53 protein-coding genes and 1 pseudogene (1 of these 54 only partly in view) are annotated in these 56,394 nt (G+C 57.7%); 27 read left to right on the forward strand and 27 right to left on the reverse strand.

The features are described from left to right. From ACR0AW_RS17150 to ACR0AW_RS17185, 8 genes and pseudogenes are all read left to right on the forward strand, one after another. Positions 1 to 139: pseudogene (locus tag ACR0AW_RS17150) on the forward strand (iron-containing alcohol dehydrogenase); the annotation flags it as partial. Positions 140 to 141: 2 nt separating this feature from the next. Then, positions 142 to 981, forward strand: coding sequence for an EamA family transporter (locus ACR0AW_RS17155; RefSeq protein ID WP_170397778.1), 840 nt, complete (start codon positions 142 to 144; stop codon positions 979 to 981). Between the two features lie 178 nt (positions 982 to 1,159). Then, positions 1,160 to 2,053 carry a DeoR/GlpR family DNA-binding transcription regulator gene (locus ACR0AW_RS17160; protein WP_170514169.1) on the forward strand — a complete coding sequence of 298 codons (894 nt, stop codon included), beginning with the start codon at positions 1,160 to 1,162 and terminating at the stop codon, positions 2,051 to 2,053. Between the two features lie 20 nt (positions 2,054 to 2,073). Next, positions 2,074 to 4,113, forward strand: a complete 2,040-nt coding sequence (locus ACR0AW_RS17165) for an ABC transporter substrate-binding protein (protein ID WP_170397784.1) — start codon at positions 2,074 to 2,076, stop codon at positions 4,111 to 4,113. Positions 4,114 to 4,174: 61 nt separating this feature from the next. Continuing rightward, a complete protein-coding gene (locus ACR0AW_RS17170) occupies positions 4,175 to 5,179 on the forward strand; it encodes an ABC transporter permease (RefSeq protein ID WP_170397787.1) in 1,005 nt (334 codons plus the stop codon). 4 nt (positions 5,180 to 5,183) lie between these two features. Continuing rightward, positions 5,184 to 6,314 carry an ABC transporter permease gene (locus tag ACR0AW_RS17175; protein ID WP_170397790.1) on the forward strand — a complete coding sequence of 377 codons (1,131 nt, stop codon included), beginning with the start codon at positions 5,184 to 5,186 and terminating at the stop codon, positions 6,312 to 6,314. Further along, a complete protein-coding gene (locus ACR0AW_RS17180) occupies positions 6,311 to 7,309 on the forward strand; it encodes an ABC transporter ATP-binding protein (RefSeq protein ID WP_170733758.1) in 999 nt (332 codons plus the stop codon). Before ACR0AW_RS17175 ends, ACR0AW_RS17180 begins: the two co-directional genes overlap by 4 nt. After that, positions 7,306 to 8,127 (forward strand): ATP-binding cassette domain-containing protein, encoded by an 822-nt coding sequence (locus ACR0AW_RS17185; RefSeq protein ID WP_170733759.1) that lies wholly within the window; start codon positions 7,306 to 7,308, stop codon positions 8,125 to 8,127. Before ACR0AW_RS17180 ends, ACR0AW_RS17185 begins: the two co-directional genes overlap by 4 nt. On the opposite strand, the gene ACR0AW_RS17190 is transcribed toward ACR0AW_RS17185, so the two are convergent. Together ACR0AW_RS17190 and hslU are read right to left on the reverse strand one after the other, a co-directional pair. Next, positions 8,128 to 9,225 carry an alpha/beta fold hydrolase gene (locus ACR0AW_RS17190; protein WP_170733760.1) on the reverse strand — a complete coding sequence of 366 codons (1,098 nt, stop codon included), beginning with the start codon at positions 9,223 to 9,225 and terminating at the stop codon, positions 8,128 to 8,130. Positions 9,226 to 9,322: 97 nt separating this feature from the next. Next, on the reverse strand, positions 9,323 to 10,630 hold the full coding sequence (gene hslU / locus ACR0AW_RS17195; RefSeq protein WP_170407914.1) for an ATP-dependent protease ATPase subunit HslU: 1,308 nt from the start codon (positions 10,628 to 10,630) through the stop codon (positions 9,323 to 9,325). A gap of 198 nt (positions 10,631 to 10,828) precedes the next feature. Here hslU and ACR0AW_RS17200 point away from each other — a divergent pair, with 198 nt between their 5' ends. Both ACR0AW_RS17200 and ACR0AW_RS17205 read left to right on the forward strand, forming a co-directional pair. Continuing rightward, positions 10,829 to 11,230 carry a DM13 domain-containing protein gene (locus tag ACR0AW_RS17200; protein WP_170397803.1) on the forward strand — a complete coding sequence of 134 codons (402 nt, stop codon included), beginning with the start codon at positions 10,829 to 10,831 and terminating at the stop codon, positions 11,228 to 11,230. 105 nt (positions 11,231 to 11,335) lie between these two features. Continuing rightward, on the forward strand, positions 11,336 to 12,577 hold the full coding sequence (locus ACR0AW_RS17205) for an MFS transporter (RefSeq protein WP_170733761.1): 1,242 nt from the start codon (positions 11,336 to 11,338) through the stop codon (positions 12,575 to 12,577). 29 nt (positions 12,578 to 12,606) lie between these two features. On the opposite strand, the gene ACR0AW_RS17210 is transcribed toward ACR0AW_RS17205, so the two are convergent. Together ACR0AW_RS17210 and hslV are read right to left on the reverse strand one after the other, a co-directional pair. Then, positions 12,607 to 12,960, reverse strand: a complete 354-nt coding sequence (locus ACR0AW_RS17210; protein ID WP_170425354.1) for a hypothetical protein — start codon at positions 12,958 to 12,960, stop codon at positions 12,607 to 12,609. Beyond that, positions 12,957 to 13,514, reverse strand: a complete 558-nt coding sequence (hslV, locus tag ACR0AW_RS17215; protein ID WP_170397812.1) for an ATP-dependent protease subunit HslV — start codon at positions 13,512 to 13,514, stop codon at positions 12,957 to 12,959. The genes ACR0AW_RS17210 and hslV overlap by 4 nt, the downstream gene beginning before the upstream one ends. Positions 13,515 to 13,711: 197 nt before the next feature. Here hslV and ACR0AW_RS17220 point away from each other — a divergent pair, with 197 nt between their 5' ends. Beyond that, complete coding sequence (locus tag ACR0AW_RS17220; RefSeq protein WP_170397815.1) at positions 13,712 to 13,909, forward strand: DUF1127 domain-containing protein; 198 nt, start codon at positions 13,712 to 13,714, stop codon at positions 13,907 to 13,909. A 55-nt stretch (positions 13,910 to 13,964) separates the two neighbouring features. Here the strand turns inward: ACR0AW_RS17220 and ACR0AW_RS17225 are convergent, their stop codons facing one another. Beyond that, on the reverse strand, positions 13,965 to 14,327 hold the full coding sequence (locus ACR0AW_RS17225; protein ID WP_170407917.1) for a Lin0512 family protein: 363 nt from the start codon (positions 14,325 to 14,327) through the stop codon (positions 13,965 to 13,967). Next, the gene (locus ACR0AW_RS17230; protein WP_170397821.1) at positions 14,324 to 14,674 is read right to left on the reverse strand and encodes a Lin0512 family protein; all 351 of its coding nucleotides are present in this window, start codon (positions 14,672 to 14,674) and stop codon (positions 14,324 to 14,326) included. The genes ACR0AW_RS17225 and ACR0AW_RS17230 overlap by 4 nt, the downstream gene beginning before the upstream one ends. Positions 14,675 to 14,942: 268 nt before the next feature. Here ACR0AW_RS17230 and ACR0AW_RS17235 point away from each other — a divergent pair, with 268 nt between their 5' ends. Next, entirely contained in the window at positions 14,943 to 15,206 is a 264-nt protein-coding gene (locus tag ACR0AW_RS17235; RefSeq protein ID WP_170397824.1) for a hypothetical protein, read from the forward strand. Positions 15,207 to 15,290: 84 nt separating this feature from the next. Here ACR0AW_RS17235 and trxA read toward each other — a convergent pair whose 3' ends face one another. From trxA to regB, 8 genes are all read right to left on the reverse strand, one after another. After that, entirely contained in the window at positions 15,291 to 15,611 is a 321-nt protein-coding gene (trxA, locus tag ACR0AW_RS17240) for a thioredoxin (RefSeq protein ID WP_170397826.1), read from the reverse strand. A gap of 58 nt (positions 15,612 to 15,669) precedes the next feature. Then, positions 15,670 to 19,029, reverse strand: a complete 3,360-nt coding sequence (gene addA, locus ACR0AW_RS17245; protein ID WP_170733762.1) for a double-strand break repair helicase AddA — start codon at positions 19,027 to 19,029, stop codon at positions 15,670 to 15,672. Beyond that, the gene (addB, locus tag ACR0AW_RS17250) at positions 19,026 to 21,953 is read right to left on the reverse strand and encodes a double-strand break repair protein AddB (protein WP_170733763.1); all 2,928 of its coding nucleotides are present in this window, start codon (positions 21,951 to 21,953) and stop codon (positions 19,026 to 19,028) included. The genes addA and addB overlap by 4 nt, the downstream gene beginning before the upstream one ends. Beyond that, positions 21,946 to 22,632 carry a nucleotidyltransferase family protein gene (locus ACR0AW_RS17255; RefSeq protein ID WP_170733764.1) on the reverse strand — a complete coding sequence of 229 codons (687 nt, stop codon included), beginning with the start codon at positions 22,630 to 22,632 and terminating at the stop codon, positions 21,946 to 21,948. Before ACR0AW_RS17255 ends, addB begins: the two co-directional genes overlap by 8 nt. Then, a complete protein-coding gene (locus ACR0AW_RS17260; RefSeq protein ID WP_170733765.1) occupies positions 22,629 to 23,633 on the reverse strand; it encodes a phosphotransferase in 1,005 nt (334 codons plus the stop codon). Before ACR0AW_RS17260 ends, ACR0AW_RS17255 begins: the two co-directional genes overlap by 4 nt. Then, on the reverse strand, positions 23,630 to 24,100 hold the full coding sequence (gene tsaE / locus ACR0AW_RS17265; RefSeq protein ID WP_170733766.1) for a tRNA (adenosine(37)-N6)-threonylcarbamoyltransferase complex ATPase subunit type 1 TsaE: 471 nt from the start codon (positions 24,098 to 24,100) through the stop codon (positions 23,630 to 23,632). Before tsaE ends, ACR0AW_RS17260 begins: the two co-directional genes overlap by 4 nt. Positions 24,101 to 24,140: 40 nt before the next feature. Then, on the reverse strand, positions 24,141 to 25,649 hold the full coding sequence (locus tag ACR0AW_RS17270) for a PAS-domain containing protein (protein ID WP_170733767.1): 1,509 nt from the start codon (positions 25,647 to 25,649) through the stop codon (positions 24,141 to 24,143). A gap of 64 nt (positions 25,650 to 25,713) precedes the next feature. Further along, positions 25,714 to 27,105, reverse strand: coding sequence for a sensor histidine kinase RegB (gene regB, locus ACR0AW_RS17275; protein ID WP_170397866.1), 1,392 nt, complete (start codon positions 27,103 to 27,105; stop codon positions 25,714 to 25,716). 92 nt (positions 27,106 to 27,197) lie between these two features. Here regB and ACR0AW_RS17280 point away from each other — a divergent pair, with 92 nt between their 5' ends. Continuing rightward, the gene (locus ACR0AW_RS17280; protein ID WP_170733768.1) at positions 27,198 to 27,815 is read left to right on the forward strand and encodes an SCO family protein; all 618 of its coding nucleotides are present in this window, start codon (positions 27,198 to 27,200) and stop codon (positions 27,813 to 27,815) included. Between the two features lie 87 nt (positions 27,816 to 27,902). Beyond that, a complete protein-coding gene (locus ACR0AW_RS17285) occupies positions 27,903 to 28,457 on the forward strand; it encodes an ActR/PrrA/RegA family redox response regulator transcription factor (RefSeq protein WP_039542641.1) in 555 nt (184 codons plus the stop codon). A gap of 47 nt (positions 28,458 to 28,504) precedes the next feature. Here the strand turns inward: ACR0AW_RS17285 and ACR0AW_RS17290 are convergent, their stop codons facing one another. The 3 genes from ACR0AW_RS17290 to ACR0AW_RS17300 all read right to left on the reverse strand — a co-directional run bounded on the left by ACR0AW_RS17290 (position 28,505) and on the right by ACR0AW_RS17300 (position 31,016). Beyond that, the gene (locus tag ACR0AW_RS17290) at positions 28,505 to 29,470 is read right to left on the reverse strand and encodes a glycosyltransferase family 2 protein (protein ID WP_170733769.1); all 966 of its coding nucleotides are present in this window, start codon (positions 29,468 to 29,470) and stop codon (positions 28,505 to 28,507) included. 53 nt (positions 29,471 to 29,523) lie between these two features. Further along, the gene (locus tag ACR0AW_RS17295) at positions 29,524 to 30,213 is read right to left on the reverse strand and encodes an FkbM family methyltransferase (RefSeq protein ID WP_480444291.1); all 690 of its coding nucleotides are present in this window, start codon (positions 30,211 to 30,213) and stop codon (positions 29,524 to 29,526) included. A gap of 209 nt (positions 30,214 to 30,422) precedes the next feature. Beyond that, positions 30,423 to 31,016, reverse strand: coding sequence for an HD domain-containing protein (locus ACR0AW_RS17300; RefSeq protein ID WP_170733771.1), 594 nt, complete (start codon positions 31,014 to 31,016; stop codon positions 30,423 to 30,425). A gap of 206 nt (positions 31,017 to 31,222) precedes the next feature. Between ACR0AW_RS17300 and ACR0AW_RS17305 the strand changes: the two genes are divergently transcribed. The 3 genes from ACR0AW_RS17305 (at position 31,223) to ACR0AW_RS17315 (ending at position 33,792) form a co-directional block, all read left to right on the forward strand. Then, complete coding sequence (locus tag ACR0AW_RS17305; RefSeq protein WP_170397881.1) at positions 31,223 to 31,537, forward strand: hypothetical protein; 315 nt, start codon at positions 31,223 to 31,225, stop codon at positions 31,535 to 31,537. Between the two features lie 103 nt (positions 31,538 to 31,640). Continuing rightward, positions 31,641 to 33,029: an adenosylhomocysteinase gene (gene ahcY, locus ACR0AW_RS17310; protein ID WP_170733772.1), complete on the forward strand. Its 1,389-nt coding sequence runs from the start codon at positions 31,641 to 31,643 to the stop codon at positions 33,027 to 33,029. Positions 33,030 to 33,114: 85 nt separating this feature from the next. Further along, a complete protein-coding gene (locus ACR0AW_RS17315) occupies positions 33,115 to 33,792 on the forward strand; it encodes an extensin-like domain-containing protein (protein ID WP_480776505.1) in 678 nt (225 codons plus the stop codon). A 4-nt stretch (positions 33,793 to 33,796) separates the two neighbouring features. On the opposite strand, the gene ACR0AW_RS17320 is transcribed toward ACR0AW_RS17315, so the two are convergent. Then, on the reverse strand, positions 33,797 to 34,444 hold the full coding sequence (locus ACR0AW_RS17320; RefSeq protein WP_170733774.1) for a DUF899 family protein: 648 nt from the start codon (positions 34,442 to 34,444) through the stop codon (positions 33,797 to 33,799). Positions 34,445 to 34,635: 191 nt separating this feature from the next. Here ACR0AW_RS17320 and ACR0AW_RS17325 point away from each other — a divergent pair, with 191 nt between their 5' ends. Continuing rightward, complete coding sequence (locus ACR0AW_RS17325) at positions 34,636 to 34,977, forward strand: DUF2853 family protein (protein WP_170397892.1); 342 nt, start codon at positions 34,636 to 34,638, stop codon at positions 34,975 to 34,977. A gap of 222 nt (positions 34,978 to 35,199) precedes the next feature. On the opposite strand, the gene ACR0AW_RS17330 is transcribed toward ACR0AW_RS17325, so the two are convergent. The 4 genes from ACR0AW_RS17330 to tsaD are packed head-to-tail and all read right to left on the reverse strand — an operon-like array spanning position 35,200 to position 37,949. Then, positions 35,200 to 35,622, reverse strand: a complete 423-nt coding sequence (locus ACR0AW_RS17330; RefSeq protein WP_170397911.1) for an EVE domain-containing protein — start codon at positions 35,620 to 35,622, stop codon at positions 35,200 to 35,202. Continuing rightward, entirely contained in the window at positions 35,622 to 35,891 is a 270-nt protein-coding gene (locus ACR0AW_RS17335; RefSeq protein ID WP_170397914.1) for a YciI family protein, read from the reverse strand. The genes ACR0AW_RS17330 and ACR0AW_RS17335 overlap by 1 nt, the downstream gene beginning before the upstream one ends. Before the next feature lies 1 nt (position 35,892). Next, complete coding sequence (locus ACR0AW_RS17340) at positions 35,893 to 36,855, reverse strand: NAD(P)H-dependent glycerol-3-phosphate dehydrogenase (protein ID WP_170733775.1); 963 nt, start codon at positions 36,853 to 36,855, stop codon at positions 35,893 to 35,895. Then, positions 36,852 to 37,949, reverse strand: a complete 1,098-nt coding sequence (gene tsaD / locus ACR0AW_RS17345) for a tRNA (adenosine(37)-N6)-threonylcarbamoyltransferase complex transferase subunit TsaD (protein ID WP_170733776.1) — start codon at positions 37,947 to 37,949, stop codon at positions 36,852 to 36,854. The genes ACR0AW_RS17340 and tsaD overlap by 4 nt, the downstream gene beginning before the upstream one ends. A gap of 97 nt (positions 37,950 to 38,046) precedes the next feature. Between tsaD and ACR0AW_RS17350 the strand changes: the two genes are divergently transcribed. The 3 genes from ACR0AW_RS17350 to ACR0AW_RS17360 are packed head-to-tail and all read left to right on the forward strand — an operon-like array spanning position 38,047 to position 41,593. Then, the gene (locus tag ACR0AW_RS17350; protein WP_170733777.1) at positions 38,047 to 38,760 is read left to right on the forward strand and encodes a uroporphyrinogen-III synthase; all 714 of its coding nucleotides are present in this window, start codon (positions 38,047 to 38,049) and stop codon (positions 38,758 to 38,760) included. 54 nt (positions 38,761 to 38,814) lie between these two features. Continuing rightward, on the forward strand, positions 38,815 to 40,071 hold the full coding sequence (locus tag ACR0AW_RS17355) for a COG4223 family protein (RefSeq protein ID WP_480707473.1): 1,257 nt from the start codon (positions 38,815 to 38,817) through the stop codon (positions 40,069 to 40,071). 10 nt (positions 40,072 to 40,081) lie between these two features. Next, complete coding sequence (locus ACR0AW_RS17360; RefSeq protein WP_170733779.1) at positions 40,082 to 41,593, forward strand: heme biosynthesis HemY N-terminal domain-containing protein; 1,512 nt, start codon at positions 40,082 to 40,084, stop codon at positions 41,591 to 41,593. A 127-nt stretch (positions 41,594 to 41,720) separates the two neighbouring features. Here ACR0AW_RS17360 and ACR0AW_RS17365 read toward each other — a convergent pair whose 3' ends face one another. Genes ACR0AW_RS17365 through ACR0AW_RS17375 form a run of 3 tightly spaced genes read right to left on the reverse strand, consistent with a single transcriptional unit; the run spans position 41,721 to position 45,471 of the window. Next, entirely contained in the window at positions 41,721 to 42,470 is a 750-nt protein-coding gene (locus tag ACR0AW_RS17365) for a PhnD/SsuA/transferrin family substrate-binding protein (protein WP_170733780.1), read from the reverse strand. Beyond that, entirely contained in the window at positions 42,467 to 43,084 is a 618-nt protein-coding gene (locus tag ACR0AW_RS17370; RefSeq protein WP_170397932.1) for a response regulator transcription factor, read from the reverse strand. The genes ACR0AW_RS17365 and ACR0AW_RS17370 overlap by 4 nt, the downstream gene beginning before the upstream one ends. Further along, positions 43,081 to 45,471, reverse strand: coding sequence for an ATP-binding protein (locus ACR0AW_RS17375; RefSeq protein WP_170733781.1), 2,391 nt, complete (start codon positions 45,469 to 45,471; stop codon positions 43,081 to 43,083). The genes ACR0AW_RS17370 and ACR0AW_RS17375 overlap by 4 nt, the downstream gene beginning before the upstream one ends. A 242-nt stretch (positions 45,472 to 45,713) precedes the next feature. Between ACR0AW_RS17375 and ACR0AW_RS17380 the strand changes: the two genes are divergently transcribed. The 5 genes from ACR0AW_RS17380 to ACR0AW_RS17400 all read left to right on the forward strand — a co-directional run bounded on the left by ACR0AW_RS17380 (position 45,714) and on the right by ACR0AW_RS17400 (position 52,949). After that, positions 45,714 to 46,676: a TAXI family TRAP transporter solute-binding subunit gene (locus ACR0AW_RS17380; RefSeq protein ID WP_170397937.1), complete on the forward strand. Its 963-nt coding sequence runs from the start codon at positions 45,714 to 45,716 to the stop codon at positions 46,674 to 46,676. A 107-nt stretch (positions 46,677 to 46,783) separates the two neighbouring features. Beyond that, positions 46,784 to 49,393, forward strand: a complete 2,610-nt coding sequence (locus ACR0AW_RS17385) for a TRAP transporter permease (RefSeq protein WP_170733782.1) — start codon at positions 46,784 to 46,786, stop codon at positions 49,391 to 49,393. Next, positions 49,390 to 49,821 carry a universal stress protein gene (locus tag ACR0AW_RS17390; RefSeq protein WP_170733783.1) on the forward strand — a complete coding sequence of 144 codons (432 nt, stop codon included), beginning with the start codon at positions 49,390 to 49,392 and terminating at the stop codon, positions 49,819 to 49,821. Before ACR0AW_RS17385 ends, ACR0AW_RS17390 begins: the two co-directional genes overlap by 4 nt. An 84-nt stretch (positions 49,822 to 49,905) precedes the next feature. Next, on the forward strand, positions 49,906 to 51,657 hold the full coding sequence (gene ggt / locus ACR0AW_RS17395; RefSeq protein ID WP_170733784.1) for a gamma-glutamyltransferase: 1,752 nt from the start codon (positions 49,906 to 49,908) through the stop codon (positions 51,655 to 51,657). An 86-nt stretch (positions 51,658 to 51,743) separates the two neighbouring features. After that, positions 51,744 to 52,949, forward strand: coding sequence for an MFS transporter (locus tag ACR0AW_RS17400; RefSeq protein ID WP_170733785.1), 1,206 nt, complete (start codon positions 51,744 to 51,746; stop codon positions 52,947 to 52,949). 59 nt (positions 52,950 to 53,008) lie between these two features. Here the strand turns inward: ACR0AW_RS17400 and ACR0AW_RS17405 are convergent, their stop codons facing one another. Beyond that, positions 53,009 to 54,484 carry an NAD-dependent succinate-semialdehyde dehydrogenase gene (locus ACR0AW_RS17405; RefSeq protein ID WP_480439551.1) on the reverse strand — a complete coding sequence of 492 codons (1,476 nt, stop codon included), beginning with the start codon at positions 54,482 to 54,484 and terminating at the stop codon, positions 53,009 to 53,011. A gap of 2 nt (positions 54,485 to 54,486) precedes the next feature. Beyond that, positions 54,487 to 55,764 carry a 4-aminobutyrate--2-oxoglutarate transaminase gene (locus tag ACR0AW_RS17410; protein ID WP_170397954.1) on the reverse strand — a complete coding sequence of 426 codons (1,278 nt, stop codon included), beginning with the start codon at positions 55,762 to 55,764 and terminating at the stop codon, positions 54,487 to 54,489. 149 nt (positions 55,765 to 55,913) lie between these two features. Between ACR0AW_RS17410 and ACR0AW_RS17415 the strand changes: the two genes are divergently transcribed. After that, positions 55,914 to 56,394 carry the 5' portion of a cupin domain-containing protein gene (locus tag ACR0AW_RS17415; RefSeq protein ID WP_170733786.1) on the forward strand. 86 nt of this gene lie beyond the right edge of the window, so the window shows 481 of its 567 coding nt (coding positions 1-481); the start codon lies at positions 55,914 to 55,916; its stop codon lies beyond the right edge, outside the window.

The raw sequence follows: 56,394 nt of genomic DNA on the forward strand, positions 1-56,394 counted from the left end.
CAATCTCTCCGACCTCGGCGTCACCAAAGCCGCCATCCCCGAACTGGTCCAAGGCGCAATCATCGACCCCTCATGCGGAGGGAATCCGATCCAACTCAACCAACAAAACATCACTGAGCTGTTTAATACGGCGATCTGACAGTGAGCGCTGAAATCGTTCTCATAATCCTTGCGGCCGCGTTACTGCATGCGATCTGGAACACGGTTGTAAAAACGGCCGCTGACCGAACGGTCACGCTGGGTCTGGTTGCACTGGGGCATGTTATCCCGGGGGCGCTGATGGTGGCGGTTCTGCCGCTCCCGAATGTCGAGAGCCTGCCATATCTGGCAGGTTCGACCGTTGTTCATTTCGGATATTTCTACATGCTGAATCAGGCCTACCGGCATGGTGATCTCAGTGTGGTGTACCCGATCGCGCGCGGTGTGGTTCCTGCGCTGGTCGCTCTTTGGGCCGTGATATTTGCGGGCGAACATCTGCCGACGCAGGCCTGGATTGGGATCGCGGTGATTGCCACCGGCATTCAACTGTCCAGCTGGTCGGTTTTGAGGCAAGGGGTCGGTAGGGCATCGCTTGTTTTCGCATTGGGAACGGGCTGCTTTATTTCCATCTACTCGCTTGTGGATGGCCTGGGCGTGCGGGTGTCAGGCAACATCTTGAGTTATTGGGCCTGGCATTCGGTTCTGCATATCTTTGTTGTGGGCTTTGTCGCGCTACGGCGAGGCGCGCGTGTGCTTGATTTGCCTCTGCGCATCTGGGTGATCGGGATTGCAGGCGGAATGGTGTCGATGACGGCTTACGGCCTAGTGCTTTATGCCAAGAATTTCGCTCCGCTTGGCGTCGTGTCAGCCTTACGCGAAACTTCAGTGATCTTCGCGGCCCTAATCGGATTTCTGTTCCTGGGTGAGGGCAATCCCATGCGACGCCTTCTGGCGGCCGTGATGATGGCTGCTGGCGTGACGCTGATCGCATTGTCGTCATGAACACATGCTGGGATGAGTTGAATGATTCTTGCGAGAGATCTGAAATCCACCTGTCACGCCGCATGAAACTGCAGGTTTGTTGTGCCATGTTGACCGGAAAAGACAAAAAAACCAAAATTGTCGCAAAAGATTTACATTTATTGTGGATTTTTGCGCGAAAATGTGACCGAGTCTGAAAATGGATGATGATAGCGTAACCATCCCACATCGTGGCCGAGAGCTGCTGGATGTCCTTGCGCGGCTGGGGGGGTCAGCGCGCAACACTCAGATCGCCCAGATCATGGACGTCTCTGAGGAAACTGTGCGTCGTTTGGTCAAGGCACTGGCGCGCGCGAACAAGGTTGAGCGTGTGCATGGCGGCACATTTCTGTCTCGGGCGCAGGATACACCGATGTTTTCGGGCGCGTTGGAGTATAATGCCGACGAGAAAACCAACATCGCCAGGCGGGTCTGCGGGTTGCTTGAGGACGAGATGGTGTTGTTCATCACCGTTGGCTCGACCATGACTCATGTGGCCGAGCAACTACGTGAGCTGCGGGGTTTGACCGTCGTTAGCAACTCTTTGTCAGTTGTCGCATCCCTGGCCGATCACAATGGCACGCGCGCCGTTCTGGCAGGGGGCGAAGTAATCCGGTCCGAGCGAGGCAGTTTTGGCCGTGCGGCTGAAGAACTCGCGTGTCAGTACAGCTATGACGCGGTGATCTGCGGCGCGGATGCACTGTCGCTGGTTGGAGGCGTATTGGCTTCGAACCCGCTAGAGGCGGATCTGACCCGTGCGCTGCAAGGGAACACGCATCGCATGATCGTTGCAGCGGACCACACCAAATTCGGTGCAAAGGCAGCCAACGTGTCTTGCCCGTTCGACAAGGTGACGGATCTGGTGACCGATATCGCGCCACCTGATGCGTTTGCACCCGTTCTCAAGCAAGCTGGGGTCCAAGTGCACATTGCATCGCAATACGATGTCAAATCCGGGCCAGATGAAACAGAGCCCCGGAAGCAAAAAAAGAACAAAGAAACCTCCGAAAGCAAAGCGGGCAAATCGGGCTCTCGGAAACGCAAAACGAAATAAACAAAACCTAGGGAGAAAACATGAAAAAGCTTCTTATGTCTGGTGTGGCCTTTGCCACAATCGGGGGCGCGGCCTGGGCCAATTGTCCTGCTGCAACCGTCGCGGATATGCAGGGCGTCGCAGCCGGTGCTTATCCTCAGCAGTTTGATCTGTCCGAGTTTCAATCAGCTGCAAACTGTACGCTCAGCTTTGCAGAAAACCCGGCTATTGGGGATCTGAACGGCATGATCCGTGGCAATGGCGATCTTGCGGCCGTGGCAGATCGTCTGCCGGCTGACCCGTTGGTCATCGTACCCTATGACTCGATAGGTCAGTATGGCGGTGTTCTGGACGCGCTCTCCAACGCCACAGAAAGCGGCACCTCGGACTTCCTTTCGGTGCGTCACGTCAACCTGTTCCGCTATTCCGACGACCTGCAGACCCTGGTGCCCAACGTGGCGAAATCCTGGGAATGGAACGATGACTTCACCGTGCTGACCGTGAATCTGCGTGAAGGCCACAAGTGGTCGGATGGCGCGCCATTTACGGCGGCGGATATCGTCTTCTGGTACGATAACCTGATGATGGACACCAATGTCATCGCTGAAGCGAAGGATTATGCGCTGGCGGGCGGTGAGCCGATGAAGGTCGAAGCGCTGGACGACACCACCGTCCGCTTTACCCTTGCCGCGCCCAAGCCTGGCCTGACCGAGACATTCTCGTTCACCTATGTGCAGCCCTACCAGCCCAAGCATTTCTTTGAAAAGTTCCACCCGGCGCTGGATGACAACGCCGACGCCAACGCGCAGGCGCTTGGTTATGAAAACGGGTACGAGCTGATCAAGGCCTATTATGGCAACTCGGACTGGATGGATACGCCATCTCCGATGCTGACAGCCGGTGACAAACTGGCGGGTCTTCCCACCGACACCATGCCGACGCTGGAGAGCCATATCCTTGTGAAGGAGAGCACCGAGGGTCGTCACTACGTGGCCAACCCCTATTTCTTCCAGGTCGATACGCAGGGTAACCAGCTTCCCTACATTTCGGAAATGGATGAAACTTACGTTCCGGACGAAGAAGTTCGCACCCTTAAGTTGCTGAATGGCGAGGTCGATTACAAATCGCAAGGTGTTAACCTGACATCCGCTCCGGTGCTGCTCGAAGGTCAGGAGAACGGTAACTACACGGTCGAGGTGAAGCCTTCGATCGGCTATCCGGTTCTGACCTTCAATGTGACCGCAGAAGACGAGGCCAAGCGCGCGATCTTTAATGATATCCGGTTCAGAACTGCGATGTCTGTTGCGATGGATCGCAACCAGCTGAACGAGGTTGTCGCATTTGGTCTGGGAACGCCGACACAGTACATCGGCTTCTCGCCACGTCCCGATTTCATCGACGAAAAATGGTCGAACCATGAGATCGAATTCGACGCAGAGCGCGCCAATGCGCTGCTGGACGAAGTCGGTCTTGTCGACAAGGACGGTGATGGCTTCCGCGACTTGCCGAATGGTGATCCGTTTGTTCTGGATTGGCAGTTCTCGACCCAGCCAGCTTCGGCGCAACTGGTGGAACTGATTGCTCAGAACTGGAAAGACGTTGGCGTCAACACCGCGATCAAAGAGGTGACATCCGACGAATTCCGCGCCGCACAAACGGCCAACTCGCTGGATATGGGCCTATGGCTGAAGAGCCAGCCAGCCGGGTCGATCCTCGGGGACAGCGAGATCTGGGTGCCTCCGTTTGATGGCTATTTCGACGTACGTACAGGTATGCTCTGGGCTGAATACATCAGCTCAAACGGTGAAAACGGTGTTGAACCGCCGGCTTGGGTCGCGGATCTGAAGGCTGCATTGGACACCTATCAGTCCAGTGCACCCGGCTCTGATGCGTCAGTATCCGCCGCGCAGAAGATGGTCGAGATCATGACCGGCGAGCTGCTGTTCCTGGGTACCGTGAATGCTCCTGCCCCGATCTATCACTCGAACAACCTGCAGAACTTTACCGAGTTCAAAACGCAGTCTTACGAGTTCTATCGGACCTATCCTTACCGCCCCGCACAGTGGTGGCTGAGCGAATAAGGTTGAGAAGATAAGAAGGTGGGCGCCCGCGCCCGCCTTCGCGCATCCCGCGGGGACAGATATGTTGCAATTCTGCAGATTTGCCGCCACCCGGGCGGTTATGGCGTTGGTCACTTTGGTCATCGTATCGCTGATTGTTTTTTCACTGATGGAACTGGTGCCCGGTGACTGTGCCGAGCGCTATTTGGCGTATAAAAACACCCAAGGGTCCGCGATCACCGTTGCTGACGTTGCAGCAGAACGCGCCCGACTGGGGTTGGATCAACCATTCCTGACCCGATGGGCCACCTGGTTGTCAGGGGCGTTTCGTGGCGATTTCGGCGAAAGCTGCATCCTGCGGGTGAATATTGCACAGCTGCTGGGCGACAAGTTCTGGCTGTCGCTGTGGATCTGCCTTGGCGCTTTGACGCTGGCTTATGCCATTGCAATCCCTGTGGGCATCATTTCTGCCGCCTCGCGCAGTGCGGTACTGAACAACTCGCTGCGGATCGTCAGCTATCTGGGTCTGGCGATGCCGAACTTCCTGCTGGCCCTGATGGTGATGCTGGTTTCAACCGTTTATTTCGGCGAGACTCTGACCGGGCTGTTCTCGCCCGAGTACAAAGAAGCGCCTTGGTCTTGGGGCAAGTTCCTCGATTTGCTGAAACACGCCTGGCTGCCGATCTTCATTCTGGGCTGGTCGGCCACAGCCTTTGCGCTGCAGACCGTGCGCGCGTTGATGTCGGATGAGATCGGGAAGCTGTATGTCACCGCTGCTGCCGCGCGGGGCATTTATGGCCGCCGACTGTTATGGCGCTATCCGGCCCGTCATGCGCTGGGGCCGATCGTCAACAGCCTTGGCTTTGACCTGAACCGGATCTTCAACGAACTGCCCATTGTGGCGCTGATCCTGACATTGACCGAAGCCGGGGCGCTTTTGCTTGAAGCGTTGGCGCGGTCCAATGATCAGCAACTTGCGGGGGCCATCATCTTTCTGCTGACGGCATCAATCGTAACGTTGAATTTCTTCACCGACATTCTGCTTGCGGTGATCGATCCGCGCGTGCGCAAAAGTATCCTTAGGTGACCAGATGACTGCGACAATCGACAACCAAAAGGCAAAAGAAGCCTATTTCACCGCCTCGCAGCGTCAGTTGATCTGGGCCCGATTCAAGAAACAGCGCGCGGCGATGATTGCGGCCACAGTTCTGGTCGTCCTGATCCTGTCGGGCATCTTTGCTCCGTTCCTGTCGCCTTACGATCCGACCGCCGCAGGGCGTGACAAAGACTATCTGAACGGAGCCCCGCAGATTCCAAAATTCTGCGACAAGAATGGCTGCTCGATCCGCCCGTTCCTGCACGGGGTAACCCGCGAACGCTCGTTGGCGACCAATTTCCGCTGGGTCGAGAAAGTGAACGAGGATGAACGCCGATATATCCAGTTCTTCGTTCGGGGCGACAAATATAAGCTGTTTGGAGTCATTCCCGGTAACATCCACCTGTTTGGTGTCGATCAGGGCTATGTTCACCTATTCGGAACCGACAGTGCCGGCAAGGATATCTTCAGCCGTACACTGCATGCGGTTTGGACGTCGCTACAGGTCGGAACGCTTGGGGTGATGATTTCGTTCGTGCTGGCGCTCGCGATCGGAGGGGTGGCCGGATATTACGGTGGAATGGTCGACAGTGTGATCCAAATGATCACCGATGCGATCCGTACGGTTCCGGCCATACCTCTGTTCATGGCGATTGCGGCCTTTATCCCGCCGGAATGGTCGGCCGAGACACGGTTTTTCGTGATAACGGCCATATTGGGACTGGTCGGCTGGCCGACGCTGGCGCGGCGGGTGCGTACCCATCTGCTAACGGAACGCAATCAGGAATACGTGCTTGCGGCGAAACTGTGCGGCGCGTCGCCGGGCCACATCATCCGGCGTCACCTGCTGCCCAGCTTCACCAGCTACATCATCGTCGATCTGGTGATCTCGTTCCCTTATATGGTCCTCAGCGAAACCGCGCTCAGCTTTATCGGGCTGGGGCTGAAAGATCCGGTCAACTCACTTGGCGTGATGTTGCAGAATGTGACCAAGGCGGATGTTCTGCTGAATTACCAATGGTATTTCATCCCGGTCATCTTCTTTGTCGTTCTCGTGATGTCTTTCGTGTTCGTTGGCGATGGCCTGCGCGATGCGGCTGATCCTTATTCGGAGACCCGCAAATGAGCCTGATCGATGTCGAAAACCTGTCCGTTCAGTTCAAAACCGATGAAGGGTTGATCACGGCGGTCGAGGATGTTTCGTTTTCACTCGTCCCAGGCGAGGTGCTCGGGCTGGTCGGCGAAAGTGGATCGGGAAAATCAGTGACGGCAAAGTCACTGATGAAACTAAATCCACCCAACGCGATCTATGCGCCGGAAAGCCGGATCGATCTGCATCTCGACAGCGGCCCGGTTGATATCATGGCGCTGAAGCGGCCCAAGGACATGGAGATTGTGCGCGGCGGGGCGATCAGTATGATCTTCCAAGAGCCGATGGCCAGCTTTGCCCCCGCGATCACTATCGGCAAGCAGATGGTTGAACAGTTGCTGATCCACACGGACCTCAGCAAAAAGCAGGCCAAAGAACTATCGATCGAAATGCTGGACCGGGTGGGTATCCTTGAACCGGCGGCCCGGTTCAACCAATACGCTTTCGAATTGTCGGGCGGGATGCGTCAGCGGGCGATGATCGCCATGGCGCTTTCGACCAAGCCCAAACTGCTGATCGCGGATGAGCCGACAACGGCGCTGGACGTGACCATTCAGGCTCAGGTTTTGGATCTGATGAAGGATCTGGTGGCCGAGTTCGGCATGGGCATCGTTTTCATCACCCATGACCTAAGCGTCGTCGCCCAAACCGCCGACCGGGTTGCGGTGATGTACCTGGGTCGGATCATGGAAAGCGGACCTGTGAGTGAGGTGATCCGCCATCCGGCACATGCCTATACGCGTGGCCTGCTGAACGCGTTACCCAAACTCGATGATCTGGACGCACCGCTAACCCCGATCCCTGGCGATATCCCCTCACCTCTGGAGCGGCCATCAGGCTGCGTGTTCCATCCACGCAACCCGGAACTCAAACCCGGATCGCGATATGAAACGGAACGCCCACCCTTGACCGAGGTCAGCCCCGGCCATTTCGCAGCCATTTTCCCCGAAGACGTGCCAGGCCAGCCATGACAAATGCACTGATCAAAACCGAAAACCTGTCGGTCGAATTTCCCCTTGGTGGCGGGTTGTTTAATAAGCGCACGCTGAAGGCGGTCGACAACGTCTCGATCGAAATCCCGCGAGGGGCTTTTGTTGGGGTGGTCGGCGAGTCCGGCTCGGGCAAGACAACACTTGGCCGCGCATTGCTGAATGCGGTTCCAATCACCAGCGGTGGCGCAAGCTATGATGATGGTGAAGAGCAGTTCGATCTGACCAAAATGTCAGTAACCGATCTCAAGTCCTATCGCCGTCGGGCTCAGTTGATTTTTCAGGACCCTTACGCGGCGCTTAGTCCTCGGATGACCGTGCGTGATATCATAGCCGAACCGCTGGAGGTGATGGGCCTGACCGCATCGCGTGAGGAAACCGATGCGCGGGTTCGCGAGATTGCGGGCAAATGCCGGTTGAACCTTGAACATCTGCGACGCTATCCGCACGCGTTTTCGGGCGGTCAGCGTCAGCGGATTTCGATTGCGCGGGCGCTGGCCTGCAACCCGCGATTTGTAGTTGCCGATGAATGCGTGGCGGCGCTGGACGTGTCGATTCAGGCGGATATCCTGAACCTGCTGAAATCCCTTCAGCGAGATATGGGCCTGACCTTCATGTTCATCAGCCACGATCTGTCGGTTGTGGCCCATACCTGCGATTTTGTGGTTGTGATGTATCACGGCAAGATCGTCGAAAGCGCCCCAACGCGCGAACTGTTTGCCGCTCCCAAGCAAGACTATACCAAGCGGTTGCTGGATGCGATCCCATCGCTGGACCCCGATCATCGAATGCGTGCCTGATCAGGGCGCGCTGACCTGCGCCTGTCCGGTCTCGGTCAGCACAATCTCGGTCGCTCCATCTGTGCTGCGCTCGCTGGGTGGGACAAGGACATCGATGCCAGGCCGGTCGGGGCCAAAGGTGTTGCTGACCCGGCGGACCGAACTGAGAATGGCCAGCAGCGCCGGAGACGTCGCCGCCACGAAATGAGATGATCCCGCATCGCTGTTGAATGCAGTCGTGTCGATCACGCTGATCGGATATTCGGCCAATGCGTCGACCGAACTGATATTACCCAACCTCTGACTGTCCGCGGTGCCGCGCAGCCGAGCCGACAGGTTCAGAATCTTGTCCTTCTGGGACACCATCACCACAAACGGGTCGGGCGGGCTCTTGATGCTGTTCATCTGGGATCGGAACAGATCCACATCCAGATCAGGTGAGATCAGGATGACCCCCTCAAGATTGCGGCTTGCCCATCCCGGCTCGCGCAGTTCGGCTTGCCGCATCATCTCCATCGATAGTGCGCTGCCCATCGAATGCGCTATCAGGACGACCCGCTTTACGCCCATTGATTTGAGCAATCTAATGGTCTGTTCCAGCCCGTCTCGGGCAAACAGCATACTGTCCAGATCATAGGCGTAACCGGTGCCGCGTGCCTTACTGGGCCAGGAATAAATCAGAATAGTTCCGGGGATACCGATATCATGGCTCAGCTGAGCGGCCCGAAATGCGGTCTCGGTCTGCGTGGCGTTATACCCGTGAACAAAGATGACCACGTCATCCACGCCACGCAGACGGGACTTCAGATCCTGCGGACCCGAGAACTCGGTAACATCGGCCACGACAAACTGTTTGTTCGGATTCGGGTTCGCGTATGAGAACTTGAGTTCACCCGGCGTGTGCGACGGCGGAATCGAGACGGTCATCTCAAGGTAACGCAATGCCACGGCACGGTTAGCTCCGTAGCTGCCATCCGGCTCGCGCGCACGGGTAGTGGCGGCAAAGACCGTGGCGGGGGTGCCGACCTTAAGGGCTTCGGGTGTGATCTCTGTGATAGACCGATCCGCACAGGCGGTCAGCACAGACAGCGTCACAATGATGATGAAATAGCGCAGCACGCTCTGCCCCTGTGAAGTTACAGGGCTACGCTACCGTATTCCCGCCCCGCGTCCAGCCTGAGGGAACGACTCATTGGCAAAATCCGGCTGGCACCTGTTACAAAACGTAACGGCTGAGGTCTGTGGATTTTGTCAGTTCGCCAAGATTGTCGTTCACGAAACCTGCATCGACGGTGATCTCAGCCCCTGCCTGATCCGGTGCGGTGAACGAAAGCTCTTCGAACACGCGCTCCATCACCGTGTAAAGCCGCCGCGCACCGATATTCTCGATGCTTTGGTTCACATCCGCCGCAATCCGGGCCAAGGCTGCGATCCCGTCTTCGGTGAAACTGACCGTGACCTCTTCAGTGCCCATCAGGGCAGTATACTGCAGGGTCAGAGCGTTGTCGGTCTCGGTCAGGATACGTACGAAATCCTCTTCTGTCAGGGCGCGCAGCTCCACGCGTATCGGCAAACGGCCCTGAAGTTCTGGCAGCAGGTCCGAGGGCTTGGCGATGTGAAACGCACCGGATGCGATGAAAAGGATATGGTCGGTTTTCACAGGGCCATGTTTGGTGCTGACAGTGGTGCCCTCGATCAGAGGCAGCAAGTCGCGCTGAACCCCTTCCCGGCTGACATCGCCCCCGCGCGCATCGGATCGGGCGCAGACTTTGTCGATTTCATCCAGAAACACGATGCCGTTCTGTTCGACCGATTCCAAAGCCACACGGTTGACAGTTTCATCATCCAGCAACTTGTCGGCCTCTTCCCCAATTAAGGCCTCATAGCTTTCAGCGACAGTCATGCGTTTCTTGACGGTCCTTCCACCGAAGGCCTTGCCGAAGATATCACCCAGATTCATCATCCCCATCTGACCACCCGGCTGGCCCGGTATATCGAACATCGGCATCGGGTTCGTGGTATCTGACAGTTCCAACTCGATTTCGGTATCGTCCAGCTCACCCGCTTTCAGCTTCTTACGGAACATCTCCCGCGTCGCTTCGCGGGCGTCGGTTCCAGCAATCGCCTCGATCACGCGATCCTCGGCGGCCTGATGGGCGCGGGCTTTGACATCCTCGCGCATATACTCGCGGGTTTGCAGGATTGCGGCGTCAGCCAGATCACGCACGATCTGTTCAACGTCCCGACCGACATAGCCGACCTCGGTGAATTTGGTGGCTTCAACTTTGATGAAGGGTGCGCGGGCCAGTTTGGCCAGACGGCGGCTGATCTCGGTCTTGCCAACGCCGGTGGGTCCGATCATCAGAATGTTTTTTGGATAGACCTCATCGCGGATGTCATCTGGCAACTGCTTGCGCCGCCAGCGGTTGCGTAGCGCCACGGCGACGGCGCGTTTCGCGTCTTTCTGCCCGATAATAAAGCGGTCCAGTTCCGAGACAATCTCGCGCGGGGTCAGGTCGGTCATATGTGTTCTATCCGTGTGTTTCGCAGCGGAACCTAATCATACGGCGCGAAAACACAAGCCGATCACGAGAAGATCACGGCAACTCACGGGCAGCACACGGAATTTCGTGGTGATGTGAATCGCCAGATGCACAGCGTCTGCGGCATAACCTTTCGCGACGGACTCTGCGTCCGTATGACATTAGGGAGATACCTCATCATGATGACTCGTCGTTCGCTTTTTGTGAAAGCTGCAGCTACCGGCGCGGCCCTGTCTCTGGTCGGCACCACCGCTGCCCTGGCCGGTGGCGCAAAAAAGAAAGGCACATTTGAAGGCCGCTCGAACCACGTCACTACCGGTTCGGTAAAACTGGTCAAAGATGGCGAGCGTTACATCGTTGAACTGGGCGACGACTTTTCGCTGGACAACGGCCCCGACCCGCGTGTCGCATTTGGTAAGGACGGCACATACGCCCCAGACAGCAAACTGGGCGCGCTGCTGCACCTGACCGGCAAGCAATCCTATGCCGTACCGCCAACCATGGATGTCTCGGGCTACAACGAAGTTTACATTTGGTGCGAGGTTGCCGGCGTCCCGCTGGGCGTTGCTTCGTTGAAGTAATCACACCCTTCAGGGGTCGGGCTTTCCGGCCTCTGACACGCCGTTAGGTGACAGGGCAACTGTCTGTTACACTCGCCCCAAGATATTGGAACTGGGGGCGTTTTCATGACCAAGATTGCCAAGATCACCCTGCTGTTTGTGGTCTTTGTTGACCTGATCGGACAAGGGCTGGTGTTTCCCATCATCAACTCCCTGATCATGGAAACGAAGTCCGGCTTCTTGCCGGAAAGCACGGCCATGGGCACAAGGCACTTTTATTATGGTCTGGTGATCGGCTGCTTCTTCCTGTCTTGGTTTCTGGGGGTGGTCTATGTCTCGAAAGTTTCAGACTCCATCGGGCGCAAGAATGCCCTTTTGGTCTGTTTGACCGGGGCGTTGGTCGGTTACGCCCTGACCATCGCAGCGCTTTATCTCAACAGCCTGCTATTGCTGATCATTGGTCGTTCGATCACCGGGTTTACGGCTGGAAATCAGCCCATCGCACAAGCGGCGATGATCGATGGCAGCACCGACGCTGCCGACCGCGACCGCAACATGGGTTATATTGTGACCGGTGTCAGCTTTGGCTTGGTCGGAGGACCGATCATAGGCGCGGTTCTTTCCGATGCAGCCTTATTGGGCAGCGCGGCGACATTGAAAACGCCTTTCTACGGGGCGTTTGTGCTGGTCCTGATTGCAATCTTTCTTGTGACCGCGTTCTTCAAGGATACCAGAACCGAGCGCGAACCCTTCGTCTTCCGCCCCCGCGACATAACCGACAGCCTCCTAGCTGTGCGCGAACACCCGTTGGTTTTGAAAATCATGCCAGTTTATGCCCTGTTCATGGTCGCCAACGTTACTTTCTATGTATTCGTCGACAACTTCCTGACCAGCGCGTGGGGTTATGGCGTAATAGGGGGCAGCATGGCGATGGTGGTCATTGGCGTTGCGCTGGCCTTTTCCAGCACCTTCCTTGTGAAACCAGCGCAAGAGAGGTTCAGCAAGCACCAGATCATCTACACCTCGTTGGTCACCATGGTGATCTGTGGCTTTGCCTTCGCATTCAGCCCCAGCGGGGTACTGAGCTATATTCCGGTCTTTTTCTTCTACTTCTTCTTCGGCGTTTCTTACCCGACGCTGCTAGGCCTGTTCTCATCCAGCGTTGCCGAAACGGATCAGGGCTGGGTCATGGGCGTGACCACAGCCGTGTTCTGCCTAGCAGGCGGTATCATGTCCCTGATCGGTGGCGGATTGATGAGCATCGACATCCGCGTCCCCTACTACATCGTCATCGTCACTGCCCTGATGGGCCTGATCGGGATGCATCTGAGGTGGAAGGGGAAAGAGATCAAAGCGCTATTGGCGTAAAGAACAGCCGATAGAGCGGAAAGGGTCACCTACTCCTGCTCTTCCTCGATTTCTTCTTCGTCAAGTTTGCGCTGGCTTTCCTGTAATGGCGCGCGCTCTATCAGTGCCCAAATTTCCTTTTTGGTCTTCTTTGAAACAGCGCCTCTGGCTTCCAGCTCGATCAATAGCGAGCGTGTCTGATCTTCGGTACAGCCAATTGTTCTGCTGAGCCGTTCCAGAGTTTTGAACTTGTATTTGGTATCCCTCAACATGGACTCAAGCAGCTTCTTGCGAGGCTCTTTCCATGTCTTGGCGTGCTTCCGGTTCCGATATTCCTCAAGCACAATCGGCCCAACAATACCGCCAATCAGCCCACCAAATATCGCTGCCAGAACCGCACTCATGACCCGATCGTCTCAACCGTCAGATTGCCGTTGGTATAGACGCAGATATCCGCAGCAATTGCCATAGCTTCACGCGCCACATCTTCGGCTGGTTTGTCGCTATCCATCATCGCACGGGCCGCCGCCAGGGCAAAGTTGCCGCCCGACCCGATTGCAGCGACGTTGTGTTCCGGCTCAAGCACGTCCCCTGCCCCAGTGATCACGAGCAGATCCTTGCCGTCGGTCACAATCAGCATCGCCTCGAGCTTCTGCAGATACTTGTCGGTGCGCCAGTCCTTGGCCAGCTCGACCGAAGCACGCGCCAGTTGGCCGGGCGTCGCCTCAAGCTTGGCTTCCAGACGTTCCAGCAGCGTGAACGCATCCGCCGTAGATCCGGCGAATCCGGCGACCACTTCGAACCCGCCCGGTGTCAGGCGACGCACCTTTCGCGCAGTGCCCTTGATCACGGTTTGGCCCAGGCTGACCTGCCCGTCCCCGGCGATGACAACCTGCCCGCCCTTCTTGACGCCAATAATAGTGGTGCCGTGCCATCCGGGAAAATCGCTGTCTGCCATGAATGCCTCCGTTATCCGTGCTGCCATATATGGGCCGGGCACGGGTTCTGCGCAACCGGTTCTAAAACTGCCCAAAAGATATGCAGTAAACGCAAACCGGGGCTGTTGAGTCAGCATTTGTGAGACTCAGCCGCCGGAGTTACATGAGGCTTACAACCGACAACGGGTCGGCTGTTTCTGTTAAAAGGACTAAGCACATGGCAAACGCAATCGCAAAAACCCATGCGCCGCGCGGAGCAGTCACCATCCTGCACGCAGTGGACGCATTCTCTCATGCATTCGAAAACGTTGTCGAATGGTACAAATCATATCAGACACGCAACGAACTGTCGCAACTGAGCGACGAGCAGCTGGAAGACGTCGGGCTGACCCGCGCTGATATCTCCAAGTTCTGATCCAGGATTTGAACACTTATAAGATGAGCCGCTCGATTGAGCGGCTTTTTCTTTTTCAGCTTTCGACGAATTTACCTGCGAGATCAGGCAGATAAGCCTCAACTGCAGCAGTGGCTACGACATGCCGGGTACCCGCCTCGGCATCCTCGACATCCAGTCCCCCTTTGACCGCCCGAACCGAGGCGCGGCCCCGAGGCAGATCCGAGGCGACAAGATCACAATCAACCTTCTCAGGCTGTTGAACGCCAATCGTGACCTCAACGCGCATCTCCTCATGACTGATGCCCAGTTTGGAAAACAGCGTGATGGACGAGTGGTGCAGCGCGTCTTGAACAGCGCGGCGCGCGGCCTTGGTATAGTCCTGACCATACAGGTCGTTGCCGGTCCCCATCTCCAGAATGATGCGTTTTTCCGTCATCGGGCGGGCTCCATATCAAATGAGACAACGATCGCGGCGTTGGCGATCACCGTGCGACCTTCAGAATGGGGTTTGTCGATATCCAAGCCACCATGTGTGACCGTGATGTTGGGCTGGCCGTAGGGGAAAATGGCCTTCAACGCCTGCGAATCCACCCGGTCCGGTTGCTGTACTCCGATTTCCGCGTCGATGATCATGGCCTCTTTCGGGAATCCGAACAATTCCGCCATATTGACCGAGTTATGCCAGAGCGCATCCTTGAGCGCGCGCAGCGCTGCTTCGGTATAGTCTTCGCGCCGAAGCGACGTACCCATACCGAATTCCACCAATACCCGAGTTTTGGGCATGTCGCCTCCTTATTCCTGATGACCCGACAATCTGCACGAGTTCTTGCGAATTGAAAGAACCAGTACAGTGAACTGCATCCGGCCAAACCACGAAACCCGAATGTTTGGTGTGTACCGCAGCTATCGACTAGAATTCTGTCTGTTTAAGCACACGATCTATGAAAGGTTTGATTCCATGACGTATTTTCGGCTCATGTCATCATTGTTGTTGTTTGGACTTCTGGCGCCAGGCGTATCCGCTGAAGTCATAGAAAACAAAGCGAAATTTATGAACCTGATCGTTGATAAGAAGCTGGTTCAGGGCGAAACCTGGGTGACAATTCACAAGGACGGCACGGTTGAGGGCAAAGGCCCGAAAGGTGGCAGTATCAGCGGCACGTGGGAGTGGAAAGACAGGTATTACTGTCGGAGAATCGTGATCGTCGGTGAAGTGATGCCCCATGACTGTCAGGTGGTTTCAATCGCAGACGACACCGTTACATTTACCCACAAAGACGGCGCGGGAGTATCGGTGAGGTGGACCATCAAGTGAGTCTAAACTCTTGTCACGCAGTGGCTTTCACAAAAAAAGGCGCCTAATGCGGGGCGCCTTTTTGCGTTCGGACACTAGCGAAGGTCAGATCGACTCGTCGATCCAGCTTTGCAGGGCCGCCTTCGGGGCCGCGCCAGCGCGGTTCGAAACCACCTGACCGTCTTTGAAAATGAACAGCGCCGGAATCCCGCGCACGCCCATGGCCGCGGCTGAGTTTGGGTTGCTGTCGACATCGACCTTGGCAATCTTCACCTTGCCACCATATTCGCTGGCCAGCTCTTCCAGGGCGGGGCCGATCTGCTTACAGGGGCCGCACCACTCGGCCCAGAAATCCACCACGACGGGGATATCGGAATTCTTGACTTCGGCGTCAAAGGTGTCGTCGGTAACGGCTACGGTCGACATGTCTGTCTCCTGACTGGGAATGCTTGGGCTCAGAACCTAGGTGCGGCACCGGGCAAGGTCAAGATATAGGGTTCGGTGTCAGAGCGTCCGTCACCATATCGTGTGGCAACCACATCAGGTGCGCGGTTCGCGTCCACAAGATAGCGGTGCGGATACTGTGATTGGGATAGATTTGCGACAGGGCATGGGCGTAGGCCGCCATCTGGCGCAACAGCCCTTCGGGACAGGATTCTGGCCCGGTCGGAACAGTCGCATTGGATTTGAAATCAATCACATGCACCTCTGTATCCGTTATAATCAGCCGGTCGATGACCCCATGCATTCGTGTGCCGTTCAGATCGGCAGAGACCGAAACCTCGGTCAGCGCATCCGAGCCAAAGACCGGTTTCAGATATTCGGCCGTCAGCACCGATGTGGCCTCAGTCAGCAGATCTTGCCGCTCAACATCTTGCATATCGGCCAGAAGCCGTGCGCAAAGCTGCGGCCATTGATCCTGTGCGGCAGCAGGAAGATGTTCGAGCAACAGGTGCAGCTGCGATCCGCGTCGTTTCGCCGCCTCTTCATCCTGCCCCGCATCTCCGGGCAAGGCCTTCGCACCCCCTAGATCAGAGGGGCTGAGCGTTTCGGCTGGCGCGGGTAGATTTGGCGCGGGGTGGTCAAAAAATACAGGCAAATGCTGTTCGTTGCGCGGGATGCTGCCCTGTTCAACGGCAGGCAAAGCCTCCCAATCTCCATGCGCCAGTCGAAGGGTCTGGGTGCCGGGCACCTGAGTAGCCCCTGCCCGCGCCATCGCGGCCTCAACCATCTGATACCAACTGTTGCCATCCTTGCCTACATCCCCGGCGGCCGCCACTATTAGCCACTTTTCTGCCCGTGTTAGAGCCACATAGAGCAGCCTCAGCCGCTCATTCTCCTCGCGCGTTCTGGCTTCTTGGCGCGCAGCTGCGATCAATGCAGGTGAGGCATCAGAAGGCACTTTCCACAACGGAGTATCGCCCGCCATCATGATCTCGGCATCTCGTGGTGGCTGTCGTTTACCAGTGTCCGGCAGGATTACGATCGGTGATTCCAATCCCTTCGAGCCATGAACGGTCATCACCCTGATCATATTGCCGACTCCGCTCATCTGGCGCTTGATCTCCAGATCGTCGGTTTGCATCCAGACCAGAAAACCGGTGAGGCTTGGGATATCTGTCCGTTCATAGGCCAGCGCCTGCGACAGCAACGCGTTGATACCATCCTCAGCCTCGGCCCCAAGCCGGCCCAGCAGTTTGCGTCGCCCGTCATGGCGCGTCAGGATACGTTCGATCAGATCATAAGGACGCAGAAAGTCGGTTTGACCGCGTAGGTCGTTCAGAATCGCAAGCGTTACCGGGAACTCCTCGGCACGATTGCGCAACGCTGCCCATAGATAAGTTTCCTCCCTGCGATGAGCCAGATCGAACAACTGTTGTTCCGTCCAGCCAAACAGTGGGGATTTCAGGACTGTCGCCAGTGACAAGCTGTCTTCGGGTGTGGCCAGAAAGCTAAGCAAAGCAGCCAGATCCTTGACCGCCAATTCCGCGCCCACCTTCAGGCGATCTGCCCCCGCGATGGGCAGGCCCTCGCTTTTGCAGGCGCGAATGATCTCGGCAAACAGGTCCGAGCGGCGTTGGACAAGGATCAGAAAGTCGCGGGGCAGCACTTTGCGCCGGACAAATGTCCCCGACGCATCGCCATCATCGGGAATGGTGGCGCCATCCCTGATCATATCCTTGATCGACCGGGCAACCTGTTCTGCCAGAATGACGGTGTGATGCCGTGCGCCAGGTCGATCAACGGGATCGGTCCAATCGCTGTCATCCTCGTCTTCAACCTTCTCGATCACCGGCCATAGGTCGACGCGCCCAGGAAGATCGGCCTTGAATGCCCGGTGCAAGGCATCCTTGTGGAACCCGGCCTCTACATGGTTTTCGAACAGTATATCGACCAGCCCAAGGATCGCGCTGGACGAGCGGAACGAATATTCCAGCGTTGAATCCCACAGTTTAGAGCCTGATTCTCGGAGTTTTCGTCCAAATTCGGCCTGCATCTGGTCAAAGGCTTGCGGGTCGGCACCTTGGAAGGAATAGATTGACTGTTTCTTGTCGCCGACCACAAAGATCGTGCGCTCAACCCCGGATCGGGCCCCTTCCCCGCTGGTGAATTCTTGTGCCAGCTTTTCGATCACGTCCCACTGATCTGGGCTGGTGTCCTGCGCTTCGTCCACCAGAATGTGATCGATGCCACCGTCGAGCCGGTACAGCACCCATTCCGCCACCGCTGGGTCGTTCAGCACCTGACGTGCGCGCAGGATCAGGTCATCAAAATCCAGCCAACCCCTCACCTGCTTGCACCGCTCGTATTCCGGAAGGAAGGCCGCGGCAAAGCGATGTAATACATGGGTTTTCTGGGCCGCAACCAGCGCCAGTCGTTGTTCCCGCGCGGCTTCGACCCGCAGCATCAGGGCCTCGAGCTGGGGCATCCGATCTGCCAGCACCCCTTCACGCAGCGCCTTGGTTGGAAAGCTGTTGAGTTTTGCGGCAAAGGGCTCTTTCGCACCCTTACCCGTCAATAGGACGTTTTCAAGTATCGTCAGTTTGCTGAGCCGGGCGTCGGTAAAGCCGACAAGCTTGTCGGCGGCCTTGGCATTGTTCCCTCCGCTTTCCGAAAGCGCGGGTAAAATGGACTGGATCAGTTCGACCTCACCGCCCAGAAACACGTTACGCAGCAGGACCTGGCCATCAAAACCTTCGGGCAGATCAAACCGTTGCAGAATGTCCGGCCATTGCAGCACATGTTCAAACTGATTTCGTTTCTGCGCAACAGCGGCAGTCAGTTTGTCAAAACCGGTATCGGTGACAAAGCGGGCAACGTCTTCGATCAATTCGGCCTGAGGGCCGTCGGCAAAACTTTCAATGATCTCTTCGCGCAGCAACGCCGCAGCCCGGTCTTCCATTTCGGAGAACTGAGGGCTGACCCCCGCCTCAAGCGGGAACCGTCGCAGCAGCGAAGCACAGAAGGAGTGGATCGTTTGGATTTTCAGGCCACCGGGTGTCTCGATGGCGCGGGCAAACAGTGTCCGTGCTTGCGCCAACCGGTCGGGATCGATCAGGCCTGGTACGCCAAGTTCGACCAACTCAGCCTGAAGGTCGCCGTCGCCCAACATTGCCCATTTGCCAAGACGTTTGAACAGCCGGTTCTGCATCTCGCTGGCCGCGGCCTTGGTATAGGTCAGGCACAGGATATGCTGCGGCTGCACCCCATCCAGCAACAACCGCGCCACCCGGTCGGTCAGCACCCGCGTCTTGCCCGAGCCCGCATTGGCCGCCAGCCAGGTTGAGGTGTCCGGGCGCGCGGCCTGAACCTGCCGTTCGGTGGCATCATTGCGGGGGGTCATGTCAGGTCCTCCGGTTCGGTTTCCGCCGAACGATCCCACTCGCCGAACCGGGCGAGGTGATCATAGTCCCCTATATCTGTGTCCTTGTGCAGCATCCTGCGTGAAGAGAACCCCTGATCAGGCACTAAATAGGCTGAAATGAGCTCTTTCAGTTCGGCCAGCACCTTGTCGGTCGGCTCTTTCTGCAGCGGTGCGGGCACTTCTTTATAGGTGCCGCCCATGCCAATGAAGATCGCCTGTGCAACGGGAAGCGGATCGAATCCTTCGATACCGCCCTGCTCGGCCATTGCAGCTTCGATCAGCAGTTGTTTGTCGAATTTGGCTTGCTGACTTTCCGTCGGCGGAGTGCCCGTCTTGTAGTCGATGATACGCAAGGCCCCCTGCCCGCTTCGATCGATTCGGTCGGCACGTCCGGCAATGGTGAAGTCCAGCGGCGTCAACGTCAGGCGCATCCCAACCTCAAAAGCCACAGGCCCGCCATCGGCGCGGCGCTGAATCTCGGCGGACAGAAAGCTATCGGTAATCCGCTCTAGCCGCGCCAGCCACAGCTTTCGGGCAGTTGGCCACGCAACGTGGTCGTCCAGCAGAGCTTTGGCGCGTTTCAGGAAATTTTCTCGGGTCAATAAAGCCGGATCCAGAACGCTGTCACGCACGAATTGTTCCATCACCTCGTGGATGACGATACCGCGTAGCAGGGCATCTGGCGCCTGAACCAGCGGGTCCAGTTGTCTCAATCGCAGGATATGCCGGGCATATATGGCGTACGGATCGCGGATCAGGCGTTTGATTTCGGTCACCGATAGCCGCCGTGGCCGCGCCGCGACGGGTGGTCGTGGCGACGGGCGGTGCGCGGGTGCGATTCGGGGTGCATGTTCCAGCATTTCTGCCCAATCCAGCCACCGTTGGCCCCGCGCTTGCATTGCTTCTAACGCCCTAGTTCCACCCTGTTCAGGCAGGCCTTGCAACAGGTTGGTCATGCGGTTCAGCCAACGGGATGGCACGGTTTCCGCATCATCCGAGCGGGTAGCGCGGGTCAAAACCACCTCTGCCGCACCTGCCGCCTGCTGGAAGTCATGCGCGGACAGGCCGATCCTGCGTTCGGGCAGTAAAAGACCGGCCTCATTGCGCATCTGACGGTTCAGCCAGGGGTCGGGTGCCGCAGCCTCGGGCCAGCTGCCTTCGTTCAAGCCACCCAGAATTAGCAGATCCGCACCCTGAACGCGCGCTTCCAGCGTGCCCCAGATCATCAGATGCGGGTGAGGTGCATCGCGGTCGCGGACTTCTTCACCTGCCAACAACGCGCCCAGAAGGTCGGCAAAGTCATGGGCGGTCATCGCGCCGCCATGCTGTGCTTCGGCTTCCAAAGTAGAGATCACCGCAAGCGCCTTCTGGCCCGCGTTCTTGTCCCACAATGTGCCAGATTCACCGGTTGCACCTGCCGAGATCATCTCGGCCAGCGTGCGAAGCCGGGCGACCCAGTCCGGCAGTGGCTGTTCGCTGGGGTCGTATTGATCGCAAAATGTCTGGGTAACCCAGCGGACCCAGTCCTCGGGCGCTTCAGTACGAATGGCGAAAGCGGTCAGGCTGGCGCTGTCGGGAAAGGGCGGGCCATAGCGACGCAGGTCAAGCTCAAGATCGCGGGTATGCAGCAGGTGGCTGCCCCGGTCGCCCCCGTCATGGCACAGTGGGTGTTTGAGCAGTGTCAGCAGAGCCTCGCCATCCAGGCGGCGCGCGAACAGCCCGGCGACATGGCGCAGGAACCGCCCGGGCGGAGACAGCTGCAGTGGCAGGCCCGCGCTGTCATCGGGCAGGATATTCCACCGGTCCAGTGCGGCGCTGATCTGCCGGGTTAGCATCCGGTCGGGGGTGATTAGCGCGGCGGTCTGGCCGGTCTCGGCCGCTTGCCGTAGGCGTAGCGCAATGGCCAAGGCCTCGGCCCGGGGCGAGGGCGCCTCGATCAGCGTCACATCCTTGGTCGCACCGTTCAAGTCGGGCAGGAGCGGGCCTTCAGTCATCCATGCGTCGGTGACCGGGGCAGGGCGCAATGCAAGCGAAATCAGCTTGTTACGGGCAGGTGAAGGGGCCTGATCCGTGGTCCATGGCCGGATTTGATCCGGGCGAAGCCCTAGCCCAAGCATCAGCTTGCGGAACCGGTATTGAGGATGATCCTCAGATGTCAGCGGGTTATCCAGATTGCTCCAAACATGTTCAGGCTGGTCGAAATCATAGCCGGGTAGCACCAGCGCCCCCTGAGGCAGACGCGCAACCGCCTGCATCAGCATCAGGGTGGTTCCGCGAGACCCGGTAGAGCCTGCCAGAATGACAGGATGTTCGGGCGGCGACGCCTCCCAGCGCGCGATCAGGTTCTCGACCACGCGCCGCTGTCGGGCCTGCGCATCCAGCGCCTCCGAACCGGATTCCATGAACTGATCAGCGATGCCTATAAAGGCCTGTGCCCGCGCCCAATGGCCGGACATGTCGCTGACATCCAGTTGCCTGATCGCATCGGGAGAGACACCTTCCCCCTGCATCTCGTCGATAAGCCCGGCCAGACTGTCAGACAGATCGAACAGCGAGGATCGGGCTGCCAGATCGGGCTGCTGGTCCAGCAGTTTAGCGATCAACTGCGTCAGCTCTAGCCTGCGACGCAATGGCGGGATTGCGGGCGGGATCTGCGCCAGATCGGCGCTTTCGCCAAGATCGGTGACCAAAGAGAGGCGTGGCAAAAGGCAAGCGGGACCCTGATCAAACAGATCGCGCACCCGGCGCGCCATCCGGCGGGTGTTGATCACCAGTTGCACCCGGGCCAGCGCGTCGGGCGGCTGCCCCACAAACCGCTCATGTAGCCCGTCAACCAACACCTTGGGGAAATCCGCGCCCGGAGGAATGGCGAAGACCCGGGGCAGGGCGCTGGGCTCAAACATCGGCAATCAGCCCCTCGGCCAGATCAATACCCTCGGGACGCCCCACATCGCACCAGCGACCGGGGTAAGACAGTGCGAACAGGCGCTTTTGCTGCAGCATTCGATCCCACAACACGTTCAATGAAAACACGTCCTCAGCGATGTCATGCAGCGCTTCGGTTTTCAGAATTTGTACCCCGCCGTAAACAAGACCTGCACCGCGGACGATCCGCCCTGTGCTGTCCTGAGTGAAGTCACCAGGGCCGGAGTGGCCTAGGGTTTGCCCAACTGGAACGCACATCAGCAGCGCATCCATTTTATCCGGATTCCACTGATCCTTCAGTAAATTCAGTGGGTTGGGCCCAGCCCAGATTGCGTCGCTGTTCAAGGTGAATACCGGATCGGATCCAAGCAGAGGTAGCGCTGCGCGCAGCCCACCACCAGTATCCAAAATGCGCGTTTCTTCCCGCGAAATCATAACGTCGCGGCCCGCCAGATGATCAGCCAACTGATCAGCGTGGTAGTGCAGGTTGGCAACAACCCGCAGCGGCCTCAGCGCATCGACCAGATCAAGTGCGTGATCAATCAAGGGCCGCCCGGCCACCTCGATCAGCGGTTTGGGCCGGTCTTTGGTCAGGGCACCCATGCGGGTGCCAAAGCCTGCGGCAAACAGCATTGCAGCTTGGGGGGTGCCGATCATTGCGCCCTCAGCTTTTCCAGGTTTTCGGGGCTTGGGGCGGGCAGGGCGCTGCGCAACAGGTCTGCCACCGCCACCAACGCGGGATGTTCGAGATCGCGCATCAAATGTGCCCACGCAGCCGGGATCAGGTCGACGTAGTGTGGCTTTCCATAATCGGTCGCCAGCCGGGCAAAACCGCCTAGAATGCGCAGGTTACGCTGAGCGCCCAGAACAGCATATGCGGTGCGGAAATCATGCCCATCGACGCCGGTTGCGGTGATATAGCGGTCGATCATCCGCATCTCGATCCCGGCGGGCACAGTCCGACGCACATCCTGTAGCAGTGACATCAGGTCATAGGCGGGATGCCCCAGCATCGCGCTTTGGAAATCCAGCAGACCGACGCGCGCCAGACCTTCGCGCTCGGGCAGCCAGATCAGGTTTTCTGCGTGGTAATCGCGTTGCACAACAACCCGCGTTCCGCCGGTTTCCCGGTGCAGGATATCCGCAAAGCGCAGCTCAAACCGGGCGCGGGCCTCGTCGTCGTGCGATCCAAGAATGCCTTGCGCATATTTCGTGAACGACAGCGCCGCCAATTCGGTCATCAGAGCGGGGTCGTAACTGTCTAGCGAAAGCGTCGGCGCCGCGTGAAGATGGACAAGTACATCGGTTGCGGCGTCATACAGCGTGCGCTCAAGCGTCGGATCGTCCCGCAAGACGCGTGCGAACAGATCGTCGCCCAAATCTTCGAGCAACAGAAACCCGTATTCGCAGTCCTCGGCGTAGATTTCCGGCGCACTCAACCCAATGGAACGCAGGTATTTCGACATACGCACGAAGGGTTCAACAGCTTCGCCCTTGTCGGGCGGAGCATCCATCAAAACGGCGGTCCGGCCGGTGGCAGGGTCGGTCAGACGCTCGTACCGGCGGTTTGATGCATCACCCGCCAAAGGCGTATGCCGTGCGCCGTTCCATGGTGTCTGCGCGATCAAGGCTTCTGCCAGAATGGCCCGGTTCGTCATTGGATCCCCTCCAGCTTGGCGTTCCATTTCGGGTCTGTCCACGACATCTTAAGTTGTCGCGTATCTTGTTCGTTGGCGTCTGTGGTGAACCGGATCAGTAAGGCCGGCTCTGGCGTCAGGGGACCCAGCTTTTCAGGCCACTCGATCAGGCAAATGCCGACGTCGAAGGCGTCGACCAGCCCCAGCTCTTCGATCTCTTCCACGGCAGAAAGACGATAGAGGTCTGAATGCCAGACCTCACCAAGCTGCGTCTCGTAAACCTGAACCAGAGTAAAGGTCGGCGAAGGCACATCTTCGGGCGCGGACAGAAGAGATTGGATCAATGCGCGTGCGAAATGGGTTTTGCCGCTGCCGATCGTACCTTCAAGCAGGATAGTATCGCCAGACTGCAATGCGCCACCCAGTTTGGTGGCAACTTCGGCAGTGTCGAATGGGGATTTCGAGGTCAGAGTCAGCGGTGCGTTCATGGCGTCACAATGAACCTGCGCCGGATCGGCTGCAACCGGTTCAGGCGCTGATTCTTTGTATTTCCGTGATGTTCCTGACCGGGTTGTCCGAGGCGAAACGGACAATTGTTGCCCCGTTTTGCATGGGGCTGACCGTGCAGTTCAAAGAGCCGCCGGATTTTAGGATCAGTTCAGCCGACCATTCGGCCCGATTCTCGCGCGCGGTGACGAATTCGCGGATCTCGCCAAGGATCGGCGTGGCGGTGCAGTACTCCTGCCATTGGCGTGTGATTTCCAGCACCGTTGCTGGTTCGAATCCTACTTCGCCGCTGTCGCCCCACAACACCTGATAGGCGTAATTTGTGATCGCCAGCGAACCGTCATCCGAAAACACCGCGATGGCATCAGCCAGCTTGTCCAGAATGGATTGCATAAGGTCCGTTTCAGCGCGGAACCTTCGGGTCAGTGTGATTTCGGCGGTGATATCTTCGAACAGGAAAGCCACGGCCCCATCGGGATGCGGGCGACCACTGACGGAATAGACCGATCCTGATGGCAGCGACCAGGTTTCCTGATAGTTTCCGTCCTGTGCCGCCTCCAGAAGGTCGTTCATCTGGCGCCGCCAACTGCGATAGTTCTTAGGCTCGGGCATCATATGCTGGTCGCGAAGCCGGTCAAAAAAGCTGGACAGGCTTGGGCGCAGGCTCAGGAAATCAGGTGGCAGGGTGGTTAGATCAATCAGCGCTGGATTGAACAGGGCCAGTTGCCGGTTGCGGTCAAAGATCGCCAGACCAATGGAGAGCTGTGCGAAGGTCTTGGTCATGGTCTGCACAAACTTGCGCTGTGCTGTCTCGGCTTCGACAATCGCGTTGATATCGACCGCGTAACACAACTGATCCTGTTCGTGTGCGACCTGGGTCAGGTCAAACCAGAGCTTGGCATCGCTGTCCCTTACTGGAATCGAGACACGGGTTTTTCGACTCAGCTGCGCCTCGTCCTTGTGAGAAGGAAACAGAGGGTCCGTCAGATCGGCATCCGGTCCCGCGATCTTGCGAACCAACCTTACATAGGCCGCATTGCACCAGCCCACCTTGTCACGGTGATCTATCAGCCAAACAGGGTAGGGCGCCTGCTCCATCGCCAAACGAATTGGATCGCGCTGGTCACGGCGTGGCGCAGGGATGGTCCCCGTCAGATCACGTAATTGAACCCGAATGATACCATCGATCCATTCGCACAGAACCTCGCGCTCGACTGTGCAGTCGATGGCTGAAACGGCGATGTTGCCCCCGGACCGGACAATCTCGGGCGTTTCGGGGAAAGCGGGAAAATCACGTTGCAGCAAACGCCGCAGATCAGCCCAGTTGCTGACGGATTCGTAACCTGCCAGCGCAATATCGGAGTGGCTGATCAACCGGTCGCCATCGAACAGGAAGACAACATCGAACAGCGCTCCGGGCGCTGACAGCCCGAAATCTCTTGTTTTGGCCTGATGGCGTGGCAAGAGCCACAATATCGCAAAGCTGGCCGAAACCACGCTGATTGCGGCCAGAACGATCCATTCGGCCATTGCTCCAACCCCCGGGTAAAACGTTTGAATCTATATGAACAACAATGGTTAACGGGGTCTTAACTCAGATCTGGAACGGTTGGTTGGCGCCCGAGGGAACCGGAGTGTCCCCGGTTTGCGCGTCGATCAGCTTGCGCGGCCAAACGACATTGACGATCGCCCCCCTGCGGTCCGGTTGGTCAGTCAGGGTCTGATAAGGGTCCGCGCCATTGGCGAAGCTCAGTTCGGCACCGCTGCGTTCCAGCAGGGTTTTGGCGATGAACAGACCCAGCCCCATGCCTTCGTATTCCGGCCGACTACTGCGATCGGCGCGGCGGCGGCGCATGAATGGGTCACCAATCCGACCAATGATGTGGGAGGGGTAGCCGCGCCCATCATCCATGATCGAAACGCTGATCCGGTCAGAGGTCCATTCAGCTTCGACCCAGACCGTCGACTGGGCAAAATCCACTGCGTTCTGGATCAGGTTGCGCAGCCCGTGAATGATCTCGGGCTTGCGCAGGATCGAGGGCTGCTGCACATCGCCATCCGCAACTGGTCCTTCGTCGAAATGCACCACTTTACCACGATTGATATGTGGCTCTGCCGCTTCATGGATCACGGTGGACAGAGGCGCCTGACGCAGGTGCAAGTCATCTTTCCCAGCTCGGCCCATATCGCGCAGGATGTCGCGGCAGCGGTCAGCCTGTTCGCGGATCAAGGCTGCGTCCTCCATCAGCTCAGGCCGGTCGTCCAGCTCTTCGATCAGTTCTGAACTGGCCAGCTTGATCGTAGCCAGCGGCGTACCCAACTCATGCGCGGCGGCGGCCACCACACCACCAAGATCAGTCAGCTTTTGCTCGCGCGCCAGCGCCATATGGGTGGCCGAGAGCGCTTCGGACATCGATTGAACTTCGGAACTGATGCGGTGCGAATAGGCGCCGATGAAAACGATGGCGATGATAATCGCCGCCCAGTTTCCGAACAGCAAAATATCGGGGATATCCAGCACCAACCCCAGATTGGTTCTCAGCGGGAGGTGGAATTGCGCCAGCAACGTGGTCAGGATCACCGCAACGCTGCCGATGATCAGGGTCGAGCGGGTGCTCATTACATTTGCAGAAATCGTCACCGGACCCAGCAACAGCAGCGCAAACGGGTTGTTTAGCCCCCCCGTCAGATACAACAGGATCGACAGCTGCAGCAGATCGAACAGCACCATCAGGAAGTTCTCGAATTCCGACAAGCGCTTGTTTTCGGGAAACAACAGAATGGCCGTGAGGTTACCCATCACCGAAATGCCGATGACGAAATAACACAATGCCAGCTCAAGCTGAACGTCGTAATATTTCTGTGCAACCGTGATGGCCGTAAACTGGCCGATAATGGCGACCCATCGCAGCAGGATCAGCGTGCGCAGCCTGATCCAGGTACTGCGCTCCTGCCCACGCCAAAGACTGGTGTTGGAATTCGTCATCTGTCGATTATGTCCTATTGCGTCGGTCCGACATGTTGATAGGTGTCCCGGCAGAATCGATCAACATCCCCTTTCGTATCAGGATACGCGCCATGGTTCGTCTTTATGCTATTCTCGCAACTGTTGTTCTTGCAATTGGTCTTGGCGCCATGTGGCTGTTGACGCGGGGCGGCGCGGACGACAAATTCGCTCAGTGCCGCTCGTCTCAGATCGCGGGCGGGAGCGCGGCGATCGGCGGGCCGTTCGAACTGCTTAACGCCAAGGGTGAGACGGTAACCGACAAGGATGTGATCACCGAGCCCACGCTTGTCTACTTCGGTTATACCTTCTGCCCGGATGTTTGCCCCTTTGACATGTCGCGCAATGTCGACACGATCGATTTGCTGGCAGAGCGCGGTCAGTCGGTGACGCCGTTGTTCATCTCGATAGACCCGGATCGCGATACCCCCGAGGTTGTGGGCGATTTCGCATTCAACCTGCATGAACGCATGATTGGCCTGACCGGATCGCCCGAGCAGATCAAGGCGGCCAGCAAGGCGTACAAGACCTATTACAAGGCCCAAGACAAAAGCGATGAGTATTATTTGGTCGACCACTCGACCTTTACCTATCTGATGACGCCCGAGGACGGGTTTCTGGAATTTTTCAAACGCGATGAAACGGCCGAGCAGATGGCGGACAAGATTGGCTGCTTTCTTGATCAGGCCTGATCCTCAACAGTCGGTTTGACCTTTGGAATGGCGCTGCTATTACTCATGTTTAAGCCAAGAGGCATGAAATAGCGGAAAGACCCACATATGGCAGACAGTTCCCAGCTTGAAATCGGCCCCGACAAATCGCTGCTGCTGGTAGATGATGACGAGCCGTTTCTGAGACGTCTGGCCAAGGCCATGGAAAAACGCGGATTCGAGGTTGAAACCGCGGGTTCCGTCGCCGCAGGCCGCGCCATTTCCACAGCCCGCCCACCTGCCTATGCCGTGGTTGATCTGCGACTTGAAGATGGCAATGGACTGGACGTGGTTGAAGTGCTGCGCGAAAAACGCCCCGACAGCCGGGTTGTGGTTCTGACCGGTTATGGCGCCATCGCCACCGCCGTTGCGGCGGTCAAAATTGGTGCAACCGACTATCTGTCCAAACCCGCCGACGCCACTGACATCACCAACGCTCTGTTGGCCAAGGGCGACGAACTGCCCCCGCCGCCGGAAAACCCCATGAGCGCCGACCGCGTCCGCTGGGAACATATCCAGCGCGTTTATGAGCTGTGCGACCGGAACGTCTCGGAAACCGCGCGCCGGTTGAACATGCACCGCCGGACGTTGCAGCGGATTCTGGCGAAGCGTAGCCCAAGGTAGACCCGTAAACTCAATAGTGTGTTTTCCCGGGCCGTTCCAAACGACTTTCAGGGCGCGGGTTGAGCCTGAGTTTGGAGCCTCAGCGCGTAATTCTTAAGGCAGGCAGAGTGCGCGCACCCAACTTTAGGCAATAACAGCAACTCATCAACCTTTGCCTGTAGCTTGCCACCCATCGCCAGCATTCGATCATCCACAACGCTGTTCTGGTTGTACTTGTTCCAATACCTTTCACGAAACCGGCTGGACCGGTTGGGTGCATCTGTCGCTTTCGTGCCTTGCCCGCGCTGCCGCTTGAGCGCGAAACTGTCTCGCGTTTTCACCGGGTAGTGAATGACAGCAGCCCAATCGTGTGTAGACAGATGCTCGGGCGCGGCGCCCAGCGCATGTCTTCGCCGTGATCCCGTACGATACATGTGTTCGTGCATCGGCAGGCCCGTAGCATTTACAAATTGCGATCCATCGTTCCGAAAGTCTGGCTGCAAGTGGGGTCGGTGGAGGCCAAACCCCTGTATTTTATCAGACTTTCGAAAAAGCGTTTTGAAGTAGCGATGCAAATTATGATCTGTATCGGCACGCTTTAGGAATCGTTGCGTGACCAGCCCCGGTTCCCACTTGTCGTTGCCCCCATTTCCGAAGATCAACCAATTCACGGCGATGCCCTCGGCGAAACCGGAACAGCGTTCGACGAGACCTGCGACCTGATTTTCATCGTTTGCACAGAAAAGAAACTCATCGCTATCAAGCCACATCAGCCAATCGGCATCGTTAAGCGAAGGATGCGCATAGGCCGTTTCTGCCGCTGTATGCTGTGGTACTTGCCCGGGTTTAAGCCCTTGCAGAACATGGGAAATAACCCCGTTGTTATCCAGCGCATCAAGCAGCTCGGCGGTGCCGTCTGTCGAGTCATTGCTGTAAATCAGAATAGGATCAAACCCGACCAGCAGATGATACGCGATCCACTCAAGTATAAACGGCCCTTCATCCTTGGCGCAGGAGAACAGCCCGACCTTCATATCGGCTTGGCCTGAGTGGGTTTGATCATGATCGCGGTTCTCCCTTGCACGGCCTATCTTCTGAAGATGATATTACGTTGAGTTTGAAAGGCATTTTCATAGCCACGATCGGAAAGTGAGGCAAACAGGCGTTCGGCGCTATCACCAAGATTCACGGTTTCCAGCTGTAGATATTGGGGAAGCGCTGCATCTTCTGCGCTTTCAAGAAAAGGCATAAGAATGTTCGGCTCGTGCCCTTCAACATCAAGCTTGGCAAAATCGGCATCATGCAGATGTGTAAGCTCAAGCAGTGTTCGGGTCTGCACCTCAATCGTATCGTATTTTGATAGCTCCAGATACGCTGGGTCGTTTGCCAAGCGCGCCTGACCAAGATTGGTGGCCGTGTCGCCCCGCTTTTCTATAATAAGCGTCGCTTCACCAGTTTCGCCCGCGATCGCGAAAGTGTTCAGCTCCACGTTGCCAAATCCGTTCAGAGAGCAATTATTGCTGAGGCGTTCGGCCAGTGTCGGATTAGGCTCAAACGCATGAATCCGAGAGTCCGGGCTAAGAATTGACGACAAGAAAAGTGAATACAGACCAAAATTTGCCCCGATATCCAAAACCTTGAGAGTCTTCCCCGCAAAGCTTTCTTTCAGCCAATTCAGCTCAAGCTCTTCCGGGGACCGGCCCTTCTGCCAAAGAGAGAATTCGCTGAAATTGTCATAAGGGTGCAGGTGGATTCGAATGCCCCGGTAGGCGATCAACTGTGGCAGCAGTGACTTTCGGATCAGATTGCGCACCCGCCCTCGGCCTGTCAGATTGTACGCTTCACGTAAACACGCGTTGGCACATTCCATCTGCGCGTTCGTGACCGGTATCTGGCTGTCTGCGTCGCTCATCTGAACCTGCGTCCGATTATGGTCTTGTTTTAGCGGAAAATTAGCACACGCTGTGCCGCTGATCTATTGGCGACCTAAATGCTGCCCAACAGTTCCTTATGCCGCGCGGTATAGGCCTGCCGCACCTCAATCGGGGGACGCAGTTTGATCTGCAACCCCTCTAATATTGCCTTGTCCGGGCGACCAAAGAACTTTGATGCTTCGGTATCAGAAAAACCCGCGATCCGCGTCGCCTCCATCCAGGCGCTGATCTTGTCCGCCTTCTTGATCTGGCGTTTCACTGTTTTTGGTACCACGGCGGGCAACCCAAAACGTATATGAATCGCAGCAGCCAGCCGGTCGTCTAAATCACCATAATCCGGGCCAACGGCGGATTTCACCGGAGAGATCATGTCACCAATCACATATTCGGGGGCATCGTGTAACAGTGCCGCCAATCGCCATTTCGTCGGTGCATTTGGTGCGATGCGGCCAAAAAGCTCTTCCACCAGCAAGGAATGCTCGGCAACGGAATAGGCAAAATCCCCGTTGGTCTGACCGTTCCACCGCGCCACAAAGGCCAGCCCGTGCGCGATATCTTCGATCTCGATATCCACGGGTGTCGGGTCCAGCAAATCCAGCCGACGGCCCGACAGCATTCTTTGCCACGCTCTGGGTTGTGTTGCCATTTTACCATGCCTTGTGAACTGGGACACGTTCAATTCGCGTTCTTGTGGTATGATGTATCTGTCTGGATCACATGCTGCCAACAATTTCTTGAGCATTCGTGCTTTGAACCTGCGCGATACGATCCCGACATCAAGGACTGAGGGGGGTGCTGACTCCTCCCAGTTGCGCCCTCTCGAAACGAAACTCGTATCGAAAGGAGCTTGCTATGTTCAAGCGTTTGTTTGCAATAACCCTGACCTTCGGAATGGCCGCAACCGCGCCACCCGCCTTTGCCCAGAACTGCGCAGAGCGCGAGCACGTGATTACCAAACTGCAAGACAATTACTCCGAGGAATTAACCTTTGGCGGTCTTCAGAAATCACGTGGCGGGCAGACGGTCATGGAGGTTTGGACCTCGAAGGAAACGGGAAGTTATACCGTTTTGGTGACCCAGGCGAACGGCATGAGTTGTATTGTCGCCGTTGGCACTGATTTTTTTGAAGCGATCCCCAAAATCAAGGCAGAGGGTACGCCAAGCTGATATTTTGTCACCAGACTTCCTGTTTCCGGCCATCTTCATTGCCTCATCCCGCAAGGGATGCTAGTGGCACTTCGGACTGTGAATTGCCGGAGTGGAGTACCTGATGGCCGGGGACTATATCGTTAAAGACATTTCAATGGCCGAGTTTGGCCGCAAAGAGCTGAATATCGCTGAAACGGAAATGCCGGGCCTGATGTCCCTGCGCGCCGAATATGGCGAAAGCAAGCCGCTGAAAGGCGCGCGGATCGTCGGTTCGCTGCATATGACCATCCAAACCGCCGTTCTGATCGAAACGCTGGTGGCGCTGGGCGCGGATGTACGCTGGGCGTCGTGCAACATCTTCTCGACGCAGGACCACGCGGCGGCGGCGATTGCCGAGGCTGGTATTCCCGTTTTCGCCATCAAGGGCCAGACGCTGGAAGAGCATTGGGATTATCTGGACAAATCCTTCCTGTTCGACGAAGGCCCCAACATGATCCTGGACGATGGCGGCGACGCGACGCTGTACATCCTGCTGGGTGCACGTGCCGAGGCAGGAGAGGACATTATCCCTGTTCCGGGTTCGGAAGAGGAAGAGGTGATCAAGAAGCAGATCGCCAAGCGCATGGCCGCGTCTCCGGGCTGGTTCACCAAAATGCGCGACCAGATCCAAGGCGTCTCTGAAGAAACCACCACCGGTGTAAACCGCCTGTATCAGCTGGTGAAAGATGGCCACCTGCCGTTCCCGGCGATCAACGTGAACGACTCGGTCACCAAGTCGAAGTTCGACAACAAATACGGCTGCAAGGAATCGCTGGTAGACGGTATTCGCCGCGCCACCGACACCATGATGGCCGGTAAGGTTGCCGTGGTCTGCGGCTATGGTGACGTGGGCAAAGGATCGGCGGCTTCGCTGCGTGGCGCAGGCGCCCGCGTGAAAGTGACCGAGGTCGACCCGATTTGCGCGCTGCAAGCGGCCATGGACGGGTTCGAAGTCACCCTGCTGGAAGACGAAGTCGCAAACGCGGATATCTTCATCACCACCACCGGCAACAAGGACGTGATCCGCATCGAGCATATGCGCGAGATGAAGGACATGGCGATCGTCGGCAACATCGGCCATTTCGACAACGAAATTCAGGTGGCCAGCCTGAAGAACCACAAATGGACCAACATCAAGGAACAGGTGGACATGATCGAGATGCCCTCGGGCAACCGCATTATCCTGCTGTCCGAAGGTCGCTTGCTGAACCTTGGCAACGCCACCGGTCACCCCTCGTTCGTGATGTCGGCCTCTTTCACCAACCAAGTCCTGGCCCAGATCGAGCTGTTCACCAAAGGCGATGAATACAAGAACGAAGTCTACATCCTGCCCAAGCATCTGGACGAAAAAGTTGCCCGTCTTCATCTGGACCGGATCGGCGTTAAGCTGACCCAGATGGACAGCGATCAGGCGGCCTATATCGGCGTAAAACCCGAAGGCCCATACAAGCCGGAACACTACCGCTACTAAGTGCGAAAGACGCATGACCAAGCCTTCCAGACGCTGCCGAATCCTGCTTTCGGCGGCGTCTTTTCTTTTCGGCCTCTTAACGCTGTTGACCTTGTTGGGCGGCGGCGTTTGGTGGCTGCTTGCCCATCCCAATACGCCTGTACCCCCGCACTGGAACCCGCTGCGTGATCTGACCGTGACCGCGCCAGTGACTCCGGTCACTCCCTACCAGTTGAACCGCGCACTGGCGGATGACGCTTTATGCCGTGCAGCCTTGGCCGAGGCTGGAGCTCGGTTTGATCCGCTGGACGATCTGGTGGTGGACCAGAATTGCGGAATCGAGGGACGCGGCCGGTTGTCCGGTCTGGTGAACGCCCGCGTCACTGCAGTCGAGACCCGGTGTGCCACAACTTTGCGGCTTGTCATGTGGGAACACCATGTTGTGCAACCCGCTGCGCAGCAACTACTGGGGACTTCCGTCAGCAGAATGCGCCAGATCGGCAGCTATAACTGCCGCCGGATGCGGACCGCGCAAGGACAAGACAATGGTTGGAGCAGTCACGCCACTGCGGACGCGATCGACATCGTCGGAGTGGATCTCTCGGACGGGCGCAGCTTGAACCTGCTGGCTGACTGGGACGCTGACGGGCCCGAGGCCGATTTTCTGCGCCAGATATGGCGCGGAGCCTGTGACTGGTTCCGCGTGGTGCTTGGCCCTGACTACAACCGCTTACATGCCGATCACTTCCACCTGCAGGGGCCCGGCTGGGGCTACTGCCGATAGTACCTCAGCGTAGAGGTGGGATAAAATCGCCGCGGCCCTGTGGCGTGAAATCCAGAACATTCCACAGTGGCCAAGCCGCATCCACGTGCCGGGGATGCCAATCGCTGGGTTCAAAGAACAGCTCGGAACTCCAGAAGTGATGAATGCCATCAGGGAGCTGTTGAAAGACATTCAGGATGGGAAGCTGATCACCCCCGTCGGTCTCGGCCAGATAGTCACGTTGGTAATTCGTCCCTAATGCTGAGTAGAGCGGCAGCGCATTCCAACCCATCTCATCCTTGAGCGCCGAGAGTTTTTCGGGCGTATTCTGCGCCACCACGGCGACCGAGGCGTTCTGCTTCAGATGATGAACCTGAGAGTTCAGCCCATCCAGAAACGCCGAACACATAGGGCAGGGGCGTTCCGCGTCGGGTCCGTACATCAGCGAATAGATAATCAGCGTATCCTTATCGCCAAACAGCGACGACATAGGCGCACCCTCGCCTGCCAGATCTCGGAACGCATAATCGTTAGGGGTTTTGCCTCCTGTTGGCAGAGAACGGCGCAAGGCAGCGACCTCTTCAACCTTTGCTCTCAGGTCCCGCTCGGCGGATAGAAGTGCATTACGAGCTGACCGATATTCGGTGGTTTCATTCGGTAACCTTACGGGCATGGGGACCTCCGGGAATCATAATTAACAAAAATGTTAAATAATAAATCAGAAAAAATCAAATCACCGAGTCCCGCGAAGTTCAGCCTAGGGGGAAACCTTGTGATTTTTCCCTTTTGGGAATTCCGCCGACAAGGCTAGTCTCTCGTGCATCGGTAAAAAGTTCCGTGACAATGGATTAAGGAGATTGGGACATGGGCAAACGCGACGAATTGATCGCCAAATACGCTGAAGATCTAAAAGGCAAATGCGGGATGGACCCCGATATGGACCTGCTGACCAAGGTCACCATCGGTTGCGGTCCGGCGATCTATGACGCGGATGCGTCGACAGTGGCGGCCAGCCAGGAAGGCGAGCTTGAGACGGTCAAGAACAACTTCCTCATCAAAAAGCTGGGCCTGTCGGATGGTCCCGAACTGATGGAAGGGATCAACAAGGCCATGGAGACCTATGGCATGTCCGAGCGTAACAAGTACCGCGCTGTCGTCTATTACATGCTGACCAAGCATTTCGGCAAAGAATCGGTCTATAGCTGATCCAGCCAAGAACCATTTCAGCACCCGTCGGTCTTACCGGCGGGTGTTTTGTATTTGATTGAAACTCTAAATACTTGGCGTTTGAAGCGCGGTTCTGAAATCGGCTAAGGTCAGGTCATGACCAGGACGGTCAGAACCAATAGATTTCCGTATGCGTGTGGTGAGCTTGGGAGCACGCGGGGTAGGGAAGGTTCTGAAGTCGTCAGGGCCTTCCCTTTTCATTCAATCCGCCTCTGTCTCGCCCAAAGCGCAGATCAACTGCCATTCTGTATCGCTGACCGGCTGCACTGAAAGGCGTGAATTCTTGACCAGAACCATTTCACCCAAACGCTCATCCGCCTTGATCTGATCCAGTTTGACCGGAATTGTGAAAGACCGGACGGCTTTGATATCCACGCATTCCCAACGCTCATCATCGGTTGTGCTGTCGGGATGGGCCTCGGCACAGACTTCGACAATGCCGACAATCTCCTTGTCCTTTTGCGAGTGGTAGAAAAAACCCCGGTCACCAATCTGCATCTGACGCATGAAATTGCGGGCCTGGTAGTTGCGCACCCCATCCCATTCCTCGCCCGCGTCCCCCTTGCCGACCTGCTGATCCCAGCTCCAGGTCGAGGGTTCGGATTTGAACAGCCAATACGCCATCAGCCGATGACCTTTTTCCACGGGATCAATTCAACCGAGTCGAACAGGTCGGCCAGCGCGTAGGGGTCATTTGCGGCCCAGGCCTCAGCGGCGGCCAGATTCTCGACATCCAGAATGACCAGCGATCCGATCATCGCATCGCCGTCCAGTAACGGCCCGGCCTGCGCCACAACACCGGTTTCTTCAATGTAAGCCAGATGGGCGGTGCGGTTGTCCAGCCGGGTCTGTAGGGCACCAGCTTTATCCCGGGCGATCAGGGCGATGAGCATATTATTCCTCCTTGAGTGGGCGACCCAGCAGGGCCTGAATCGCGTCGGTGACACTGTAGGCACCGCTGCTGAGTTTCGCCACCGTTGCGCTGATGGGCATGTCTAACCCTTCGCTCGCTGCGATTTCGGACATGGCCTGCGCAGTGGCGACACCTTCGACGGTTGTCGTGGTGTCAAATGGCTTGTTTAGACCCAAACAAAGGCCAAAACGATAGTTTCGCGACAATTCGGATGAGCAGGTTAGAACCAGATCACCCAGCCCCGATAGCCCCATCAGCGTATCGGGCCGTGCCCCGCGCTGGGCGGCAAAGCGCTGCATCTCGGCAAATCCGCGCGTGATCAACGCAGCGCGGGCGCTATCGCCAAGCCCTGCACCAATGGCCGCGCCGCAACCAATAGCCATCACATTCTTTAGCGCTCCACCTAGCTCTGCCCCGATGGTATCGGCGGTACGATAAAGACGCAGATTGGCAGTTGTCAGCTCTTGCTGAAGCGCTTCACCCAGTTCGGCATCATCACAAGCCAGCGTCAACGCCGTAGGCAAACCGCGCGCGATATCATCGGCAAAGCTGGGGCCAGTCAGCAAGGCCGGAAGTGCGTCCGGAACGGTTTGACGGATGACTGCAACGGGACCCAGCCCCGTGGACAGTTCGATCCCCTTGCAGCAAGCCACCAAAACCTTGCCACCCAGTTCGCCGGTATATTGCGTCAACGCATCGCGCAGCTTTTGCATTGGGACGGCCAGTAACAACACATCGGATTGCGCCGCTTGTTCAAATTCAGCTGTCACTGAAACACTGGCGGGCAGTGTAACGCCCGGCAATCGTCGCGGGTTCTCGCGCCCGTGCCGCATCTGCGCTGCTTGCTCGGCATCTCGTGACCAGAGAGTTACAGGCCCATTGCCCGCCAAAGATATCGCCAGAGCGGTTCCAAATGCGCCAGAACCAAGGACGGCCACGCTCATGCCTTGGCCCCTTTTTTGCCGCTACCCAGCATTGCAGGGCTGGTTTGATCCAAGGGCCAGCGGGGCCGCGCCGTCAGGTCCAACCCATCTCGTGCACCGGTGCGGAATCGTTCCATACCCGCATAGGCGATCATTGCGGCATTATCAGTGCACAAAGCCAGCGGAGGGGCAGTAAATCGGGCGCCCATTTCCGCAGAAACAGTCTCTAATGCTGTGCGAATAGCGGAATTTGCTGCGACACCTCCGGCAACGGCAATAACCGGTTCTGACGGTGATGTCTCAAGATACTGGGCAATCGCGCGGCGGGTTTTCTCAGCTAAGGTATCAACAATAGCCTGCTGAAAACCGGCACACAGATCAGCGCGATCTTGTCGGGTCAGCCCCCCTTTTTCGGCTACGACCTTATCCCGCATCCGCATCAGCGCGGTCTTGAGTCCCGAAAAAGACAGGTCACATCCGGGGCGATCCAGAAGGGGCCGGGGAAAGCGGAAACGTTTGGCATCACCCGCGCGCGCCTCAGCCTCGACCGAGGGGCCACCGGGTTGCGGCAGACCCAACAGACGGGCGGTCTTGTCAAAGGCTTCTCCGGGGGCATCGTCGATCGTCCCCCCAAGGCGGGTGAACTGTTCCGGTCCATGAGCGATCAGATATTGGCAGTGACCACCCGAGACCAGCAGCATCAGGTAGGGAAAAGCAATCTCGTCGGTCAGTCTTGGTGTCAGCGCGTGCCCGGCCAAATGGTTCACCCCGATTAGCGGCAACCCGGTTGCTGCGCTTAGGCCCTTTGCGCACATCACGCCGGATATTACGCCGCCAATTAAGCCGGGACCGGCGGTGACAGCGATAGCGTCCAGATCATCTAAGCCAATTTCGGCGTGTGTTAGAGCCTGTTTGATGCAAATATCCAGCTTTTCCGCATGCGCACGCGCTGCGATCTCAGGCACAACGCCACCATAGGCGCTGTGCAACTCAGTCTGGCCATGCACCACGGATGACAGGATCTCGGCCGCTACGCCTGTGCCCTGCCGCACAACGGCGGCTGCGGTATCGTCGCAGCTGCTTTCCAGTCCAAGGACGGTAAGTGTTTGCACCATAGGCCTGATCCGTTGCATCATGATTGCCAAGCGGGGTATCACCCCGCGCGGATGCAAACAATCCCAAGGCCGAAGGCGCCGACCGTTGTATTTGTTGATGACCCGCCCTCGCGCCGCCTCGGACAGGTTCGTTGCGCAACTGCCGGACCACATTCGGCCGCAAGTCGCGGTTATCCATTCACCCTTGTTAAAGATCGAACCGCTGGGTGTCATGGTTGAGTCCGATGATTCTGCTGGACTGATCTTTTCCTCGGCAAATGGCGTGAACGCCGCCGCCGTATTGAATGTGGAACGCAGCCTGCCCGCCTATTGCGTTGGTCCGGTGACCACGCAGGCAGCGCAGGCGGCAGGGTGGGATGCTCAGATGCTGGGTGCGACGGCCGAAGGGCTGGTGGCCAATCTGCTGAAACTCAAGCCAAACAGCCCGCTGCTGCATCTGCGCGGAGAACACAGCCGTGGCAACGTGGCCGCGCGTTTGACTGAATCCGGGCTGACCACCCGAGAACAGCCGATTTATCGACAGCAACTTCTGCCGCTGAGTGATGAGGCTTCCCACGCCGCCGAGGGTGATCAGCCCATCATCGCCCCGCTATTTTCACCCCGCACAGCGCGACAATTTGCCGATGTCTGGGCCGGATCTGCGCCTCTGTGGCTGGCCGCGATCAGCGAAGCCACAGCGGAACCCCTTAAAACACTGAGTTTCGAGCGGCTGAAGATCGCGGATGAACCGACCCCGGACAAAATGCAGAAAGCCGTGAAAAAACTCGTGAAACACGTGATGCGGGTTGAGAGCGCGCCGGGTGCAGATTAACTTGGGTTAGTCTGTTGTTCATGTGTTTTGGGAATCGATAAGGGGATTAACGCGGTGGCTGATAAGAAGAAACCCGATCAGGAACCGGTCGAAGACCCCAGCGTCGAAGAGGTGGCAGAGGCCGCCGAGACCGAAAGTGATGCAGTCTCGGATGAGAAATCCGTTGACGCGGATAACGCTGCGGACGAATTGACTTCCGAAGCCGAAGCCGAAGCCGAAGCCGAAGCCGAAGCCGAAGCCGAAGCCGAAGCCGAAGCCGAAGCCGAAGCCGAAGCCGAAGCCGAAGCCCTGAACAGGGCCGAGCCGACCGAAGAAAAGGTGATCGAACGCACAGTCGAAAAACGCGGTGGGTTTGTTCCGGCTTTGTTGGGCGGGGTTATTGCTGCTGGCCTCGGATTTGCTGTAGGCAACAGCGGGTTATTGTCTCAAGGAGCAGATAGCTCGGACGCAATTTCCGCACTCGAGTCGAAGCTGGCGGAACAATCCGATCAGATTGCCCAACTGACAAAAACTCTTGCTAAAGGCCCCGATGTCTCGGGCTTGTCAGATCAGATCAAGGCGTTGTCGGATAAGCTTGCTCCGGTCGAAAGCGATCTGACTGCCGTGAAGAGCAGTGTCGATGGCCTGACCGGCAAGGTCGACCCGCTTGAGGAACGCCTGACCGCGCTTGAGAAGCAGCCGCTTGAAGCAAATGTCTCGCCCGAGGCCACAGCCGCGTTCGAGGCAGAATTGAAGAAACTACAGGATTCTCTGGCCGCTCAGCGTAGCGAAGTGGAAAAGATGGTCTCAGACGCGCAGGCTTTAGAGGCTAAAGCTTCGGCCGAGGCGCGCGCGGCGACCAACGCTGCCATCCTGTCGCGTTTGCATGGTCAATTGGATGCCGGTCAACCCTATGAAGATTTGGTCTCTGAACTGAAAGCCGGTGGTGTCGATGTACCCGATGCCTTGGCTGCGTCTTCGAAGGACGGAGTTGAGACGCTTTCGGCGCTGCGCAGCTCGTTTGCCCCCGCAGCCCGCGCCGCACTGGCGGATGCCCGTGATGCCGATAAAGGCACAGGCTTGGTTGCTTTCTTGCAGCGCCAGACAGGCGCGCGGTCGGTGACCCCGCAAGAGGGCGACGATCCGGACGCGGTCCTGTCGCGTGCTCAGGCAGCGTTGGCAGATGGTGATGTCTCAAAGGCACTGACCGAATTGAAATCCCTGCCCGAAGCGGCACAAACCGCATTGGCGGATTGGGAGCAGGCGGCGCAGACACGGGCCTCTGCCGTCGAGGCCGCAAACACGCTTGCTTCAAGCCTGAACTCGAACTGAAGGACCTGCCATGCTGTGGTCATTGTTAAAGATCCTTGTTTTTGTTGCGATTATCGGCCTGCTGGCCATGGGAGCCGGGTTCTTGATGGAATCATCCGGCGGCGTGCAGATCACCGTCGCAGGCACCGAATACACACTGGGCCCGCTGCAATCAGTGATCGCGCTGGGCGTGCTGGTGTTTGCGGTCTGGTTGTTCTTCAAGCTGCTTACGCTGCTGATCGCCACGCTGAAATTCCTAAACGGTGATGAAACCGCCCTTTCACGTTATTTCGATCGCAGTCGGGAAAAGCGGGGATATCAGGCTCTGGCGGACGGGTTGATGGCGCTGGCCTCGGGTGAGGGGCGCGTGGCAATGACCAAGGCCCATAAGGCCGAGAAGCTGCTGAACAATCCGGAACTGACCAATTTGCTGGTGGCGCAGGCAGCCGAGATGACCGGTGATACCAAGAAAGCGTCCGAGACTTACAAGAAGCTGGTCACCAACAACGCCACGCGATTTGTCGGTGTGCGCGGGATCATGAAGCAAAAGCTGGCCGAAGGCGATGATGAAACCGCGCGCAAGCTGGCCGAGAAGGCTCTGGCCCTCAAACCCCGGCATGAAGAAACGCAGGATGTGCTGTTGAACCTGCAGACCAAGGCGCAGGATTGGGCCGGTGCGCGGTCCACGTTGACCTCGAAGCTGAAGGCCGGGTATTTGCCGCGCGATGTGTTCAAGCGGCGCGACGCAGTCCTGGCTTTGTCCGAGGCCAAAGTGCTGCTGGACGACACGGCGACGGTCGAACAGCAGGAACATGCGATTGAGGCAAACCGCCTTTCACCCGATCTTGTCCCGGCAGCCGCCATGGCCGCGCGCGCCTATATCGAAAAGGGCAAACCGCGTGCAGCAACCAAGATTCTGAAAAAGGCGTGGGAAGTACAACCTCACCCGGATCTGGCCCATGCCTTTGCCGAGATTGTGCCAGACGAAACACCTGAACAGCGGATCAAGCGGTTCACCGCTTTGACCCGCGTTCATTCAGAGAATATGGAAACACGCCTGATCTTGGCCGAGCTGAACATTGTAGCCGAAGACTTCCCCGAAGCCCGTCGCGCGCTGGGTGATGTTGTCGAAAAGCAGGGGGATGCACGGGCCTACACGCTGATGGCTGCGATTGAACGGGGCGAGGGCGCCTCGGACGCGGTGGTTCAGGGTTGGCTGGCCAAGGCGTTGAACGCACCGCGCGGGCCGCAATGGGTCTGCACCAATTGCCACGACATTCAGCCTGAATGGGGACCGGTGTGCCAGAACTGCGGCAGCTTCGATACGCTCAGTTGGCAGACGCCTCAGACGCCCGAGATTGCTAGTGTGACGGGTGTGCACATGCTGCCTCTGATCGTTGGCGCGCTTGAGGATCAATCAGAGGCTGAAGAGGCAGAGGAACCTGAAGAAAGTGCTGAAGAGTCACTTGAAGAGCCGGTCGAAGAGGACATGATCGAGGGAAAGGCCGAGCCGGTCACGGAGGAAGTCGCGCGACAGACTTAACGCGCGGTCTCGGCGTTGAAAGCGTCGTTCCGCAGCTTAAACAGCCCGGCTCACCGATTTTGATCAAGGGCGACCAAAGCCATTATGTGCTATCGGCTGTCGTAGGCGACACCGGCACACAAGACGACTAAACCGATCCCGGCGGGTTTTGCACGTCCAGATAACGTTCGGCCGGAATCCTCACGAGACCTTTGATCCCCAAGGCAGTACGATCCGCATCATCCAACTGCGCAATTGCCCGTTCAACCGCTGTAAAAATCGCTTGCTGATCGTTACCCTCCGCAGTGATCAAAGGCAGGCTAGGCGTCGGGTCCGTCCACTCTAACACCCGCAGAGATGCGGCAAACTCTTCATACTCAGCCATCAATCGCCAAGAAACCGCATCAAGGGCGGCGATATCTGCGTGACCTTCCGCAACGGACTGCGCCGACTTCAGGTGACCTTTGGTTTGCACACGGTGCTTGAACCAGAAGCCATGCGGCTCAAGATGCCAATAAGGCGCGGCGTAGCCAGATTGCGAAAATGTCTGGTTGTAAGCGAACACCGCTTCCCGAAACGCCATCAGATTTGTGCGTGGATCATCGGCGCGCACGACCAGAGCACTGCGGTAATAGCCGGGCGGACACCCGTCGAGACCATAGTCTGGCGTGCCAACCAACGCGACCTTATCGTGTAGCCATGTCCGGTACGGCATGCCGCAAGTCTGGCTCAGCACCAGTTCCGGGTGCTGCCAGACCGAGAATTCCTCGACGTCCTGCGACAGATGCTCAGGGCTCTCGATCCCGGCGCGGTTCAGATTGTCACGGATGAGGTTCCAGTATCGCAGATGTGCCTCATCAAGCTGAGGGCGGGCATACATCATCAGGCTTGCGATCATTGCATCTGCCCGAACAGTTCATACAGCTCTATCGTGGTTTTCACGCCGACCTTCTGCTGGATGCGCCCGCGATGAATTTCTACCGTGCGGGGGCTGATACCCAAGGCAGTTGCGATCTCCTTGCTCGACGTGCGCGCGGGGTGGGTCAGAATGTGTTGCAGGACCTGCTCCTCGCGGTCGGTCAAAAGTCTGCGCTTATCCGCAAGCATCTGACGTCGCGATTTCTCGGCGCGCAGACGGTCGCCTATTTCAAACGCGGCCTGTATCCGTTCGATCAGCACCTGCAGGTCAAAGGGTTTTTCCAGAAAATCAATTGCACCCGCCTTGGTGGCCCGCACGGATTCCGGAATGCCGCCATGACCCGAGATGAAAATGACCGGTATGGTCGACTCGCGCCGGTTCAGATGTTCCTGCAATTCCAGCCCGTCCATGCCGGGCATGCCATAGTCCAGGATCAGGCAACCTTTTGCGTCCTCATGCACCTGATTCAGAAATGTCTGCGCATCGGCAAAATGCTCGACCCGTAGTCCGCGTTTGCTGAGCGACCGAGATAAGGCGACGCGCACATCTTCATCGTCATCGACGATATAGACGACCAGCGGCTCAAAGGTCATGCGTGATCCTCCTTGGGCTGATCGCGGCGCTGCAGGGTGAAACAGAAGCGCGCCCCGGACGTCTCAGTAGGCTCGTACCAAATGGCTCCGTCATTGGCTTTGACGATGGTCCGACAAATGGACAGGCCCAGCCCCATCCCGTCGGTCTTCTGGGTGTCAAACGAGTTGAACAAGGTGACACCATCGCTAATCCCGGGCCCGTTATCCTCAACCCGCACCTCGACCAGTTCATCGCTGGTCTTTGTAGTGATGGTGATTTTACCCTTGCCATCCGGATCCAGGGCCAAGGCGTCGATCGCGTTGCGCAACAGGTTAACCAGAACCTGAGCGATCTGCGTCCGGTTTCCGATGACAAGAGGAAGGTCGGTTTCTTCATAAAGCAGCTTGATCTCGTGTAACTTCGCCTCGGCGTCCATCAGGCTGACGGTTTGCTGGATCAGCCCGTTCAGTTCAAACGGAGTCTGACGTCCGCGATCCTTACGCACCACATCACGCAGGGCGCGGATGATGTCGCCCGCACGGCGCGACTGGCGGTCGATATCCGAAAGGATTTCTATAACCTCAGGATCGGGATCGCCGATTTCATCCAGCGTGATCTTCGCGGCGTCGACATTATAGGAAATCGCGCTTAGCGGTTGGTTCAGCTCATGCGCCAGCCCCGAGGCCATCTCGCCCATCAGGTTGACCCGTGCCACATGGGACAGATCGCGGCTGAGGCGGCTTACTTCATCCTCGGCCTGCTTTCGATCGCTGACGTTGTCGATAATGGCAACCGCATGATCAGGGGTACCGCTTTCATCGCGGATGAGGATGGCATTGACCCGCAACCAGATGGGGGATCCGTCTTTTCGAATAAACTGGTTCTCGGCGATGAACTCGGAATCCTGCAGAAGGGTTTCGCGAAACTTGACCGCGATCTGCTGTTCATCTTCCGGCAGGATGTCGGCCAGCGTCATCTTCTCCAATTCATCCGGCTGATATCCCATGATATCGCACAGCTGTTCGTTGGTCCGCAGAAACCGCCCCGTTTCGGGCGAGATCTGCGCCATCCCGCGCGAGGCCAGATCGAAGGTGCGGCCATAGGCGGTTTCGAACCGTTGCCGTTGCCGAACTTCCTGAGTCAGAGCCGCACCGGTATCTTCCAGCTCGCGATAGGGGCTGTGCAGGCCTTCTTCGGTGGTGATCTCTCCGCTGCGCAATTGCTGGCTCTGGCTGGCGAAGGTGCGCACAGGGGCATAGATCCGGTCGGCCATGGCCAAACCAATTGCGCCCGTCAGAATGGCAATGGCAAGCGCGATCCAGACGCCTTGCGTCCGGTTCTTCTTGATCTCGCCAATAAAGTTGTCCTCGGCCGCATAAAGCCCGATCAACCAACGCAGCCCCGGCTCGGACACCTCGATCAGCATCGCCACATAGTCCTGACCGTTCAGCTGGAAATCGGTATGAACCGGTCCTTCCGTGTCGCTCAGACCGGTTTGCACGACATCTCCGAACGCCTTTTGCGCGATGGGGTCTGCGATTTGGTCCACACGCGTCAGCTCGGGCGCTTCCATATGTGCTTCCTGCCGGATCAGCACCAGCGTTGGATGCGCCAGCACCGCGCCATTTTCGTTCAGAACCAGCGCGGCACCGCGTCGTTCCGACCAGATGTCCAGCAGGAACCCCGACAGGGCGTCGATCTGGATATCGACACCCAAAATGGCACGGATAGCTCCGGTATCGTCCAATATGGGGACACTATAAGTGATTCCCGGCTGGCGCGTGGTGAAGAAGATATAAGGCTCTGTCCAGATCGGTGCTTTGGCTTCGGTCACCATTCTGAACCAGGGCCGGGTGCGCGCCTCATAGGTGTCAGTCTGGGTAGTGGCCGTTTCCAGCAATGTGAACTGATCGTTGCGCCATTGGAAATCGGCGGGATGTTCCGCGGTGCCGGGCAGGAATGGCGGAACGAACTTGGTGCGATAGCGTCCGGGCTCTTCCGCGCGCATGACATAGACAAACCTGCCCGTCGCATCGGCCAGATACATCCCTGCGAGTTGAGGCGCGACCTGTAGCTGCTGAAAAAAATGGCTTTCCAATACGCCAGGATCGCTGATTTCCAGTACGTCATTTTCAGCAAGTCGCCGAGTTGCATCCAAGGCCTGCCGGGCGGGGTTCAGAAAACTTTTGACTTGGCCGATGACATTGACACTGACTTCGTTCAGCGATGTTCGGGATTGCCGCAACAGCGCGTTCTCCGAGCTGACAAAGGTCGACAGGATCACCGAAAGGATGGCGATGAACTGCAGCCCACCCAAACACAGCGCAAGCGTGGCGCGCAGCGATCTTCGCCTGCGGGCTGGCTCAGTGTGGTCCTGGCGTATTTCTTGTTGCCCTGCGTAGTTCAATTCTTGTCCAAACGACCTTCTGCACGGGTCGGTATCACAGTCACAGAATGTGATCAGTTACCCTCTTTCCCCTATATCTGAATCCAAGCCTATACGTAATCTACCGTATAGACACCTGCTGTTTGGTTTCGCTTTCCTCTTTATCATCGGGGGGCCTGATTCCAGTGCGATTTTTTCTGTTGTGTTCTGAAAGGTTTCAGGCACCCCACAGATCAAAAAAGACTGACAACAGGAGTGTCAAAGTGTTCAAGAAAACCTCAATCACCGCATTTGCTGCGGCGGCCCTGATGGCACCAGCGGCATATGCTGAAGAATTTATCACGATCGGAACTGGCGGCGTTACGGGTGTCTATTACCCGACGGGTGGCGCGATCTGCCGTCTGGTCAACAAGGGCCGGAAAGAGCACGGGGTCCGGTGTTCGGTGGAGTCGACTGGGGGGTCGGTTTACAACATCAACACCATTCGCGAAGGCGAGCTTGAGTTTGGGGTGGCACAGTCGGACTGGCAGTACCACGCGTTCAACGGCAGCTCGAAATTCGAAGAAGCCGGCCCGTTTGAGAACCTGCGTGCCGTGTTCTCGGTACACCCAGAGCCGTTCACGGTTGTGGCGCGTGCCGACGCGGGTATCTCGAATTTCGAAGACCTGAAGGGCAAACGCGTCAATATCGGCAATCCCGGTTCCGGTCAGCGTGGCACCATGGAAGTGCTGCTGGGCGAAATGGGTTGGACCACCGACGATTTCGAACTGGCGACCGAGCTGAAGGCGGCTGAACAGTCCGCTGCCCTGTGCGACAACCAGATCGATGCGATGGTTTACACCGTTGGTCACCCATCGGGTTCGATCCAGGAAGCAACCACCGCCTGTGACTCGGTTCTGGTGAACGTCAGCGGCGACGCGGTTGACAAGCTGGTTGGTGACAACTCCTTCTACCGTACCGCAACCATCCCAGGTGGCATGTATCGTGGTTCGGATGGTGACACCTCGACATTTGGTGTTGGTGCAACCTTCGTGACTTCGGCTGACGTGTCGGAAGACGCGGTTTATGCGGTTGTCAGCTCGGTCTTCGAGAACTTCGATGACTTCAAAAAGCTGCACCCGGCATTTGCCAACCTGAAACCAGAAGAGATGATTGCGGACGGCCTGTCGGCACCGCTGCATCCGGGTGCCGAGAAGTACTACAAAGAAAAAGGCTGGATTCAGTAACCAGACCTGACACGGGGCGCCTTTCGGGGCGCCCCGATTCATATCCGGGCTAAACCGGAGACAAGACGGCCGCAAAAACCAAGGCCGAAGGACAGGGAGATACCAACATGAGTTCCGACACACAGGGCAATCGCCCTCTTTCCGAAGAAGAGCTTCAGGAACTGGTTGCCTCATCAGATGCAGGCGCGCGTGATCCGGCGGGAAATGTCGGGCTGTTTCTGGCGATCGTTGCGGTTTTGTGGTCGGTGTTTCAGGTCGTTCTGGCCTCTCCCCTATCGAATTATCTGCTGCCGGGCAGTGTAGTGAACAACTCACGCCAGATTCATCTGGCCTTTGCGATGTTCCTGGCCTTTTCGGCATATCCGGCGCTGAAATCCAGCCCGCGGAACTACATCCCGATTCAGGATTGGATCATGGGGATCGTGGGCGCATTTCTGGCCCTCTATGGCTATTTCTTCTATCAAAAGATCGTCGATGCGGGCGGTCTCGCAGACGATACGGACAAGTGGTTTGCTCTTGTTGGCCTGCTGTTGTTGTTCGAGGCCGCGCGTCGCGCGCTTGGCCCGGCAATGGCGATCATCGCTACGATCTTTCTGGCCTACGTCTTCTTCGGTTCCTCCGAGTGGGTGCCCGAGGTGATCCGCTGGAAAGGTGCCAGCCTGCAAAAGGCGATGAGCCATATGTGGATCACGTCCGAAGGCGTCTTTGGCATCGCGCTGGGCGTGTCGACCAAGTTCGTCTTCCTGTTCGTGCTGTTCGGCGCGCTTTTGGATAAGGCGGGCGCGGGCAATTACTTCATCAAGATGGCCTTTGGCGCGCTGGGGCACCTGCGCGGTGGCCCGGCCAAAGCGGCTGTTGTTGGTTCTGCGGCGACCGGCCTGATCTCGGGCTCGTCCATTGCGAACGTTGTCACGACCGGCACCTTCACTATCCCACTGATGAAGCGTGTGGGCTTTTCCAGCGAACAAGCGGGCTCGGTTGAGGTCGCTTCATCCGTGAACGGCCAGATCATGCCACCGGTGATGGGCGCTGCTGCCTTCCTGATGGTGGAATATGTAGGCATCTCATACGTTGAGGTGATCACCCACGCCTTCCTGCCCGCTGCGATTTCTTACATCGCGCTCGTCTACATTGTACACCTTGAAGCGGTGAAGCGGAACATGCCGACGCTGGGCGACCGCGTCGTTTCGATGGGGCGCACAATCGGTGGAATGGCGCTGTTCTTCGTGGGCTTTGCCGGGCTGTGTTACGGCATCCAATACCCGATCAAGGCCATTGTCGCGCTCATGCCCGATGCGTCGGGGCTGGTCCTGTCGGCTCTGATCGTGCTGGCCTATCTGTTCCTGCTATGGCTGGCTTCCGGAGTAGAGGACTTGGTTCCGGATGACCCCAACGCCAAAGAGGTCGAGCTGCCGGTGATCGCCGAGATCTACAAGGCCGGTCTGCATTACCTGCTGCCGATCATCGTGCTGGTCTACTTCCTGATGATCGAACAGAAATCACCGGGCCTATCAGCCTTCTGGGCGACTTCGCTGTTGTTCGTGATCCTGCTGACGCAGAAACCGCTCAAGTCGATCTTCCGGGGTGAAAGTGACTCCGCGAATGCCTTCAAGGCCGGTGTCGTCGACCTGTGGAACGGGCTGATCGACGGCGCGCGCAACATGATCGGTATCGCGCTGGCGACCGCCACCGCGGGCGTGATCGTGGGCACCGTAACGCTGACCGGAGTGGGTCAGGTGATGGCTGATCTGGTCGAGTTCCTGTCGGGTGGCAACCTGATCGCCATGCTGGCGCTGGTCGGTCTTCTCAGCCTGATCCTCGGAATGGGCCTGCCGACCACGGCGAACTACATCGTCGTCAGCTCGCTGATGGCGGGTGTGGTTGTCGAACTGGGCGCGCAGGATGGGCTGATCGTGCCGCTGATCGCGGTGCACTTGTTCGTCTTCTACTTCGGCATCATGGCTGATGTGACACCGCCCGTGGGTCTGGCGAGCTTTGCGGCCGCCGCCGTTTCTGGTGGGGATGCGATTAAGACCGGTTTCACCGCCTTCTTCTACAGCTTGCGCACCGTGGCACTGCCTTTCGTGTTCATCTTCAACACCGATCTGTTGCTGATCGATGTGGGCTGGGTACAGGGCATCTTGGTGGCCGTCTCTGCGACCATCGCGATCCTGATCTTCACCGCAGGTACCATGGGCTGGTTCCTGACCAAGAACCGCATCTATGAAAGCGTGGCGCTGATTCTGATCGCCTTTGCGCTGTTCCGTCCGGATTTCTTCATGAACCGCATCGCACCGCCCTTTGCGCAGATCGAACCGGCACAGCTGACACAGGCCGTGGGTGAGGCCGCACCCGGCAGCACCATGCGGATTGAGGTCGCAGGTCCGGACTTTGACACTGGCAATATGACCGAAACCACCGTTGTTCTGGACATTCCGGAAGGAGCCGACGGTACAGCACGCGTTGACGCTTTGGGCCTGATGACGCTGCAAGAGGATGGTCTGGTCAAGCTTGACGAGCCGATGTTCGGTACGCCGGTCGCGGATGAGCTGGATATGTTTGACTATTATGCTGACGATGCCGTTCGCATCACCAGCATTCAGGCCCCGCAAAGCCAGCCCGCGAAAGAGCTGATCTTTATCCCGGCGCTGATCCTGTTGGGTCTTGTCGCCTTCCTCCAGCGCGGCCGTGCCGCAAAACAGGGAGAACCCGCATGACCCAGGCAATTCTGTGCGCCGTGGATATCAGCAATGGCGATCTTGATGTTTCTGTCCTTGAACGCGCCGCAGCGCTGGCCGAAATGGATGGCGCGCGGCTGGATGTCGTGACCGTGACACCCGACTATGGCGAAGGTTTCGTCAGCAGTTTCTTCGAGCCCCACCACCACGAAAAGGTGATTGAAGAGGCTCATGAAAAGCTGGTCGCCCTCTGCGCCGCCACGCTGGGGGAAGAGCGCAACGCCAAGGTCCGTCATGTGGTGGCAACTGGCAGCGCCTATCAGGAGATCCTCAAAACCGCGGAAGGCGCGGGCTCGGACTTGATCGTGATCGGCGCGCATAAGCCTGACTTGAAGGACTATTTGCTCGGTCCGAATGCGGCGCGGGTCGTGAGGCATTCGCACACGTCAGTATATGTTGTGCGGTAAATCGATCGGATTTAAGCTGAGAATCTGCCATTTGAAGTTTGTTACTCAGTAGCCAATCTCGCAGATCCTTACCGGGAGATTTCTATGATGAAGACATTCATGAAAACCGGCGCCGTACTGGCGTTGGGTGTTGTCGCTTGCGCGGCCAATGCGCAGGACCCTGCGCCGGAATATGGCTATGGTTGGGAGGACAAAAACTCGGTGACTGGCACCGAGTTCATGGTCTCGGCCGCCAATCCCATTGCTGCCAAAGCCGGATATGATGTGCTGGCCGCAGGTGGCACAGCGGCAGATGCGATGATTGCCGTGCAGCTGATGCTCAATCTGGTTGAACCGCAATCATCGGGCATCGGCGGTGGTGCGTTCATGCTGTATTGGGACGCGTCGGCCAAGACACTGACCACCTTTGATGCGCGCGAAAAGGCCCCCGCGAAAGCCACGCCTGAACGGTTCCTGTTGCCGGACGGGGAAAAGATGCCGTGGCCCGAAGCTGTTGTAGGCGGACAATCTGTTGGCGTTCCGGGCATTCTGCGCCTGATGGAAGTGACCCATAACCTCTATGGCAAGAAAGACTGGGCCTCGCTGTTCCAGTCTACCATCGATCAGGCCGAGCAGGGGTTTGAGGTTTCGCCCCGCATGGCAAACTCGATCCAAAGCACGATTGAACGTGAGCGCTCAGTCGGTGTGTTCCCGGCGGGCAAAGCGTATTTCTTCAACGAAGATGACACGCCGCTGCAGGCTGGAACCTTACTACGGAACCCCGAGTTTGCCGAAACCCTGCGCATTCTGGCCGCTCAGGGCGCAGGCGCCTTCTATAGCGGCCCCATCGCCGAAGATATCGTGGCGGCAGTGGATGCCACATCCAAGGTTGAAAACAACATCACGCTTGAAGATCTGGCCGACTACCGCGTCAAAATCCGCCCCGCCGTCTGCGCCGATTATCGCGGTTACGATGTCTGCGGAATGGGCCCACCAACCTCCGGCGGCCTGACCGTCGGGCAGATTCTGGGGATCCTCAGCAACTTCGACCTCGAAGGCACCGGTTGGAACGCCGAGATGGCGCATCTCTATGCCGAGGCCGCCAAGCTGGCCTATGCCGACCGCGCGCTTTACATGGCCGACGGTGATTTTATCGATGTACCGGTCAAGGGTCTGCTGGACACGGACTATCTAAAGCTGCGCTCGGAGATGATCGACCCTGCTGCAGCCAGCGAGAAGCGTCAGGCAGGTGAGCCGCCACGTGATCACACCGCCCTGTTTGCGCCCTCGCAAAACCCGGGTCGTCCCGGCACCAGCCATATCGTGATCCGAGATCAGTACGGCAACGCGCTGTCGATGACGACCACTATTGAGACCGCCTTTGGCAGCCGGGTTTTTGTGAGGGGTTTCCTGCTGAACAACGAACTCACCGATTTCGACCGCGCACCAAAGGATGGCGACCGTCTGGTGGCCAACCGCGTTGAGGGTGGCAAACGCCCGCGCAGCTCGATGTCACCAACCATCGTGATGAAGGATGGTGAGCCCTATCTGCTGATCGGCTCACCCGGTGGTAGCCGCATCATCAACTATGTGGCCAAAACGATCATTGCGATCCTGGATTGGGAAATGGACCCGCAGGATGCCATCGAAACCGGGCATTTCGTGCATCGCAACGGGTCTGCGATGGATCTGGAGCAGGGGACATCCGCTGCTGAATTCGCTGATGCTCTGACAGCCAAGGGGCATGAGGTCAAACAGGTCGATCTCAACAGTGGGCTTCACGCCATCCTGATCAAGGATGGCCAGCTGATCGGAGCGGCTGATCCGCGCCGCGAAGGCGTGGCACTAGGCCAATAAAGGCGAACTGCAAAAGGGCTGTTGGACAATTGTACCACGCAGCCCTTTTCTCTTGCTTTAACAGCGTACTCGTCCGATAGGGCGGTATGTTCAAAAGCCGCGCAATAACCTTCATTCTGATCACACTGATGATCGATGCCATCGGTATTGGCATCGTGTTCCCGATCATGCCCGACCTGATGGATCGCGTCGGTGCGGGCAATACCGGACAAGGAGCTTTTTGGGGTGGGCTGCTGATGGCCGCCTATGCCGGGGCGCTGTTCCTGTGCGGACCTATTGTCGGCAGCATTTCAGATGCGGTCGGGCGCAGGCCGATCCTGATCGCGGCACTGACCATGTTGGCGCTGGATTATGTGATCATGGCGCTGGCCGAAACATTCTGGCTGCTTCTTCTGGGGCGAACGCTCGCCGGGTTGGCCGGGGCGACCTATATTACCGCAACGGCTTACATCGCTGACATATCCTCACCGACTGAGAAGGCGGCGAATTTCGGTCTGATCGGGGCGGCCTTCGGGATTGGGTTTGTGCTTGGCCCAGCCATCGGCGGCATCGCTGCCGGGATCAGTATCACTGCGCCGTTCTGGATTGCCGCGGTTTTGTCCGCCGCCAACGCCCTGTTCGGCGTATTCGTCCTGCCCGAGAGCCTGAAACCAGAAAAACGCCGCCCCTTTGGCAAGCGCGACCTGAACCCGTTCAAATCGATCTTTGACTCCTTCCGCTTTCCGGGGCTGGCAGTGCCGCTGCTGTGCATTTTCATCTTTGAATTTGCTAACATGGTCTACCCCACCCTCTGGGCCTTCTGGATACGAGAGGTGTTTGGCTGGTCCACGCTGTATATCGGCCTGTCGCTGGCCGCATACGGCGTGCTGTTGGCCTTCGTCCAAGCCGGACTGATGCCGGTCTTCATTCGCTGGATCGGCGATTACCGAACCCTGCTGCTGGGGATGGTATCGGCATTGGTCGGAATGATCGGCTTTGGGTTTACCGTAACGGTTACGGCCCTTGTCATCTTTATTCTGCTTGCCGCGCTGTCCGACCTCGTGCCTGCCTTGATCACGGCTATGGCCTCGAACCAGGCGGACGAAGACCGGCAGGGCGTGGTGCAGGGAGTCATCGCGTCACTGTCTTCTGTCGCTGCGGTTCTGTCGCCTTTGGTGATGACCGGCATCTTTCAGGCGTCGGTCGATGGCGAAGGCACTTATATGCCCGGCGCACCGTTCTTTTTCTCGGCGGCTCTGGTCTTGGTGATGATGCCGTTGGTGTTCCGTCTGCGCGGGCACGCATCGGTCTGAAACGAAAAACGCACCCGCAGCGGACCGCGAGTGCGTTGAATTTTCAAGGCACGAGGCGCTTACTGAATTTCACCCATGCAGAGATACTTCATCTCAAGGAAATCCTCGATCCCGTATTTCGAACCCTCACGGCCCAGACCGGATTGTTTGACACCGCCGAACGGGGCGACTTCGGTCGAGATCAGGCCAGTGTTGATGCCCACCATGCCCGATTCCAGCGCCTCGGCCACACGCCAGACGCGCGCCAGATCACGGCTGTAGAAATACGAGGCCAGGCCGAACTCGCTATCATTGGCCATGGCAACCACGTCGTCTTCCTCTTCGAACTTGAACAGGGGCGCAACAGGGCCAAATGTTTCGTCCTTTGCTACAACCATGTCGCGGGTCACGCCGGTCAGAACGGTGGGTTCAAAGAATGTCCCGCCCAGAGCCGAACGTTTACCGCCCAATGTGACCGTTGCACCTTTGGATACCGCGTCCGAGATGTGTTCCTCGACCTTGGCGACCGCCGCGTCGTTGATCAGCGGGCCTGTGGTGACACCATCGCCAAAACCGTCGCCAATGTTCAGCGTTTTGGTCTTTTCGGCCAGCTTGGCAGCGAATTCATCATAGACGCCCGCCTGAACATAGATGCGGTTAGCGCAGACGCAGGTCTGACCGTTGTTGCGGAACTTGGCGATCATCGCGCCATCTACGGCAGCATCCACATCGGCGTCGTCGAAGACTATGAACGGCGCATTACCACCCAACTCCAACGACATCTTCTTGATGGTACCTGCGGCTTGACGCATCAGGATCTGACCCACCCGAGTCGATCCGGTAAAGGTGATCTTGGCAACCTTGTCGTTGGTGCAAAGCTCATTACCCACGCCCGAGCTATCTGTGCCCGGGATCACGTTGAACACGCCCGCCGGTATACCCGCACGTTCACCCAATACCGCCATCGCCGTCGCCGACAGCGGCGTCAGCGTCGCTGGGCGCGCCACAAAGGTACAGCCCACGGCCAGCGCTGGGCCAACTTTGCGCGCGATCATTGCGTTCGGGAAATTCCAAGGCGTGATTGATCCCACTACGCCCACGGGCTGCTTCAGCACCACGATGCGCTTGTCGCGCTGGTGGCCGGGGATGACGTCGCCGTATACACGCTTGGCCTCTTCCGAGAACCACTCGATAAAGGACGCGCCATATAGGATTTCACCGCGCGCCTCGGGCCAGGGTTTACCCATCTCGGCGGTCAGGATGGTTGCCAGATCGTCTGCGTTTTCGACCATCAGGTCGAACCATTTGCGCAGAATGGCGGCGCGTTCCTTGCCAGTCTGAGCAGCCCATTCCTTCTTCGCAGCGTAAGCTGCATCGATGGTCTGTGTTGTGCCTTCGATGCTGACATCTGTCACATTGGCGATCAGATCACCAGTCGCGGGGTTGTAGACAGGGAACGTTGCCTCACCTTCGACCCATTCACCGTTGATATAGGCGCGGGGTTCCAGAAGGCTGGGATCTTTCAGCTCCAGCTTGGTCACTTTGGTATCCAGCATGTTCAGGCTCCTTTGGCAGCGTCGATCGAGGCTTCGAGGATATCCATGGCCTCGGCGAAGATTTCGTCCTGCACCGTCAACGGCGCGAGGAAACGAATTACGTTCCCATATACGCCACATGTCAGCAGGATCAATCCACGCTTCAATGCCTCGACCCGTATGGCGTTTGCCATATCGGGATTCGGGGCGCTGCCGTCGGTCGTGTTGAACTCGGCCGCAACCATAAGGCCCGGACCACGAATATCTACGATCTCGGGCGTGCGGGAACGGATCGATTCCAGACGCTGTTTCAAGCGCGAGCCCAGCTCATTGGCGCGCGTGCACAGGTCTTCTTCCTCGATCACATCCATCACAGCATGGGCGGCGGCGATCCCCAGCGGGTTGCCGCCATAGGTTCCGCCCAAACCACCCGGGTGCGCGGCGTCCATCAGCTCGGCACGACCGGTGACGGCGGCCAGCGGCAGACCACCGGCCAGACCTTTGGCCATGGTGGTGATATCAGCAGAGACGTCATAAGCGTCCATCGCGAACAGGTTGCCGGTGCGGGCAAAGCCGGTCTGTACCTCATCGGCAATCAGAACGATGCCATGTTCGTCGCAAAGCGCGCGCAGACCACGCATCAACTCAGCCGGAGCGGGGTAGAAGCCACCTTCGCCCTGAACCGGTTCGATGATGATCGCGGCCACCCGGCCCGGATCAAGGTCGGCCTTGAACAGTTTAGTCAAAGCACCCAGCGAATCTTCGGTCGAGGTGCCATGCAGATCGATCGGGAACGGGACGTGATAGGTATCGGGCATCATCGCGCCGAAGCCCGCTTTATATGGCTGAACTTTGCCGGTCAGTGACATGCCCATGAACGTACGGCCGTGAAAAGCGCCGCCAAAGGCCACTACAGCCGGGCGGCCAGTGGCAGCACGCGCGATCTTGACGGCATTCTCGACCGCCTCGGCACCTGTAGTGACAAAGACGGTTTTCTTAGTGAAGTCGCCGGGCACCTTCTCGTTCAGGCGCTCGGCCAGACGGATGTAATTCTCATAAGGCAGAACCTGATGGCAGGTATGGGTGAAGTTTGCGGCCTGTTTCTGAACAGCCTCCATCACCTTGGGGTGGCAATGCCCGGTGTTCACAACGGCGATGCCTGCGGCGAAATCGATATAGCGTTTGCCTTCGACATCCCAGACTTCGGAATTCACGGCACGGTCCACATAGACTTGCGTTTGCATCCCCACGCCCTGCGCGATCGAGGTATTCCGGCGTTCAGCAATCTGAGCGTTCAGCATCTTGCGTCCTTTCCCGTTTCCGGGCGCTGTGCCCGTATGTTTGACTGCGCGACTGTAGTATCTGGGCCTGCAAGCGAAAGCCTGTTTCTTGTGATTCATAAGCCATTGATTTACCGTCGCGGCAGGATCAAGTGTTGCGGATACTGAACATGAAGAACACCAGCCAAGAGGATTTGACCCTCGGACTGCGCCTGCGAACCTTGCGAGAGCGTGCAGGCTTATCTCAGCGGGCGCTGGCCAAGAAGTCGGATGTGCCGAACTCAACCATCTCACTGATCGAGTCGGGCAAGATGAATCCATCGGTTGGTGCGTTACGGCGTATTCTGCAAGGCATACCGATTGGCATGTCCGATTTCTTTTCCTTCGAAATCCAACCTGAGCAGACAGTGTTTTACGCCTCGGAAGAACTTACTGAGATCGGAAAGGGTGGGCTGTCTCTGCGGCAGGTAGGATCAAACCTGCATGGTCGCGCGATGATGATCTTGCAGGAAACTTACGAGTTAGGGGCTGACACCGGTCGCGTGATGTACGGGCATGAGGCGGAAGAGGGCGGTATTGTCATCTCGGGTCGGGTGGAGGTGACCGTGGGCGATAAGCGCAAGGTACTGGGACCAGGCGATGCTTATTATT

It is taken from the genome of Ruegeria sp. C5, assembly GCF_056537605.1.

What these genes read in the sequence shown, in the direction of transcription:
- ACR0AW_RS17160 (WP_170514169.1), top strand. Translation starts at nt 1,160, where the DNA reads ATGGATGATGATAGCGTAACCATCCCACATCGTGGCCGAGAGCTGCTG.
- ACR0AW_RS17165 (WP_170397784.1), top strand. Translation starts at nt 2,074, where the DNA reads ATGAAAAAGCTTCTTATGTCTGGTGTGGCCTTTGCCACAATCGGGGGC.
- ACR0AW_RS17170 (WP_170397787.1), top strand. Translation starts at nt 4,175, where the DNA reads ATGTTGCAATTCTGCAGATTTGCCGCCACCCGGGCGGTTATGGCGTTG.
- ACR0AW_RS17175 (WP_170397790.1), top strand. Translation starts at nt 5,184, where the DNA reads ATGACTGCGACAATCGACAACCAAAAGGCAAAAGAAGCCTATTTCACC.
- ACR0AW_RS17180 (WP_170733758.1), top strand. Translation starts at nt 6,311, where the DNA reads ATGAGCCTGATCGATGTCGAAAACCTGTCCGTTCAGTTCAAAACCGAT.
- ACR0AW_RS17185 (WP_170733759.1), top strand. Translation starts at nt 7,306, where the DNA reads ATGACAAATGCACTGATCAAAACCGAAAACCTGTCGGTCGAATTTCCC.
- hslU (WP_170407914.1), bottom strand. Translation starts at nt 10,630, where the DNA reads ATGACCGACCTGACCCCGCGCGAGATTGTCTCGGAACTGGACCGCTTT.
- ACR0AW_RS17200 (WP_170397803.1), top strand. Translation starts at nt 10,829, where the DNA reads ATGATGACTCGTCGTTCGCTTTTTGTGAAAGCTGCAGCTACCGGCGCG.
- ACR0AW_RS17205 (WP_170733761.1), top strand. Translation starts at nt 11,336, where the DNA reads ATGACCAAGATTGCCAAGATCACCCTGCTGTTTGTGGTCTTTGTTGAC.
- ACR0AW_RS17210 (WP_170425354.1), bottom strand. Translation starts at nt 12,960, where the DNA reads ATGAGTGCGGTTCTGGCAGCGATATTTGGTGGGCTGATTGGCGGTATT.
- hslV (WP_170397812.1), bottom strand. Translation starts at nt 13,514, where the DNA reads ATGGCAGACAGCGATTTTCCCGGATGGCACGGCACCACTATTATTGGC.
- ACR0AW_RS17220 (WP_170397815.1), top strand. Translation starts at nt 13,712, where the DNA reads ATGGCAAACGCAATCGCAAAAACCCATGCGCCGCGCGGAGCAGTCACC.
- ACR0AW_RS17225 (WP_170407917.1), bottom strand. Translation starts at nt 14,327, where the DNA reads ATGACGGAAAAACGCATCATTCTGGAGATGGGGACCGGCAACGACCTG.
- ACR0AW_RS17230 (WP_170397821.1), bottom strand. Translation starts at nt 14,674, where the DNA reads ATGCCCAAAACTCGGGTATTGGTGGAATTCGGTATGGGTACGTCGCTT.
- ACR0AW_RS17235 (WP_170397824.1), top strand. Translation starts at nt 14,943, where the DNA reads ATGAACCTGATCGTTGATAAGAAGCTGGTTCAGGGCGAAACCTGGGTG.
- trxA (WP_170397826.1), bottom strand. Translation starts at nt 15,611, where the DNA reads ATGTCGACCGTAGCCGTTACCGACGACACCTTTGACGCCGAAGTCAAG.
- addA (WP_170733762.1), bottom strand. Translation starts at nt 19,029, where the DNA reads ATGACCCCCCGCAATGATGCCACCGAACGGCAGGTTCAGGCCGCGCGC.
- addB (WP_170733763.1), bottom strand. Translation starts at nt 21,953, where the DNA reads ATGTTTGAGCCCAGCGCCCTGCCCCGGGTCTTCGCCATTCCTCCGGGC.
- ACR0AW_RS17255 (WP_170733764.1), bottom strand. Translation starts at nt 22,632, where the DNA reads ATGATCGGCACCCCCCAAGCTGCAATGCTGTTTGCCGCAGGCTTTGGC.
- ACR0AW_RS17260 (WP_170733765.1), bottom strand. Translation starts at nt 23,633, where the DNA reads ATGACGAACCGGGCCATTCTGGCAGAAGCCTTGATCGCGCAGACACCA.
- tsaE (WP_170733766.1), bottom strand. Translation starts at nt 24,100, where the DNA reads ATGAACGCACCGCTGACTCTGACCTCGAAATCCCCATTCGACACTGCC.
- ACR0AW_RS17270 (WP_170733767.1), bottom strand. Translation starts at nt 25,649, where the DNA reads ATGGCCGAATGGATCGTTCTGGCCGCAATCAGCGTGGTTTCGGCCAGC.
- regB (WP_170397866.1), bottom strand. Translation starts at nt 27,105, where the DNA reads ATGACGAATTCCAACACCAGTCTTTGGCGTGGGCAGGAGCGCAGTACC.
- ACR0AW_RS17280 (WP_170733768.1), top strand. Translation starts at nt 27,198, where the DNA reads ATGGTTCGTCTTTATGCTATTCTCGCAACTGTTGTTCTTGCAATTGGT.
- ACR0AW_RS17285 (WP_039542641.1), top strand. Translation starts at nt 27,903, where the DNA reads ATGGCAGACAGTTCCCAGCTTGAAATCGGCCCCGACAAATCGCTGCTG.
- ACR0AW_RS17290 (WP_170733769.1), bottom strand. Translation starts at nt 29,470, where the DNA reads ATGAAGGTCGGGCTGTTCTCCTGCGCCAAGGATGAAGGGCCGTTTATA.
- ACR0AW_RS17300 (WP_170733771.1), bottom strand. Translation starts at nt 31,016, where the DNA reads ATGGCAACACAACCCAGAGCGTGGCAAAGAATGCTGTCGGGCCGTCGG.
- ACR0AW_RS17305 (WP_170397881.1), top strand. Translation starts at nt 31,223, where the DNA reads ATGTTCAAGCGTTTGTTTGCAATAACCCTGACCTTCGGAATGGCCGCA.
- ahcY (WP_170733772.1), top strand. Translation starts at nt 31,641, where the DNA reads ATGGCCGGGGACTATATCGTTAAAGACATTTCAATGGCCGAGTTTGGC.
- ACR0AW_RS17320 (WP_170733774.1), bottom strand. Translation starts at nt 34,444, where the DNA reads ATGCCCGTAAGGTTACCGAATGAAACCACCGAATATCGGTCAGCTCGT.
- ACR0AW_RS17325 (WP_170397892.1), top strand. Translation starts at nt 34,636, where the DNA reads ATGGGCAAACGCGACGAATTGATCGCCAAATACGCTGAAGATCTAAAA.
- ACR0AW_RS17330 (WP_170397911.1), bottom strand. Translation starts at nt 35,622, where the DNA reads ATGGCGTATTGGCTGTTCAAATCCGAACCCTCGACCTGGAGCTGGGAT.
- ACR0AW_RS17335 (WP_170397914.1), bottom strand. Translation starts at nt 35,891, where the DNA reads ATGCTCATCGCCCTGATCGCCCGGGATAAAGCTGGTGCCCTACAGACC.
- ACR0AW_RS17340 (WP_170733775.1), bottom strand. Translation starts at nt 36,855, where the DNA reads ATGAGCGTGGCCGTCCTTGGTTCTGGCGCATTTGGAACCGCTCTGGCG.
- tsaD (WP_170733776.1), bottom strand. Translation starts at nt 37,949, where the DNA reads ATGGTGCAAACACTTACCGTCCTTGGACTGGAAAGCAGCTGCGACGAT.
- ACR0AW_RS17350 (WP_170733777.1), top strand. Translation starts at nt 38,047, where the DNA reads ATGACCCGCCCTCGCGCCGCCTCGGACAGGTTCGTTGCGCAACTGCCG.
- ACR0AW_RS17360 (WP_170733779.1), top strand. Translation starts at nt 40,082, where the DNA reads ATGCTGTGGTCATTGTTAAAGATCCTTGTTTTTGTTGCGATTATCGGC.
- ACR0AW_RS17365 (WP_170733780.1), bottom strand. Translation starts at nt 42,470, where the DNA reads ATGATCGCAAGCCTGATGATGTATGCCCGCCCTCAGCTTGATGAGGCA.
- ACR0AW_RS17370 (WP_170397932.1), bottom strand. Translation starts at nt 43,084, where the DNA reads ATGACCTTTGAGCCGCTGGTCGTCTATATCGTCGATGACGATGAAGAT.
- ACR0AW_RS17385 (WP_170733782.1), top strand. Translation starts at nt 46,784, where the DNA reads ATGAGTTCCGACACACAGGGCAATCGCCCTCTTTCCGAAGAAGAGCTT.
- ACR0AW_RS17390 (WP_170733783.1), top strand. Translation starts at nt 49,390, where the DNA reads ATGACCCAGGCAATTCTGTGCGCCGTGGATATCAGCAATGGCGATCTT.
- ggt (WP_170733784.1), top strand. Translation starts at nt 49,906, where the DNA reads ATGATGAAGACATTCATGAAAACCGGCGCCGTACTGGCGTTGGGTGTT.
- ACR0AW_RS17400 (WP_170733785.1), top strand. Translation starts at nt 51,744, where the DNA reads ATGTTCAAAAGCCGCGCAATAACCTTCATTCTGATCACACTGATGATC.
- ACR0AW_RS17405 (WP_480439551.1), bottom strand. Translation starts at nt 54,484, where the DNA reads ATGCTGGATACCAAAGTGACCAAGCTGGAGCTGAAAGATCCCAGCCTT.
- ACR0AW_RS17410 (WP_170397954.1), bottom strand. Translation starts at nt 55,764, where the DNA reads ATGCTGAACGCTCAGATTGCTGAACGCCGGAATACCTCGATCGCGCAG.